A 57,245-nucleotide genomic window follows, 5' to 3' on the forward strand; every position below is an offset into this window, starting at 1 on the left:
TTTAATTTCGATGGAACGCGGCATCTTTTCGCACTGCAGCAACCTGCAGGCGATCACGCGAGCGGAGGTCCTGAAGTGGTCCGGACCGGTCCAGACCGGTGCGCCGCGAGCGGCCCGAGATGCCGAGCAGCAGACCCACCGCCAGCAGGGTCGCGATCATCGAGGATCCGCCGTAGGAGAGGAACGGCAGCGGCACCCCGGTGACGGGCATGATGCCCAGGCACATCCCGATGTTCTGGAAGCTCTGGATGCCGAGCCAGCACACGATCCCAGCGGCGGCCACCCGTCCGAACAGGTCGTCGGTGCGCGCCGCGATCCGCAGCCCGCGCCACAGCACGACTCCGATCAGCCCGATCACCAGCAGCGAGCCGACCAGCCCGAGCTCCTCCCCCACGACCGTGAAGATGAAGTCGGTCTGCTGCTCGGGGACGAAGCCCGCACGGACCTGCGATCCCTGGAACAGACCCTGCCCGAAGATGCCGCCGTCCCCGATCGCGATCCGCGCCTGCTGCACGTTGTAGCCGGCCCCCCTCGGGTCCAGCGACGGATCGGTGAACGCCATGAACCGGTTGATCTGGTATTGCTTCAGCACCCCGGCCGCGACCACGGTCGTGGCCCCCGATGCGCCGATCAACGCCAGCAGTGCCAGCCACCGTCGCGGTGTCCCCGCCGCCGCGAGGACGCAGAAGACCGTCACGCCGAGCACCAGGGTCGTGCCGAGGTCCGGCTGGAGCAGGACCAGTGCGATCGGCACCGCAGCGACCAGGATCATCGCCACCACGTCACCCAGCGACACCCGTGCCTGCCAGCGACCCTCGCTGCGCTCGGCGAGCACCAGAGCCATCGCGATGACCACGGCCAGCTTGGCCAGCTCCGAGGGCTGGACCTGGACCGGTCCGAGCACCACCCACGACTTAGAGCCGTTGATCGTGGAGCCCATCACGAGCACCAGCACGAGCCCGACCACCGCACCCAGGTAGACCACGGGCGTCAGCAGGCGGACCCAACGATGGTTGATGGCGACCACGCCCACCATCAGCACCAGTCCGGCGGCCACGTTGATCATCTGCTTGCGCATGTAGGCGGTCGTGTCGCCGCCGGTGATCGCGTCGCGGTGGATGGTTGCGGACCAGACCAGCAGCACCGACAGCGACACCAGGAGCAGCACCGCGCCGAGGAGGACCAGGTCGATGCGGCGTACGAAGGCCATCACGTCGTTCTTCATGCTCGTGCGTTCACCTCGTCCCTAGTCTTTCGGCGCGACGATCGAGCCGTCGGTGCCGAACACCGGAAGGTTCCGTGGCGGGTCGATGCCCTTGATCGCGGCCTTGTCGGGCCGGACCTCGGCACCGCCCTCCTCGACTCCGTAGAGCGTCTCCCACAGCTTGCGTACGGAATCGCCGACCGAGCCCGAGCCGGTGCCGCCCTGGGAGATCGTCATGATGACGACGTACTTCTTGTTGTACGTCGCGACCCAGCCGGTCGTCTGCTTGCCGGTGACCTCCGCGGTGCCGGTCTTGCCGCGCACCTTCACCTCGTCGAGCGGGAACCCGCCGAACTTCCAGGCCAGGGAGCCCGACTGGGGCGTGCCGAGCAGCGCCTCGTTGACGTAGTCGATGCTCTTGGCCGACATCTTGACCTTGCCGGCGACCTTCGGGTCGATCTTCTCGACCACGGTGCCGTCACCGCTGACGACCGCCTTCCCGATCCGGGGCTCGTAGAGAGTGCCGCCGTTGGCCAGCGAGGCGTAGGCGCGGGCGAGCTGGATCGGGGTGACCATGGTGTCGCCCTGGCCGATGGAGAAGTTCACCGCGTCGCCGGTGCGATAGTAGTTGCCCTCGATGCAGAACTCGTGGGCGAACAGCTGCAGGAACTGGGACGGAGCGTTCTTCTTCTCGTCCATCCGGCAGTAGTAGCCCTTCATGGCCTGGTAGTATTCGGCCTTCCACTTCCGGTCCGCGATCCGGCCCGTCGACTCCCCCGGCAGGTCGATGCCAGTGCGCTTGCCGAAGCCAAAGGCCTTGGCGGTCTCCACCAGCGGGTCCTTGGCGTTCACGTCGGCGGGGTTGGAACCGTACTTCTGCCAGTAGTGGACCCCGACCTGGTAGAAGAACGTGTTGCAGGAGACCTGGAGCGCCTTGGCGAAGTCGATGAACCCGTAGGCGCCCGACTCGTAGTTCTTGAACACCCGGTTGCCCACCTGGAGCCCGCTGGAGCAGTTGAGCAGGGTGTCGCGGCTGTAGCCGTTGTTGAGCGCGCCAACGGTCATGAACGGCTTCCATGTCGACCCGGGGGCGAACTGGCCCTGCGTCGCCCGGGGCAGCAGCGGGTAGCCGGCCTTCTCGGAGTAGAGCCGGTCGAGCTGCTTCTGGGTGATCCCGCCGACCCACTCCTCGGGGTCGTACGTCGGCTGGTTGGCCATCGCGACCAGTCGGCCGGTCTGCGCCTCCATGACCACGACCGAGCCGGAGTCGGCCTCGAAGTTGCGGCCAGAGATCTTGTCGAAGGTGTTGCGGGCGGTCTCGATCGACTCGGCGAGCAGCTTCTCGGCGCGGCCCTGCACCTTGGCATCGATGCTGGTCACCAGGGTGTCACCGGGCTGGGAGGCGACCGAGTCGCCACGACCGATCTCACGCCCGAGCGAGTCGACCGTGACCGTGTCGTAGCCGGGCATCCCGCGCAGCCACTGGTCGTACTGCTTCTCGACACCGGAGCGGCCCACCATCGAGGTGATGTTGAGCGACTCGTCGCCGCGCTTCTTCGCGTCCTTGTTCTCGTCCTCTGTGATCGGGGAGAGATAGCCGAGGACGCCGGCGGCGTTGATGCCGTGAGGGCTCGGGTAGGAGCGCAGAGTCTGCTTCTCGGCGACCACCCCGGGGAAGTCCTCCGGCTGCTCGAGGATGCGCAGCGCGGTCGACTCGGAGACGTCGGTGGCGATCGGCACCGGCTGGTAGCGGGTGCCGGACCAGTTGGCGATCGCGTCGTTCTGCTTCTTCGGGGACACGTCGACGGCCTTGGCCACGCGCGCCATCAGCGTCTTGCGGTCCTCCTCCTCGAGCCCGTCGAGCACGCCCTGGTCGAGACTGACCACCCAGGCCGAGCGGTTCGTCACCATCGGCCGGCCCTGGGCGTCGACGATGATGCCGCGCACCGGCTGTCGAACGACCTCACGCTTCGACTGGGAGGCCGCGGCTGCCTGGTAGGCGTCACCGTGCCGCACCTGGAGGTAGAAGAGCCTGACCCCGAGGGTGGCCAGCAGCGAGAAGACGAGTGCCTGGATCACGATCAGCCGTAGTCGGCTGACCTGCGCGGTAGGCAGCCGTGCCCTCCGTGACCTGCCCAGTGCCATGTCAGTCCCCCTTACCGATCAACCACAGCAGCATCGGGATCAGAAGCGGCGCCAGCAGAAGGTCGTAGCCGACGCTGATCAGCACGGTCGGCAGCAGCGTCGTCGGTGCCTCGCCGAGGATCAGGCCGCTGACCGCGAAGATGCTGACCCCGATGAACGAACAGGCGGCGACCGTAACCATCACGGTCAGCGCGTTGGGGCCTCCGGGGCCGTTGTGGGCCGTGCTGTTCTCGCGTACGCGGCCGGCGACGTAGCCCACGATCAGGAGCGCGAGCGCCCACCGACCCGCAGTGTGATCGGCCGGCGGCGCCAGATCCAGGAGTACGCCCGCCGCGAACCCGGCCACCAGGCCGGCCTGGCCACCGCGGGCGAGCGCGACCGCGACCACGACCAGGAGGGCCAGGTCGGGGGTGATGCCGCGGATGGCGAAGGCAGGCGCCACGCTCAACTGAAGCACGACGGCGATCACGACCAGCAGCCCGATCAGCACGTTGCGCAGCACCGGGGCGGCCCCCGAGCCCCGCGCCTCCATCTCGCTCATCGCAGCTCTCCTTCCGGAGTGACCACGGCGCGGTCGCTCACGGTGTCGTTGGGCACGACCACACCGACGACGTCGAGCGAACCGAAGTCGACGTACGGCTTGATCCGCACCGTCCGCGAGGAGTCCCGCACGCTCTCGAAGGTGTCGGTCACCTCACCGATCGGCAGCCCCGAGACGTACGGAGCGGCCCGGCCGTCACCCCAGGTGATGACCGTCTCGCCCTTGAGCGGGGCGGCGGTCTGGTCGACGAGGTCGAGGGTCAGCAGCCCGGCGTCGGAGCGGCCGGCGACCACCCCGGAGCCCCGGACCATGCCGACCTGGCCCGACTTCTTGCCGGCGCTGTCGGCGCCGCCGACGCGGCCGCCGACGACGGAGGCGGCATCGACGATCAGCAGGACCGTGGCCGAGGTCTTCGTCACCCGCAGCACCCGGCCGACGAGACCGTCCCCGGTCACGACCGACATGTCGGACCTGATCCCGGCGGCGCTGCCGGCGTCGATGGTGACGGTGCGGTTGAAGGTCTGCGCGGGACCGAAGGCGGTGACCCTCGCCGGGACGAGGGCGTAGCCGAGGTCGTCGGCGGCACGGGTGATCGACTCGTACTCGGCGAGCTTCGCCCGGCCGTAGTCGTTGACCTCGACCTGGCGGCGCAGCGTCGAGTTCTCGGCCTCGAGCTTCGTGAGCCGGTCACGCAGGTCGTCGCGGGTGTCGAACCATTCCGGGACGCCGGTGAACGGGCGGGCGACCATCGCCGCGCCGGTCTCCAGCGGGGAGAGCACCTCGCCGACCGCGGTGCGGGCCGGCTCCAGGACGGGGGTCTGGTCGAGCGTGGCCAGGGTTGCGCAGCACAGCACGAGCACGATCAGCCAGGAGCGCTTCGGGCCACCGCCACCGGCGCTCGTCTCGAGGCTGCCGCGGCGGTTGAGCCTCTCCCGCGGCGTACGGACCATGGGTTTGGGACCCTTGCGTTGTTCCAGCCCCTTGCGAAGACGCTCGCTGGGGCGGGGGCTCAGCAACGACACGTCACCATCTCCTGTTCTCGTTCACCAGGACGGGGCGGAGCACGTCGTAGTCCTCGACGCAGCGGCCGGCGCCCATCGCGACCGAGGTCAGCGGAGACTCCGCGATGTGCACGGGCATTCCGGTCTCGTGGCGCAGCCGCTCGTCGAGCCCGCGGAGGAGGGCGCCGCCGCCGGTGAGCACGATGCCGCGGTCCATGATGTCGCCGGCCAGCTCAGGAGGCGTCTGGTCGAGCGTGGAGCGGACCGCGTCGAAGATGTCGTGCAACGGCTCCTCGATCGCCTTGCGCACCTCGGCGCTGGAGACGCTCACGGTGCGGGGCAGGCCGCTGACCAGGTCCCTACCCCTGATCTCGGCCTCCGGCTCGTTGGGCAGCGGCCAGACCGACCCGAGGGTCATCTTGACCTCTTCGGCGGTGCGCTCGCCGAGGAGCAGGGCGTGCTCCTTCTTCAGCCAGGTCATGATCGCGTTGTCGAGCTGGTGGCCAGCCGTCCTGATGGACTGCGAGGTGACGATGCCGCCGAGGCTGATCACCGCGACCTCGGTCGTGCCGCCGCCGATGTCGACGACCATGTTGCCGGTCGGCAGGTGCACCGGGAGGCCGGCGCCGATCGCGGCCGCCATCGGCTCCTCGATGATGTTCACCATCCGGGCGCCGGACTGGTAGCCGGCCTCCTTCACCGCGCGGATCTCGACGGCGGTGATCCCGGAGGGGACGCAGATGACCATCCGCGGCTTGGCGAAGTAGCGGCGCCGGTGGACCTGCTGGATGAAGTAGCGGAGCATCTGCTCGGTGGCCTCGAAGTCGGCGATCACGCCGTCCTTGAGCGGCCGCAGCGCGACGATGTCGTCGGGCGTACGCCCCAGCATCTTCTTGGCCTCATGGCCGACGGCGACCATCTCGCCGGTGTTCTTGTTGAGCGCGACCACGCTCGGCTCATCGACGAGCACACCCTTGCCGCGGACATAGACGAGGGTGTTCGCGGTGCCGAGGTCCACCGCCATGTCGCGTCCAATGATGCTCGCCATACGTCCTCGCGTTCCCGGGGCGCCGCGTCGGGGTTCCGTGGTGCAGGATGCGGGCCTGCCGACGAGGCTACGAAGGTCCGAGCCTCAAACCGGAGAGGCTCGCCGAAAGCGCAACGATACGGGGTCCATCCACGCCGCCGAACCAGGGGATGCCTGTGTTCACCTGGTGTTGCGGAACGGCTCACGCGCACCTTCTCGACCACAAATGAAAGATCGCGCCGGTAGCTACCGGCGCGATCTCAGGGTCAAGCGATCCGCGCCTCGCGCGGTCACTTCCTCGGTCGTCTCAGACGCTGAACCAGAGCTTGATCTCACGGTCGGCCGACTCGGGCGAGTCGGAGCCGTGGACGAGGTTCTCGCGGTTGGAGAGCGAGAAGTCGCCGCGAATGGTCCCGGGCGCGGCCTTGCGGCCGTCGGTGGCGCCGTTGAGCGCGCGGACGACCTCGATCGCCTCGTCGCCCTCGAGCACGGCCGCAACGAGCGGGCCGGAGGTGACGAAGTCCCGCAGTGGCGGGTACCACGGCTGCTCGACGTGCTCGGCGTAGTGCTCGTCGGCCATGCCCGCGTCGATGGTGCGGTGCTCCAGTTTCACGATCGAGAGGCCCTTGGCCTCGTAGCGGGACAGGATCTCCCCCACCAGGCCCCGGCGGACGGCGTCGGGCTTCAGGATCACGAACGTGCGCTGCGTCATGGGTCGAGGGTATCGGGGCAGGCCCGTCCCGGCACGTTCGGGCCGGGTCGTCGAGCCGTCGATGAGATTGTCGGTGGCGTACGGCAGGATGGCGCCCCGTGACAGCAACTCCATCAGCTCCGACGCTCGCAGACTCGATGGCCGCGATCCCGGCCCGCATCGCCGAAGATCTCGGGGTGCGCCCGGCGCAGGTGACCGCCGCGGTCGCCCTGCTCGACGAGGGTTCGACGGTGCCGTTCATCGCGCGCTACCGCAAGGAGGTGACCGGCGGCCTCGACGACGCCCAGCTGCGTACGTTGGAGGAGCGGCTCGGCTATCTGCGCGACCTGGAGGAGCGGCGTGCCGCCGTCCTGGCCGAGATCGCGAAGCAGGACAAGCTCACCCCCGAGCTGCAGGCCTCGATCCTCGCCGCCGACACCAAGGCCCGGCTGGAGGACATCTACCTGCCGTTCAAGCCGAAGCGGCGCACCAAGGCGATGATCGCCCGCGAGAACGGGCTCGAGCCGCTGGCCGACGGGCTGCTGGGCGACCCTTCCTTGGATCCGGTGGTGGTGGCTGAGGGCTTCCTCGGCGAGAACGTCCCCGACGTGAAGGCCGCGCTCGACGGCGCCCGTGCGATCCTGGTCGAGCGGTTCGGCGAGGACGCCGACCTGATCGGCACGCTGCGGGAGCGGATGTGGACCACCGGCCGGCTGGTCACCCGCGTCCGGGAAGGTCGCGAGAACGACCCGGCGGCGGCGAAGTTCTCCGACTACTTCGAGTTCTCCGAGTCGTACGCGTCGCTGCCGTCGCACCGCACGCTGGCCGTTCTCCGTGCGGAGAAGGAGGAGGTGCTCGACGTCACCCTGTCCCCCTACGCCGAGGAGCCGGAGGCGGGCGAGGTGACCGACTACGAGCGCTCGATCGCTGCTCGTTTCGGGATCGTCGACTCCGGGCGTCCGGCAGACAAGTGGCTGGCCGAGACGGTGCGGTGGGCGTGGCGTACGCGGATCCTGTTCCGCCTCGAGCTCGACATGCGCACCCGGATCCGCACCGCGGCCGAGGAGGGCGCGATCTCGGTCTTCGCCTCGAACCTGCGGGATCTGCTGCTGGCCGCGCCGGCCGGCACGCGGGCCACGATGGGTCTGGACCCGGGCATCCGGACCGGTGTGAAGGTGGCCGTCGTGGACGCGACCGGGAAGGTGGTCGACACCTCGACGGTCTACCCGCACGAGCCGCGGCGCGACTGGGACGGATCGCTGTCGACGTTGGCGAAGCTGTGCGCGAAGCACAAGGTGGACCTGATCGCGATCGGCAACGGCACCGCCTCGCGCGAGACCGACAAGCTCGCCGCCGACCTGCTCAAGCTGCTGCCGGACCTGAAGATGACCAAGGTGATGGTCTCCGAGGCAGGCGCCTCGGTCTACTCAGCCTCCGCCTATGCGTCGGCCGAGCTCCCGGACCTCGATGTGTCGATCCGTGGCGCGGTCTCGATCGCCCGCCGGCTGCAGGACCCGCTGGCCGAGCTGGTGAAGATCGAGCCGAAGTCGATCGGCGTCGGTCAGTATCAGCACGACCTTCCGGAGTACGGGCTGTCGAAGTCGCTGGACGCGGTCGTCGAGGACTGTGTGAACGGAGTCGGTGTCGACCTCAACACCGCCTCGGCGCCGCTGCTGCGCCGGGTCTCCGGCATCACCGAGTCGCTCGCCTCGGCGATCGTCGCGCACCGCGACACCAACGGCCCCTTCCGGACCCGTCGGGAGCTCACCAAGGTGGCGCGGCTCGGGCCGAAGGCGTTCGAGCAGGCGGCCGGGTTCCTTCGGATCCGCGGCGGCGACGACCCGCTCGACATGTCCGGCGTGCACCCGGAGGCCTATCCGGTGGTCAACCGCATCCTCGACAAGGCGTCGGCGGACATCGGGTCGCTGATCGGCAACACCGCAGCCCTGAAGTCGCTGAAGCCGTCGGAGTTCGTCGATGACACGTTCGGCCTGCCGACGGTCACCGACATCCTCGCCGAGCTCGAGAAGCCCGGCCGCGACCCGCGCCCGGAGTTCAAGACAGCGACCTTCGACGACTCGGTCCACGCCGTCTCCGACCTGCGACCGGGCATGGTGCTGGAGGGCACGGTCACCAACGTCGCCGCCTTCGGTGCCTTCGTCGACATCGGTGTCCACCAGGACGGTCTGGTCCACATCTCCGCGATGTCGGACAAGTTCGTCGAGGACCCCCGCGACGTGGTCCGCTCCGGTGACGTGGTCCGGGTGAAGGTGATGGAGGTCGACGAGTCCCGCAAGCGGATCTCGCTCACGCTCCGCCTCTCCGACGACGCTCCGGCGGGTGCTCCCGCCAAGGGCGAGTCTGACGGACGTTCGGGTCGGCCCGGCGGTGGCCATCGCGGCCAGGGCAAGGGCAAGGGCGGATCCACGAGTGGCGGCAACGGGGGCGGCAACGGGGGCGGCAAGGGCGGCGGACGCCCCGGCGGCAACCGTGGGGGCCAGGGCGGCGGGCGTGGCTCGTCCGCCCCTGCCAACAGCGCCATGGCCGACGCTCTGCGGCGCGCCGGGCTCAGCTGAGCCCGGCGCACGTTCACCGAGTTACCTCAGTGGAGTGGCGCTTCCTTCGTCGAACTCCGCGAAGGAAGCGCCACTGACCGGGTTACCTCGGTGAACATTCCGCGGCAGCGCCCAACCCGCGACCCGGCGCGACCCTCTCCAGCACCAGGGCCGGCTACGCCGACGTCCGTCCACCGAGCTACCTCGGTCCAGTGGCACCTCCTTCGTGGAACTCCACGAAGGAGGTGCCCACCGACCGAGTTACCTCGGTGAACATTCCGCGGCAGCGCCCAACCCCGTGGCGCGGCGTACGACATCCTCCGGGGGTGCCCCCTGCGCGTCCTCGGCCGTCACCGGGGCGTCGGCGACGCGGTGGATCGGGATCACGCCCGCCCAGATGCCGGCCTCGATGTCCTCCGGGTCGTCGACGGGACCCTCGGCTCGCGCCTTCATCGACGCCTCCGCGAGCGGGAGGGCGAGGACGGCGGTGGCGGCGAGCTCCTTGCGGGTGGCCGGCCTCAGCGTCGCCCAGCGCCCGGGGATCATCTGGTCGACGACCAGCGCCAGGGCGTGCTCACGCTCGTCGGGCTCCTCCACCAGGCGCGGGCGGCCGATGACGACGGCCGAGCGGTAGTTCATCGAGTGGTGGAACCCGCTGCGCGCGGCGACCAGGCCGTCGAGCTCGGTGATCGTGACGCACACGTCGCGCTCCAGCGCCTTCGCGAGCCAGCCGGCAGCCACCGAGCCGTGCAGATAGAGCGAGCCACCGGCGTCCGGGCCGTCGAGGTCGAAGCCGTACGCGGTGGGCAGCACCACCGGGTGGGCGTCCTCGCCCGATCCGACGGTGACGCCGAGGTGGGCGACGAGCGCGTCGCCGAGGAAGGCGTGCAGGCGCTCGCGGTCGGGGACGGCGCGGTTCTTGCCTCGGCTGATCTGGGTGCGTGGGGTGGGTGACAACGTCGTGCTCATGGCACCATCCTCGGAGAGAAGTGGCCTGCACGCACAGGCCAATTCCGACCGAATCTGACAGGCCATTCGAACGATGCTCCCCGTGACTCTCGATCGCACCTCCAGCGAGCCGCTACCCGCCCAGCTCGCCGAGCAGGTCCGCTCCCTGGTTCTGTCCGGCACCCTCAGGACCGGCGACCGGGTCCCGTCGAGCCGCGCGCTCGCCACCGACCTGGGCGTCTCGCGGGCGGTGATCGAGCAGGCCTACGACCAGCTCGCCGCCGAAGGGTGGCTCGAGGCACGCCGCGGGTCCGGGACGTACGTCACCACGACCCGTGCCGCCGCGGCCGCACCGCAGGTGACCACTCGACCGACGCGCGTGACGTCTCGGGCGACGCGCGTGACGTCTCGGGCGACGCCAGTGACGCCTCGGCGCTTCCCGCGGTCACTCCCTCGCCTGGATACGGGCACGCCGTTCTTCGACCCGCGGCTGGAGCCGGGATGGCGGCGGGCGTGGCGAGAGGTCTCGGTCGCCGCGCCTCCCCGCGGGTACGACGACCCGCTGGGTCTGCCGGAGCTGCGCGAGGCGCTGGCGGCGCGGCTCGGACGCACCCGCGGCATGGACCTCCACCCGGACGAGATCATCGTGACCGCGGGCACCACCGACGGGCTTCGCGCCGTCCTTCCCGAGCTGCGCCCGGGCCCGGTCGCGGTGGAGGATCCCGGCTACCGGGCCGCCGCCGAGACGGTGCTCACCTACGGACGCGAGGTCATCGACCTGCCTGCCGTGGAGACGGTCGGCGACCTGGGTGATGCGGTGGCTGCGTACGTCACCCCGGCCCACCAGCACCCCCTGGGACGGGTCATGCCTGCCGCCGACCGGCTGGCGCTGATCGCGGCGGCTCGGAAGGCGGACGCGGTCGTGATCGAGGACGACTACGACTCGGAGTTCCGCTACGACGTCGCTCCTGTGCCCACGATGGCCACGCTAGATCGTGACCGCGTGGTCTATCTCGGCACCGCGGCGAAGTCGGTCGTCCCGACCCTTCGCCTCGGCTGGCTGGTCGCACCACCCGATCTGCACGAGCTGATCCTGCACCGTCGCACGATCACCCACGCCGGGGCGGCCTGGCCCTCGCAGCGCGCTCTGCTCACCCTGCTCCGCGACGGCTGGCTGGACCGGGCGGTTCGCTCGGCCCGACGCGTCTACGCCGAGCGTGCCCCGCGCGTTGCCGAGGCGATGAGCCCCTACGCCACGCTCGCCGGCCCGCTGGCCGGCATGTACTCCACGTGGTTGCTGCCCGAGCCGGACGCTGTCCGGGCCCGCGCCGCGGCGAGAGCCGCCGGCTTCGAGATCAATCTGCTCTCCACCTACGCCCGGACCAGCGGGCTGACCGGCCTGGTGGTCGGCTTCGGCGGGATCAGCGACACCGAGCTGGACCAGGCGCTCGCGGCCGTCACCGGGGCGCTCGGGCGCTAGCGGCCCGGCCCGTCCTCCTCGATCAGGTCGAAGAGGTTCTCCAGGCTGTCCGGGTCGTCCTCGCCGCCACCGACGGCCCACCCGCTGCTGGTACGCCGCAGCTGCGCGCCGACGAGCCGACACGACTCTCCGGCCTTGTGCGCGTAGTGAGCCGTCCGGGTCCGTGGCCGCCGCAGCACCAGGGCGTTCCCGCACGCCGGGCACAGCGCCCAGTCGACCGCCGCCTCGTCCGTCGCCATCTGCAGCTCGTCGCGCTCGTCCACGTCCGCAAACCTACCTGGGCTCGGCGTCTTCCCCGGTCGATTCCTCGGTCGATTCGTGGGCGAGGATCTGGTCGAACGCCTCGAAGGCGGCAGCGCGCTCGCGCTCGATCTTTCGGCCGAGGAAGTCGGCCATGCCCCACAGGAACGCGAAGATCACGCCGACGACGAACATGATGGAGATCAGGAAGCCCATCCCGATCGCGACGACCTGCAGCGCCCAGCCGAGCCAGTAGGCCCACGGGCGACGCAGGAGACCGGCCACGATGATGCAGGCCACGAAGAAGCCGAGGCCCAGCGGGAGCGCCAGCCAGGCGGGCACCCCGCCGATCGAGATCATCACCGGCGCGGCCAGCGCGACCGCGAGCCCTTCCATCGACACGATCGCGGCGCACATCCCGCGCCGCGGCGACTTCTCCCGTTCAGTCGTCATCTGCGTCGGCCTCCAGATACGCCTCCAGCTCCGGGTCCGAGGTCGGCACGACCCGAGCGGTCGCGGCCGAGACACCGGACGAGCTGCGCGTCCCGAGCAACGTACGCGCCTCCCCCGCGGTCACCACGGAGCCGGTCACGAGCACCGCACCCTCGGAGATCGAGCCGCCGGCGGAGGACTCCGACAGGCCCATCGCCGCGTCGATGGCGTCGGCGAGGCGGGGCACCACCGATACCCGCTCCTCGCCGTAGAGCTCGACGGCGATCTTGGCGAGCTCGACCGCGGGAAGGGCTCGCTCGGTGGAGTTCTGGGTGACGACGAGATGCTCGAGCACCGGTTCGAAGGCCGCGAGCAGACCCTCGACGTCCTTGTCCGCCATCACGCCGATGACACCTACGACACCGGAGAAGGAGAACGAGTCCTCGAGGGCGGCGACGGTCGCCTCGGCACCGGCCGGGTTGTGGGCGGCGTCGAGCAGGATCGTCGGGGACGATCGCACGATCTCAAGCCGTCCCGGCGAGTCGACCTTGGCGAAGGCGTCGCGCACGAGCTCGTCCCCGAGCACGGTCTCGCCCAGGAACGCCTCGACCGCGGCCAGCGCCGCTGCCGCGTTCTGTGCCTGGTGGGCGCCGTAGAGCGGCAGGAAGAGATCCTCGTACGTCCCGTGCAGCCCGCGCAGCGTGATGATCTGCCCGCCCACGGCCGGCGTCCGGGACACGACCGCGAAGTCGGTGCCCTCCCAGAGCAGCCGGGCGCCGACCTCGGCGGCGTGCTGGTCCAGCACGGCAGCGACATCGACGCCCTGTTCGGCGATCACCGCGACGCCTCCGGGCTTGATGATCCCGGCCTTCTCCCGGGCGATCGCGACCGGTGTCTCACCGAGGTACTTCGCGTGGTCGATCGAGATCGGGGTCACGACCGCCACATCGGCGTCGGCCACGTTCGTGGCGTCCCAGCCGCCGCCCAGCCCGACCTCGACGACGGCGACGTCGACCGGAGCCTCGGCGAACTTCGCGTACGCCATCCCGACCGTCGTCTCGAAGAAGGAGAGCGGGTGCGGCTGGTCGTCGTCGACCAGGCTCAGGTAGTGGGCGACGTCGTTGAACGCGGCGACGAAGTCGTCGTCCGACAGCGGCTCGCCATCGATCGAGATCCGCTCGTTGATCCGCTCCACGTGCGGCGAGGTGAACCTCCCCACCCGCAGGTCCAGGGACCGCAGCAGCGTGTCGATCATCCGAGAGGTGGAGGTCTTGCCGTTGGTGCCGGTCAGCTGGATGATCCGGAAGGCGTCCTGCGGATCACCGAGGATCTCGAGCAGGGCACGGATCCGGTCCAGGGAGGGCTCGAGGCGGGTCTCGGGCCAGCGCGACTGCAGCGCTTCCCAGACCTCCTCGATCGTGGCCGCCAGGCGCGGTGCGGGAGTCTCACTCATCGGGGTCGAGTCTAGGCTCTGCACGCCTCCCCGCGAATTGCCAGACCCGCTACCCTCCCACTGATCTCGGACTGATCCCCCCCATCCCCCACAAGGTCCACCATTCATGCGTACGCTCCGGACTGCTCTCGCGGTCTCGCTCCTGACGGGTGCCTATCTGCTGGCTGCCGTCGTCCTCGTCGGCCAACAGGTGCTCCCACGGCGCCGCGCCAGGACCGCGGCCGACCCCGGTGGACTGGTGCTCACCGAGCAGGATCAGCCGGCGCTGTGGGCGGACGTCCGCCAGCTGGCTGCGACGGCCGGGACCCGCGCCCCCGACGAGATCCGCCTGGTGGCAGACGCCAACGCCGCGGTCAGCGACGAGACCAGCATCCTCGGGCTCCGTTCGGGCACCCGGCGCATGTTCCTCGGCGTACCTCTCCTCCAGGGGCTCTCCCGCAACCAGCTGCACGTGGTTCTCGCCCACGAGCTGGGTCACCACAGCACCACCCGCTCCCGGCTCGGCGCCCTCGTGCACCGCAGCCGCCTGGCGATCGCGGAGGTCGCCGCCGGCCTCACCAGCCCGTTGACGAAACGGCCCTTCCGGACGTACGCCCGGATCTTCTTCGCCCTCACCCGCCCGCTCGCACACGCCCATGAGCTGGACGCCGACCGGGTCAGCGCGCAGGTCGCCGGTCCGCAGACCGCCGGGGTCACCCTGCGTACGCTCCCCGCACTCGACGCCGCCTGGCGCATCTACCTGGAGCAGTACGTCGAGGCGGGCGCCCATTACGGGCTGCGGCCCACGCGCTTCTTCGACAGCTTCACCCACCTGATGAGCGACCCCGAACGGCTCGAGGAGCTCGCCAGGATCAGTGCGGCGCCCGCCGAGACGACGGCGTCGGCTTACGACTCCCACCCGCCCCTCGCGGAGCGGATCGAGCGACTGGAGTCGATGGCCTCCACGGACGAGACGGACAGGTCCGGAAACGCCGCGAGCATCCTGCGCTACCCGCAGCAGACCTTCCTCGCGCTCGAGGACAAGACGTTCGCGGGCTCGGGGCTGACCGCAGCACCGATGACCGAGATCGTGGCCGTCGCCGGTGCCCGTGCCGCGACGATCGATGCCGAGATCCTCCTCAATGCGATGCGGGAGAACCAGATCGTGCCGGCCACCGCCCGGGGCGCACTCGACCTGATCGCCTCCGGCAACCTTGACACCCTGCTCGGCCTGGTCGAGGTCGAGTCCACCACCGCCGATGAGGCCGGCGACACGGCAGGCGAGACGCGACGCCGGACCATCGCCCGCCTCCTCGGAGCCGCCATCGCCCACGAGCTGGTCGGCGAGGACAAGGCCCGCTACGAGCTCAGCTGGGCGGGCCCGTGGCGACTGATCGACATCGCCGGCCAGGAGGTCGACGCCGAGAGCCTCGCCTACGAGGCCCTCGACTCCCCCGGCTACGCCGCCGCGCTGCGCGCCTGGGTGCACCAGCTCGACGCGCAGGTCGACACCGAGACGCAGGAGCGCGCCTCGTCCGACACGCAGACCCCGGCGCCGCCCGACGGCTTCATCGGCGCCCTGGCACCGATCTCCGGCGACGGCTTCCGTACGCTCCTGGTGACCGACACCGGCCTGATGATGCTCAAGCCCTCAGGCTCCGACCGCCTCGCCACCGGCCTGGCCTCGGTCACCTCCGGCTCGCCCGGCAGGAAGCTGATCCAGCGCGCCCTGGACAGGTCCCCCGCCGAGCTCGCCGCTGCCTCGAACACCGCCTACATCCCCTGGAACCAGATCCGCGCCCTCCACCTCAAGCAGAGCAGCAGCGGCCGCCGCTCCGCCGACATCACCACCGCCACCGGCATCGGCTGGTCCCTGCACTGGACCGACGCCGCCGAGGTCGAGGGTCACATCTGGCCGGCCGTCGACCACTACCTCGGCCGCCGCTTCACCGTCGACTGACCCGCCGAGTCGGCAGGTCAGGGGACGATCGTGTGGTTGGCCATGTCGACGACGGGGCGGTAGCCGATCTTGGCGTAGACGTGGTTGGAGACGGGGTTGTCGACGTCGGTGAACAGGCACAGCCGGGTGCCGTCGGCGCCGAGGAGACGTGAGGCCGCGGCGGTCACCGCGGTGCCGTAGCCGTGGCCCCGCTGCTCCTTCGGCGTGTAGACCGGCGCGATCCGGACCACGCCGTGCGCCGGCAGGGTCGCGCCGCACAGGGACACGATCTCGCCGTCGACCTCCCACAGCAGCAGGAACTCCTCGATCCGGCGGCGCACCTCGTCCTCGCCGACAGCGGCGTGCTCATGGGCGTAGGCCTTGTTCGTGGACTGTTCCCGGGCGGCGCGCCCGAAGTCGGCCAGCCATGCGCGGCACAGCTCGAGATCGTCGTACGTCGCCGGGCGGGCGCGCCCAGGAACGCCCGCCGGCATCACCAGCGTCCCGAGCTCGTGCAGACGCGACGCCATCGCCACGCTCACCCGCCCGCCGGTGAGCCGGACCGTCTCCTCGGCCACCGTCCGTGCCGCAGGAAGCGCGCCGTTGGACCCACCGGCGTACTCGCCGCGCTCGTGCAGCCGACGGGCCAGGTCCACCGCCGCCGCCTCCGGCATCGGGCAGACGTAGAGCGGGTACGGCTCGAAGTCGGCCGTCCGCATCGCCGCCCCCACGACGTGGTCACCCTCCCGAGCGATCGCGAACCAGCGATAGGGCCCGCCCTGCTCGACCCGGGTCGCCTTCTCGGCGTTGGTGGCGAGCACGTTGGCGACCATCGGCTCCCTGGCGAGGTAGTCCTCCGCGACGGCGAGGAACTCGGCTGGATCGGTGAAGAACTCGATGGTGCCCACGCACCGAAGCATGGCGAGTGCGCAACGCCGTTCTCAACCGGTTTCGCGCCAGGAACCGCGCGCCCATAGGATTTGGTCCCATGACTGAGACCACGCCCACGCAGACCGCACCGGAGACGACTACGCCCGCTGAGCAGCGCGTAGTCGCCGTACCGGACAAGCCGGTCCTGGAGGGCCTGGAGGCCAAGTGGGCCGAGCGCTGGAAGGACGACAAGACGTACGCCTTCGACCGCACCCAGCCGCGCGAGAACGTCTACTCGATCGACACCCCGCCGCCGACCGTCTCCGGCAGCCTGCACGTCGGCCACGTCTTCTCCTACACCCACCCCGACCTGATCGCCCGCTTCCAGCGGATGAACGGCAAGTCGGTCTTCTACCCGATCGGCTGGGACGACAACGGCCTGCCGACCGAGCGCCGCGTCCAGAACTACTTCGGCGTCCGCTGCGACCCGAGCCTGCCGTACGACCCGGACTTCACCCCGCCGGAGAAGCCGGACCCGAAGCGCCAGATCTCGATCAGCCGGCCGAACTTCGTCGAGCTGTGCAACCAGCTGGTCGTCGAGGACGAGAAGGTCTTCGAGGACCTGTGGCGCACCCTGGGTCTCTCCTTCGACTGGGACCAGCAGTACACGACCATCGGCAAGGCCTCCCAGACCGCCTCCCAGAAGGCGTTCCTGCGCAACCTCGCCCGCGGTGAGGCCTACCTGCAGGAGGCGCCGACCCTGTGGGACGTCACCTTCCAGACCGCCGTCGCCCAAGCCGAGCTCGAGGCGAAGGACTACCCCGGCTTCTTCCACCGCGTCGCCTTCCACCGGGTCTCGACAGGCTCGACCACCGCGGTCGACCCGGTCCACATCGAGACCACCCGCCCCGAGCTGATCCCCAGCGTCGTCGCACTGATCGCGCACCCCGACGACGACCGCTACAAGGACCTGTTCGGCAGCACCGTCACCAGCCCGATCTTCGGCGTCGAGATCCCCGTCCTGGCCCACGAGGCGGCGGAGATGGACAAGGGCGCCGGCATCGCGATGTGCTGCACCTGGGGCGACCTCACCGACGTCCAGTGGTGGCGTGAGCTCAACCTTCCCGCCCGCGCCCTGATCGGCCGCGACGGCCGCTTCTCCCGCGAGACCCCGGAGTGGATCACCACCGAGGCCGGGATCGCTGCGTACGAGGACCTGAAGGGCAAGACCGTCCACTCGGCCCGCGAGGCCGTGGTCGCGATGATCCGCGAGTCCGGCGACCTCGTCGGCGAGCCGAAGAAGACCCAGCGGATGGCCAACTTCTACGAGCGTGGCGACAAGCCGCTGGAGATCGTCGCCAGCCGGCAGTGGTACATCACCAACGGCGGCCGCAACCCCGAGCTGCGCGAGCGTCTGCTGGCCCGTGGCGGCGAGCTGACCTGGCTGCCCGAGCACATGCGCCACCGCTACGACAACTGGGTCGGCGGCCTCAACGGCGACTGGCTGATCTCCCGCCAGCGCTTCTTCGGCATCCCGTTCCCGGTCTGGTACGCGCTCGACGCCGAGGGCAACCCCGACTACGACAAGCCGCTGCTGCCGAGCGAGGACCAGCTCCCGATCGACCCCTCGACGGACGTCCCGACCGGCTACGAGGAGGCGCAGCGCGGCAAGCCCGGCGGCTTCCAGGGCGACCCGGACGTCATGGACACCTGGGCGACCTCCTCGCTGACCCCGCAGATCGCGGGCGGCTGGGAGGCCGACCCCGACCTGTTCAGCCGGGTCTACCCGATGGACCTGTGCACCCAGAGCCACGAGATCATCCGCACCTGGCTCTTCGGCCGCATCGTCCGCGCCCACCTCGAGGACGGCACCGTCCCGTGGAGCCACGCGATGATCGCCGGCTGGATCCTCGACCCCGACCGCAAGAAGATGTCGAAGTCGAAGGGCAACGTCGTCGTCCCGACCGAGATCCTGGAGAAGTTCGGCGCCGACGCGGTCCGTTGGCGTGCCGCGCTGACCCGTCCCGGCATGGACTCGCCGTTCGACGAGACCCAGATGAAGGTCGGTCGCCGGCTGGCGATGAAGATCCTCAACGCCTCCAAGTTCGTCCTCGGCAACGTCGGAGCGACCACGATCAACCCGGTCGCGATCACCCAGCCGGTCGACTGCGCTCTGATGGCCCGCCTCAAGGAGACGATCACCAAGGCGACCGACGCCTTCACGGCCTACGACTACGCAGGCGCGCTGGAGGCCTCGGAGAAGTTCTTCTGGGAGTTCTGCGACGACTACCTCGAGCTGGTCAAGGAGCGTGCCTACGACGAGGACGGCGGCCTCGCCACCGAGTCCGCCCGCGCGACCCTGGCCACGGCGCTCCACGTCCAGCTGCGCCTGCTGGCCCCCTTCCTGCCGTACGTCACCGAGGAAGTCTGGTCGTGGTGGCAGACGGGTTCGATCCACACCTCCGCATGGCCGCGTGAGCTCGAGCTCGGCACCGCTGCCGCAGCAGACCCGGCGGCGCTCGACGCCGTCGCGGCGACCCTGACCGGAATCCGGGGCGCGAAGTCGACCGCGAAGGTGAAGATGCGGCACCCGCTGGCCAAGGCCGAGGTCACCGGGCCCGCGAAGCTGGTCAAGGATGCCGAGGCTGCCGCTGCTGACCTCAAGCGGGTCGGCAACATCGTCGGCGACCTGTTCTTCACCGTCGACGAGAACGCCACGGACATCTCCGTGACCGCAGAGCTGGCCGAGGTGCCCGAGCAGGCCTGAGAGACGCAGTCCCGAAACGGAGCAGGCCCCGGACCGCGTTGCGGTCCGGGGCCTGCTTCGTCCCTCACTCCGGCCCAGCGTCCGGGGGGATTCGCTCGGCCGGTCACTCTGGCGTGGTGCTGGTCGCCGTCGGAGTGATCCCTACTGCACCGAACTCTCGGCGCAAGTCTTGTCGTGCTTGCTGCCGTCCTTCGGCTCCTGCTCCGGCTCCGGTGCCTCCGTCGTCCCAGCGTTGGACTGTTCGGTGTCAGACGGCACATCAGAATCGGTGGCGGCCTCGGGGTCGGCTGCGGGCGACGACCCTACCGGGGTCTTCGGCTCAACGCACGCCTCGCCGCATTCCGGCGTGGCCCGCGGGTCGGGTGCCTCGCTCGCTCCCGGCAGGTCCTCGACGTCCTCGGCGATCGCGGCGGTGAGCTCGCAGGCGTCCTCGATGACCTGCTCGGCCTCGGACTCGTGCTCGTCGGGCGCCGGCTCAGGCTCCTTCACGTCCTTGGCCGGCTCGTCCTTCTTCCGGTCCTCCTCGGGCACCTCCACAGGAAGCTCCTCGACCGGGACGCCGGCACCAGCCGCGATCAGCTGGCGCAGGAACATCGGCACAGCCTTGTCGACCGGTCTGGCGTCCTCCTCGGAGACGAACGGCCACAGCAGCGGCGCCATGATGCCCGGGATCGGCCCCACGGACGGCACCAACATCGGCGGCTGGTCCTCGCCGTCGTCCTCACCAGGGTCGGTCGGCTCGGCCGGCGTCTCCGGGGCGGGCGCGTCCGGCTGCTCAGCGGGTGGCGGGGGCGATGCCTTGTCCGGCTTCTCCTCCGCCTGCTCCGCGGGCTCGGCGGCGTCGTCGTGGTCGTTGCCCGGCTTCACCTTCGGCTCGGCGCTGGGAATCGTCGACACCCCAGAGACGCCGGGGCTCGGCGCCGGGGGGACCACAGTGAACTCGGCCTGGCCGGAGAGCGTACGAGGCACTCGATGCAACGAGGAGTCGTCCGGGCCGAGGGTCTGGACGATGACGAGTAGGCCGATGAGCACGACGGCGGCATAGGCCATCACCGGGCCCCTCTGGAACCTCACGCGCCCACTTCCCTACCGAGTGCCGGAGCTGGAAAGGTACAGATGATCATCAGTGCGTATTGTGTCCGACCGTCCGGGCCGAAACCGACCCGGACGGCGAAAATGACCCAAAAGGGCTACGCCGCCTAGGCGGACTTCTTCTTCGTCTCCTTCTCACGAGGCACGAGCGTCGGCATCTCGCCGTCGTCGACCACCTCGCGGGTGACGATCACCTTGCCGACGTCGCCACGGGAGGGCACGTCGTACATCACGTAGAGGAGGACCTCTTCGATGATCGCCCGCAGGCCACGGGCGCCGGTGCCCCGCTCGAGGGCCTTGTCGGCGATGGCGGTGATCGCGTCCTCGGTGAACTCGAGCTCGACGCCGTCGAGGTCGAAGAGCTTCTGGTACTGCTTGACCAGGGCGTTGCGCGGCTCGGTCAGGATCTGCACCAGCGCGGCCTGGTCGAGCTTCTCGACGCTCGCGATCAGCGGCAGCCGGCCGATGAACTCCGGGATCAGCCCGAACTTGGTGAGGTCCTCGGGACGCACCAGCTTGAGGAGGTCCTCGGACTCCTTCTCGGCCTTGCCACGCACCTCGGCGGTGAAGCCGAGGGTCTTCTTGCCGACCCGCTGCTCGATGATGTGCTCCAGACCGGCGAAGGCTCCGCCCACCACGAAGAGGATGTTGGTGGTGTCGATCTGAATGAACTCCTGGTGCGGGTGCTTGCGGCCACCCTGTGGCGGCACCGAGGCGGTGGTGCCCTCGATGATCTTCAGCAGCGCCTGCTGCACGCCCTCACCGGAGACGTCGCGCGTGATCGAGGGGTTCTCCGCCTTGCGGGCGACCTTGTCGATCTCGTCGATGTAGATGATGCCGGTCTCGGCCTTCTTGACGTCGTAGTCGGCGGCCTGGATCAGCTTGAGGAGGATGTTCTCGACGTCCTCACCGACGTATCCGGCCTCGGTCAACGCGGTGGCGTCCGCGATCGCGAACGGGACGTTGAGCATCCGCGCCAGCGTCTGCGCCAGATAGGTCTTTCCGCAGCCGGTCGGGCCGATCACCAAGATGTTGGACTTGGCGACCTCGACCTGCTCCTCCTTGGCGTGCTTGCCGGGGCCCTGCGGGCCTCCGGGCTGCAGGCCGGCCTGGACGCGCTTGTAGTGGTTGTAGACGGCCACGGCGAGCGACTTCTTCGCCTGCTCCTGACCGATGACGTAGGAGTTGAGGAAGTCGAAGATCTCCTTCGGCTTGGGGAGATCGGCGATCTCCACCTCGGAGCCCTCGTTGAGCTCCTCCTCGATGATCTCGTTGCAGAGGTCGATGCACTCGTCGCAGATGTAGACGCCGGGACCCGCGATGAGCTTCTTGACCTGCTTCTGGCTCTTCCCGCAGAAGGAGCACTTCAGCAGGTCACCTCCGTCGCCGATGCGTGCCACGAGTGGCCTTCCTTCCCCGACTTGTGCTGCTAGGTCCGAATAGTTACTGACGGTACCCCGCGCCGCGCGCTCGATGTGGGAGCGGCGCGGGGCCCGATGGTCAAACGAGCGCCGGCGTCTTGAGCGACTCGAGCACCGAGTCGATCAGGCCGTACTCCACCGCTTGCGCGGCGGTGAGGATCTTGTCGCGCTCGATGTCGTGGCTGACCTCGTCCATCGACTTGCCGCTGTGGTCGGCGATCATCTTCTCCAGCAGCTCACGCATCCGGAGGATCTCGTTGGCCTGGATCTCGATGTCGGAGGTCTGGCCGAAGGTGCCCTCGGTGTAGGGCTGGTGGATCAGGATGCGGCTGTTGGGTAGCGCCATCCGCTTGCCGTGCGCACCAGCGCCGAGCAGGATCGCGGCGGCCGAGGCGGCCTGGCCGATGCAGACGGTCTGCACGTCCGGCTTGATGAACTGCATCGTGTCGTAGATCGCGGTGCAGGCCGTGAACGAGCCACCGGGGCTGTTGATGTAGATCGAGATGTCCTGGTCCGGGTTCATCGACTGCAGGCAGAGCAGCTGGGCGATGACCGCGTTCGCGACATCGTCGCTGATCGGGGTGCCCAGGTAGATGATCCGGTCCTCGAAGAGCTTGGCGTAGGGGTCGATCCGGCGGACGCCGTACGACGTACGCTCCTCCCACTGCGGGATGTAGTAGTTCATGTCCTCAGTCCTTCTTGTGGGCGGGGCGGCCTTCGTCGGAGGCTTCCTTGGCACTCCTGATGACCTGGTCGACCAGGCCGTAGTCGAGTGCTTCGGCGGCGGTGAACCAGCGGTCGCGGTCGGCGTCCGTGGTGACCTGCTCGACGCTCTGGCCGGTGTGGTCGCTGATCAGCTCGAGCAGCACCTTCTTGATGTGCAGCGACTGCTGGGCCTGGATCTTGATGTCGGAGGCCGAGCCACCCATGCCCGAGGAGGGCTGGTGCATCATGATCCGCGCGTGCGGCAGCGCGTAGCGCTTGCCCTTCGCGCCGGCGCACAGCAGGAACTGGCCCATCGAGGCGGCCAGGCCCATGCCGACGGTGGCTACGTCGTTGGGGATGTAGTGCATCGTGTCGTAGATGGCCATCCCGGCATCCACCGAGCCACCGGGCGAGTTGATGTGAAGGAAGATGTCGGCCTCGGGGTCCTCCGCGGAGAGCAGCAGGAGCTGCGCGCAGATCGCATTGGCGTTCTGGTCGCGGACCTCGGAGCCGAGGAAGACGATGCGCTCCCGCAGCAGTCGGTTGTAGATGTTGTCGTCGAGAAGGCTCAGACCGCCGCCGTTGCCGCCCAGGCTCGGGGAGAGCCCTGGGGCACCGGCATGAGCGTCAGCCGCGCTGGAGTCGATGTTCACAGGATCGACACTAGCCGCCGAAGCCAGTTGTTCCACGGCTGGTGTGCCGTTGTTCGCCGACGGCAGAACTGTGCTGTCGGCGATCGCCGCCGTCAGGCGAGCCAGCGCAGCAGGGCGTCGTGCACCGCCGGGTGGTTCGACAGCGGCGTCTCGGCGGTCGAGAGCGAGAAGCGCTCTGCGGTCGGGAAGAGGTCACGCACCCGACGTGACCGCAGCGGTGCCTTGTGTCGCCACCACAGCACCTCTCCGAAGAGGCGCCCGACCCGATTGGGTCGTGAGGTCGCCTTGTCGGTGACCAGCAGGTAGTCCACATCGGGCCGCGGCGGCAGCATCGCCTCGTCCGGCCCGACCACCGCGATCCCGGCGAGATGCTCGTCGATCTGCTTGCCGACCCCGCGTGAGATCGGCGCGGAGGTGACAGCATAAGGAGTCGTGCCCAGGGCGATCAGCTCGGAGACGTACGCCGTCCACGGCCGGATTCCGGGAGTGGCCACCCCGAGCGCGTTGCGAGCGATCAGTCCACCACCGGCGTACCCGACCAGGACGATCCGCGGCGAGCCGTCGGCGTCGACGTGCGGCTCCGCCGCCAAGGCATCCACGCACTCCTGGATACGGCTGCTGAGCGCGACCGCGGCGGATACCGACGTGGTGCCGGCCGACACGTGCAGGTGCAGCGGCAGCCAGCCGAGCAGACCGGCGAGCCGGTCGGCGTACGTCGCACCGGTCGACTGCGACCCTTCGTCCCACACGGTCTCGTCCTTGCCCGTCGGCGGGACCAGGACCAGGACTCGGGGGCTCCCGGTGTGCTGGTGCGCGGCGGCCCACTCCTGCGGGCTGACCACGCGACCGTCGTGGAGCACTGCGACGGCAGGCGCGGACTCGGTGCCGGCCACACCGCGGACGATCGGTGTCGCGAGCGCGAACGGTGCCACGAACGGACGCCGCGCGAAGGCCGTGATGCGCCAGGCGAACCTCGCCAGACCGACGAGGCCAGCCACCGTGCCCTGACCACGGGCGAGCTCACGGTCGAGCCTCTCGTCGGCTTCGGGATCCACCGGGGCGTCCTCGACGTTGAGGACCACGGCGCGGACGGTCTCGGGGCTGGAGCTCACGCTGGAAGCGTAGGGCCTGAGCTCGACCGGAAGGCTCACCTGTGCCGCTCACCAGGCAGGTCTGTGTCTCAGATCACACCTTCTTGTCCGTGTTCAGTACGTTTGCGTTCACTCGCGCGTATGGTGTCTGTGATGCTGTTGTTACGGATGTTGCGTGACGATGGCGGTCTTCCCGGCTACCGTCGGATGGGAAGGGGGTGTCGGTCCGGTGAGCGAGGAGAACGAGTCGCAGTGCCCGTCGTGCGGTGACCCACTGACGCCCGGGGCCGTCTACTGCATCTCCTGCGGCGCCCCGCTGCTGGCTCCCCCTGAGCAGCACCGCCCGCTCTTCGTGGACGAGGTCCGCGGCGAGACAGCCGTCCCCCGCGGCACGCGCGGCTTCTTCTTCGACGACGCTCCTCAGCCGCCGCCGGCCCGCAGCAAGGGCCGCACCGCTCCGATCCTGGTCACGATCGCAGTGCTCGTGCTCGTGGCCGGCGTGCTCGGGTTCATCTTCGGCAAGGACGGGATCGGCCCGGCCCGGCCCGAAGCGGACCCGTCGACCGGCCCCGCCGCGAGCGAGCCCACGACCACGCTCTCGGTGAATCCGGACGCGCCCCCGGAGAACCAGCTGCTCCGCATATCTCGCCTCGACACCGAGTCCGCCAGCAAGCTCATCGGCACCTGGATCCCGCAGCTCGCGGCCGTCGGCGCCGGCGAGGGTGGCGACGCCGACTGGCACAAGGCGCTGAACCGCTATCAGGAGATCAAGTCCGACCACCCCGACGTGCTGCTCCTCGACACCGGCGAGTGGCCCAGCTCGTACGCGAAGTCGGGGATGTACGCCGTCGTCGTGCCCTATCCCAGCGACACCTCCGGTCCCGCCTTGGAGTGGTGCGTGGAGCAGGGACTGTCCCGGACACACTGCGCCGCCAAGCACCTCGAGGTCTCGGGCGACCCGACGGACAACTACGACGCTCAGTAGATGACGCTCACTAGATCCGCTCGACGTCGAAAACGAAACCGCCCCTGCCCGGATCGGGCAGGGGCGGCGTACGTCTGATGATCAGGCGTCGGCCTTCTCGGTGGCCTCGTCGCCATCGACGACCTCGTCGGTCGCCTCGGCCTCGGGCTCGGGCTCGCCGATGGTGCCGTCAGGGCGGAGGTTCTTCAGCTCGACGTGGTTGCCGGACTGGTCGGTGACCGTGGCGGCCTCGACCAGCTGGGCGAGCGCCTTGCCGCGCAGGATCTCCTGGACCAGCTCGGGCACGTGGTTGTGCTCGAGCATGTGGTTGACGAACTCCTGCGGGTCCTGACCGGACTGCTGCGCACGGCGCATCATGTGCTCGGTCAGCTCCTGCTGCTCGACCCCGATCTCCTTCTCCTTGGCGATCTGGTCGAGGATCAGCTGGGCCGCGACAGCGTCGCGAACGCGGCGCTCGAGGTCAGCCTCGAACTCCTCGATCGTCTGCTCCTCGTCCTCGAGGTACTTCTCGAAGGTGAGGCCAGCGAAGCCGAGCTGCTGCTCGATGCCCTCACGGCGCGCGTTGAGCTCGTCGGCGACGATGGTCTCCGGGAGCGGGATCTCGACCTTGGCCAGGAGCGCCTCGAGGACGGCGTCACGGGCGGCAGCGGCCTGCTCGAGGCGCTTGCCGTTGCCGAGGCGGGCGCGAACGTCCTCCTCGAGCTCCTTGACGGTGTCGAACTCGCTGGCGAGCTGGGCGAACTCGTCGTCGTACTCCGGGAGCTCCTGCTCCTGCACCTGGTTGACGGTGACGTTGACGTCGACCTCCTGGCCGACCAGCTCACCGCCCACGAGGGTGCTCTTGAAGTCAGCGGACTCGCCGGCCGACAGACCGGTGATGGCCTCGTCGAGGCCGTCGAGCATGCCGCCCTTGCCGACCTGGTAGCTCATCCCGACAGCCTCGGCGCCGTCGACGTCCTCGCCGTCCTTGGTGGCCTTCAGGTCGATGACCACGAAGTCACCGTCGGCGGCGGGGCGCTCGATGTCCTTGAGGGTGCCGAAGCGCTCGCGCATCGCCTGGATCTGCTCCTCGACGTCAGCGTCGGTGAGCTCGATGTCGTCGACCTCGGCCTCGATGCCCTCGTAGTCGGGCAGCGTGATCTCCGGCTTGATGTCGACCTCGGCGGTGAACTCCAGCGTCTCGTTGTCCTCGAGCTTGGTGACCTCGATCTCGGGCTGCGCGAGCGGCTCGAGCGAGTTCTCCTGGAGGGCCTCGAAGTACATCTGCGGGAGGGCGTTGTTGACCGCCTCGGAGAGCACCGCACCGCGGCCGACCTGCTTGTCGATCACCTGGGGCGGGACCTTGCCACGGCGGAAGCCGGGGACGTTGATCTGCTTGGCGATCTGCTTGTACGCCGCGTCGAGGCTCGGCTTGAGCTCCTCGAAGGGCACCTCGACGGTCAGCTTGGCCCGGGTCGGGCTCAACGTCTCGACGGCGCTCTTCACAGGGTGTCTCCTGTCGTTTGTTTCTGAGAATGATGTCGCGTGCAGGGCTTTGAAATTACGGGAGAGATGTCGGGGCGACAGGACTCGAACCTGCGGTCTCCTGCTCCCAAAGCAGGCGCGCTAGCCACTACGCTACGCCCCGTCAAGGGCCCCTCCCCAATCAGCGGGAATGGCTCTTGGAGCGGATGACGGGAATCGAACCCGCGTAATCAGTTTGGAAGACTGAGGCTCTACCATTGAGCTACATCCGCGTACGCGAGAGCCGATGCCCTCGTGCGACCTGCGAAATCCTGCCATAGATCTGGCTCACACCTGTAACCGGCTCCCCTGCTGGCGATGATTCGCCTCCGTTCAGTGCCGGTCTCACCGCCGTCTACCGACCGCGACGAGCGCGCGATCGTCGGTGCTGGCGCTCAGTCCCTCGAGCAGCCGGCGCGCTCCGCCACCGCGTCCGGTGACGGCGAGATGGTCGGCGGTGGCGACCAGGTTGCTGATCCCGTGCTCGAGGTCGATCCCCCGAGCCTCCACGACTCCGTCGGTGTAGAGCATCACCATGTCACCCACGCCGAGCGAGCCCGCGGACGCGTCGAAGTCCACGTCGTCCATGAGTCCCAGCACCGGGCCGGCGCTCTCGGACTCCTCCCAGCGACCGGTGGCTGCACGGCGTACGAGGGCGGGCGGGTGGCCGGCCGAGCGGATCTCGTACGCACCGTCGACGAGGTCGATGGAGAGATAGACCGCGGTCGCGAAGCCCTCCTGCCAGTCCTGGCGGAGCAGGTAGCGGTTGGCGGCGGGCAGGAACTCGGCCGGCGGCACGGCACCGAGGAGGCCGCCGAACGCTCCGGACAGCTGCAGCGCCCGGGTGCCTGCACGTTCTCCCTTGCCGGAGACGTCGACGACGACGACCTCCAGCCGGTCCTCGACCCGCGCGGCGACCACGAAGTCCCCCGCGAACCGGGTGCCACCCGCCGGGAGGACCGCCGAGTCGGCGAGCCACCCGGGAGGCATCGGCGGGATCGCGCCCTGGTCGAGCCGGTGGGTCAGGTCGAGCAGCATCAGCTCGTCGCTCAGGCCGCCGACCCCGAGATAGGTGCGGCGCATGGCGACGAACAGCACGATCGCGCCGAGCAGGAAGTGCACCCCGATCGCCGCGGCATCTCGGTCGGTGAGCGTGACCCGGCTGGCGGCGACCACGATCATCACCATCACGAAGACGACGAACCAGCTGAGCGTACGCGGCCCCAGCAGCACCGCGCCGAGCAGCAACGGCACCGTGAGGACGGCCACCGGGACCAGCTGCAGCCAGCCGACCTGAGCCGCCGCGAGCACCGTCAGGACGACGGTGAGCAGCCCGAGCCACAGCACCGCGCGAAGCTCCGGGTCACGGAACCTGCGGCGGATCGCGTTGCTCCGCAGACGGTCCGCGAAGGCATGGCTCGACATGGCCTCACTCTAGGTCTCGAGGTGGGGGCTGCGTGGTCGTTCTCGCAGGCCGGAGAGTAGTGCGGGCTGCTACTTCGCGGTCGCCCGGGGCCGGTAGGTGCGCTGGCACTTCGGGCACCAGAAGAGGTTGCGCTGCTGCAGCTCGACGGTGCGTACGCTCGTGCCGCACACCAGACAGGGCTGCCCGCTGCGGCGGTAGACGTAGACCTCGCCACCGTGGTCGTCCTTGCGCGGCGGGCGACCCATCGCCTCCGGCGTGTGCTCCTCGCGCACGGTGTCGATGCGGTTCGTCTGGACGCCGAGCTTCATCAGCTCGACCAGGTCGTCCCAGATGGCGTCCCACTGCTTCCTGCGCAGGGTGTTGCCCGGGCGCATCGGGTCGATCCGGTGCCGGAAGAGCACCTCGGCGCGGTAGACGTTGCCCACCCCGGCCAGGACCGACTGGTCCATCAGCAGGGCACCGATGGTCGTGCGGCTCCGGCTGATCCGCAGCCACGCCCGGGCCGGGTCGGCGTCGTCGCGCAATGGGTCCGGGCCGAGCTTGGCGACCACCGCGTCACGCTGGGCTGCGGTGACCAGGTTGCACGTGGTGGCGCCGCGCAGGTCTGCGTACGTGTCGCCCTCGGGGTCTGAACGAAGTGGCCCCGATCCCGTCGGGACCAGACGCAGCCGGACCTGCCCGACCGGGAGCGGCGGCTCGCCTGCGTACGGCTTCAGGTCGAGCTTGCCGTAGAGGCCGAGGTGGATGTGGACGTACTGCTCCCCCGGGAACTCGACGAACAGCTGCTTGCCCCAGGCCTCGGCACCGACGACGACCTGGCCGTCCAGGAGCGCGGCGGAGTCGGCGAACCTGCCCTGCGGGCTGCTGACCCGGACCTGCCGACCCGCGAAGGCGTCGCTCAGATCGAGCGCGAGGCGATGGAGGGTGTGCCCCTCGGGCATCCCCGGATCAGTCCTGGTCCTCGGCCGGCCCCAGGCCCTTGGCCGAGTCGGGAAGCGCCGGTCGCACGCCGTCGGCGTCGTAGGCGTGGAGCTGGTCGATGCGGCGTACGTGGCGCTCGTCACCGCTGAACGGCTCGGCCAGGAAGATCTCGACGAACTTCGTCATGTCCTCGAGGCTGTGCATCCGGCCGCCCACCGCGACCACCTGGGCGTTGTTGTGGTCGCGGGCGAGCTTGGCGGTCTCCTCGCTCCAGGCGAGGGCGCAGCGGACGCCGGTCACCTTGTTGGCCGCCATCTGCTCGCCGTTGCCCGATCCGCCGATCACGACGCCGAGGCTGTCCAGCCCCTGCGCCCGGTCACGGGCCACCCCCTCGGCCGCCCGGATGCAGAAGACCGGGTAGTCGTCGAGTGCGTCATAGACGAACGGGCCATGGTCGACAGGCTCATAGCCGAGCTCCGTCAGACGGTTGATCAGATGGGACTTCAGTTCGAGACCGGCGTGGTCACAGCCGATGTGGACGCGCATGGCGTCCATCCTCTCTTACGCTCGGCTCATCTTCGGATTTGGTGGGTTGGTGTTTCTCTGAGGGTGGGGCCGCCGACCCGTTATGGATGGTGTTCACGCCGCATCACGGAGTCTGGCGCAGCAGATTCAGTTGCGTGCGGGCTTGGCAGTCGGGGCCGGTGTTGCTGCTGAGTGACGGCCATGGGCGTCGGTGCCTACGCAAGGGGCGACACCTTGTGAATCGCTCACAAGGCCGTCTGATGCCGCGAACGACCCACTGGGCGAGGTTTCCCCACTACTCCGCACCGTCCCCCACTTCCAAGGAGCTTCCCCATCCTCCGGAGCGTGGGAAAGCTCCGTTGGGGTGGAGAAATGTCTGCACGCGTGGGGTACATCAGGCCCGTTGACCGATGCCACCCACGTCCACATCAAGTGCTTCAAGCGGGTCGCCTTGACCCTGGCCGGGGGCAGGCGAAGGCGCCCGCGCATAGGCGGGGTCTTGGCGGGACGCCGTGGCGGAGTGGTCTCGACTTGCCGGTTTAGGGGCGGCGAGTGAACCGCACGGTGCCGTCGGGCAGCCGCTCATGAACGTAGGCAGGGTTGTGCGCCAGACGGTGATGGTGCGGACACAACAGGACCCCGTCCTTCAGATTCGTCTTCCCGCCTGCTGCCCATGGTTCTAGATGATGGGCGTCGCACCATTCCGGTGGCATGTCACAGCCCTCGGCTTGGCAGCACTTCTGCTGCAGCCGGAGTGCTTTGCGCTGCATCGGCACGAAGAACCTGCTGGCCCGGCCGACATCGAGCACCTCACTGTCACCGCCCAACACCCAGGGGATGATGGTGGCGTTGCACGCCATCCGCCGGGCCTCGGCTGCGGTGATGGTGGTGCCGTTGGTCTCGTCGTAGCCCAGCGTCGCGGTGCCGAGGTCTTTGTGGAGTTCCTCGAGTGAGATCACCACGTTCACGACCGTTGCATCGCCGCCATGCCTGGGCAGCGCATGCGGGTCGATGGTCTCGATCAGGCGAGCGAAGCCCTGGCCCATCATCCGCTCCCACGGCGGGAGCGGGGCACCTTTCTCCACCAGTCGCTGCTTACGCGGCTGAGCCCAGGATTCGACCTGCCTCTTGAACCTCATCCCGATCGATGTCGGGAGGACACCGTCGAAGCCGATGGTGCCGTCGTGGTTGTCCCAGACCCGCAGCGCGGTCTTCTGCTGGGCACGTTCCTCTTCAGCGAGGAGTGCTTTGGCTTCGGCTTCGTTGAACCGGTCGGGGTCGATCGCCGCCAGGACCCGTTTGCCGGCGTTGTGGAGTTCTTTGGCGGTGGCCTGGGTGGCGTAGTCGACCAGCAGCTTCTCAGCGAGGACCAGATCCTCGCCAGTGGTGACCGGGTCGGCCTCGATGTTGTCGAGGGTCTCAGCGATCACCCGAGCCTTCGCCTCAGAGACAACACCCTCAGCGAGACCGGCAGAAACCAACTCATACTTCGCCACCGCACGGGCGAGCTTGATCTGCGAACGAGCCGCGCCTTTGTCGACCAGCAGCTCGGCGCGCATCCACGCCGAAGCATCTCTGTCGCCGGTCTCTGCAGCGATGTCACCCGAAACGGCCAGCACCCGCAGCGTCAACGCCGCCTGCTGGGCTTGGAGCTTCTCCACCCGGGCCAGGAAGTCCTTCTTCTGGCTGGTGCGCCAATAGGTCGGGTCCATCGCGAGGAGCTCTTCGAGGGAGGTTTCGATGGCAGCAAGAGCCGACTCGAGGAGATCGGTGGGGTTGGTGCCCCAGTGGTCGATGCTCATCACTGCCACCTCCTCTCAAAGGCGTGTCGTAGTGCCTCTAATTCTACGCGGCCCGAGCCTTCTTGAACACCTATTTGGGCAGGTCAAACGCACTTTTTGCGGTGAGCGAACGACTTCATACCTGTGGATGGTAAGTGGCCCGGAGGGCCACCCCTGCCACCCACGATCAGCACTGTTCCGAAGCAAGATTGCGCTGCGCCACACTCGGGCCGCCGCCCCGATAGCCAGCCAAATATTTCTCGACATGGTCCGGTGTCAAGGATCGCCGGAGGCGACCGGCGACGCCGGCGGCCGAAGGCCGTCCTTTACTCCGGGGCAGGTCGAGAAGACCCTCGAAGTCGGGTCGGCGGCCCCAGGCCAGCCTCGGGTGGGACGTTCCGGTAGGGAGGTCTCGACAAGCTCGACCACCGGGGGGCTGGACGTTCCCGACAGGGAACTGTGTTGGTCTCGACACGCCTCCGCCTAGCGGCTCCGGCGGCTCGACCAGCGAGGCTAGGGCGGCGGCTCGACCAGCGGGGCGAGGGCGGCGGCTCGACCAGCGGGGCGAGGGCGCGGCGGCTCGACCAGCGAGGCGAGGGCGGCGGCTCGACCAGCGAGGCGAGGGCGGCGGCTCGACCAGCGGGGCGGGCGGGCGGTCTCGCCAAACGGCCTCTCAGACCGAACCCAGCAGATAGATTCCCCGCGTGGACCGATGGAAGACCATGGACGAGATCCTCGCGGCAAGAGCAAGGTTCGAGAGCGCGATCAAAGACTGGGCACCCCCAGCGGCGCACGGCGTAGGCCTCGTCCCGTCGACCGCGTCCACGCCGGCAGCGGAGCATTTTCCGCTGGTCAACGCCTACGGCCACCGCCTCCCGGCGGTCGTGATGGCGACAGTCGTCCGGCACACGGGCGGGACGGCGGCGTACCGGCTGACTCGGCAGGAGCTCGAGCGGGCGATCGAGCTGCTCTCCCCTGCGGAGGCGTACGTCGGATATGACCACCCAAACCTGTGGAGATGGCGCGACGAGCTCCTGCCCGCACTGACAGCGGATCCCAAGGCCGAGGTGATCGCGGTCTTCATCGGCGACGACCCCGAAGACGCCCCGGACCCCGCGATCGATGCCTTCCGGGCAGCGTTCCCGGACTCGGCCGTCGCGATCGCGGCAGCGACGGCAGGGGCGGCGGTGGTGCGGGAGATGTACGGGACCGACCTGAGCCAGTTCGACAAGTCTCCGACCGACTTCGCCACCGAGGCCGACCTGGCCTCGGAGAAGGCGATCCGGGAGACCATCGCGACCTACCGTCCCGACGACGCCTTCGAGGGTGAGGAGACCGGCCGCAGCGGCGACAGCGAGCGGAGGTGGCTGGTCGACCCGCTCTGCGGGACGCTCAACTACGCCGCCCAGACCCCGCTCGCTGCGGTGAACGTTGCACTCGTGACGCCCATCGGTGCGCAGGTGGCGGTCTCGGCGGACCCGATCAGCGAGGAGATCTTCTGGACCGATGGCACCGGGGCGTGGGTGCGGAAGGGTGGCGGTGACACCGTCCTCGCGCCGACCCCACGCACCAGGCTCGTCGACATCCAGTGCGACGGCATGCTCGACCGGCCGTTCGTCGGCGGACAGCTCATCGCCGACCCGCGCCTGCGTGCCCAGTTCGGGCCACGGGTGATGTCGTCCACGCTCGCGGTCGCCTGGGTCGCGGCGGGCCGGCGGGCGGCGTACGTCACCGATGGCTACCTCGAGGGAAGCGTCCACTTCACCGCCGGCATCACGCTGTGCCAGGCCGCAGGCTGTGTCGTCACCGACCTCAGCGGCGACCCGATCCACACCGGCCGCGGGATGATCGCCGCGGCCGACGCCGCGACCCACCGCAAGCTCCTCGACCTGGTCCGGCCGCACCTGGAGCGTACGAACCCAGCCTGAGCGAGGGCGTCAGCGCTGCATCAACGCGTCCATCGCCACTGCGACGGCGGCAGCGACCCGGAAGTCGACGCGCGGGTCCTGGACGGTGACGGTGTACTTGTCGCGGAACGCCCAGCGGCGCTCGATCGAGAGCAGCGGCTGCCCGTCGGCGGACACGTAGTCGAAGTGGAACGGGAGAAAGTCGGTCTCGGAGAAGCGGCGCAGGATGGCGACCAGCTGGCTGCGCTCCTGACCGGTGCCGGCGTACCCGGGGCCCTCGATGTGAAAGGTGGAACGGAGCAGGCTCTTGCCGAAGTCCTTGCGGAAGAAGCCCAGCGCCGCGCCGCTCGGGTCGGTGATGTCGTAGCCCGCGTTGAGATCCATGACCGAGCGGGCCTTGAACGCGAAGACGGCCTGCGACTTCGACTCGTCGGCGTAGAACGTCACCTGCTCCTTGAACGCCAGCCGCTTCTGCTGCGCGAAGGCGAGCACCTGCCCTTCTGAGCCGTCGGGGTTGGCGGCCTGGGCGACGTACTTGTTGGTGAAGGGCGTGACCTTCTGGCGGAGGAAGAAGCGGGGTACGTGGTAGGGCTGCGGCGTCATGCGCCGCAACCTATCGCCCGTCAGCGCCGGCGCGCGACGAGATAGGCCTGCGGCGTGCGCTCCCAGTCCTCCGCCGAGCGGACCACGGTCGCGGTGACCTCGAACCCCGCCTCCTCGAGCAGCGCGCTGGTCGCCTCGACGGGGAGCCGGTAGCCGTCGAAGGTGACGTCGTGGCCGTAAGCGCCGATGTGGCGGACATGCTCGTCGCCCACCTGGAACGCAGTCACGAACCGCCCGCCGCGCCGGGTGACGCGGGCGAGCTCGGCGATGACCGCGGGACGGCGCGCGGGCGGGGTGTGGATGAGCGAATACCAGGCCAGTACGCCGGCGAGCTCGCCGTCCCGCAACGGAAGGTGCTCCATGTCGCCGACCTCGAACCTGAGCTCGGGATGCCGCTCCATCGCCTGCGCGATCATGCCGGTCGACAGGTCGACCCCGAAGACGTCGAGCCCCCGCTCGGCCAGGTAGGCGGTGATCCGCCCCGGCCCGCAGCCGATGTCCCCGACGAGCCCGCCGCCGTCCTTGCGTACGTAGGCGGCGAAGGTGTCGAGCACCCCGGCGTCGAAGGAGATCTCGGTGACGGTCGGGTCGACGATCTCGGCGTAGGCCTTGGAGACCGTGTCATAGGCGGCCCTGGTCTCGGTGACGTCGTAGGGCTCGGTCATGGGCGCCCCCGCAAACTGTGCTGATTCAAGAAGGCAGCCGTCATCGCCATCACCGACTCGGCGGCGGGGAAGGTCTTCCCGTGGCGCCAGAAACCGTGGATCTGCCCGACGGCACGGAAGGCGACCACCTCGACACCGAGATCGGCCAGCCGCAGCGCGAAGTCCTCGTTCTCGTCGGTCAGGATGTCGCCTTCGGCGCTGACGATCAGCGTCGGCGGCAGATTGCGAAGCTCCTCGTCCGAGGCGAGATAGGGGCCGAGGTCGGGGTTGCGCAGATCGGCCTCGCTCGCGGCGTACTGCCGCCAGTACCAGGCGGCCTCCTCGTTCCAGCCGTCCTTCATGGTGTAGCCAGGGGTGCTCATCGACGGGTCCAGGAACGGGTAGACCAGCACCATCGCGCCGAACGCGCCCGGGTTGCGCAGCGCAGCGACGAGGGCGAGGTTGCCGCCGGCGCTGTCACCGTGGACGTAGGCCGGCAGAGCGCTCAGGGACGGGTCGTTGCCCAGCCACTTGACGACCGTGTCGACGTCGTCGGGCGCGGCGGGGTAGGGATGCTCCGGCGGCCTGCGGTAGTCGACCGACAGCACCCGCAGACCGCTGCGGTTGGCCAGCCGCCGGCACGCGGCGTCGTGGACCTCGACGTCGTTGAAGACGAAGCCGCCGCCGTGGAGGTGGACGATCAGCCCCTCGCGTACGTCCTCGGGGGTGTAGAGCCGGCACGGAACGCCGTCGGCATCGATGCCGGCGACCTCCGCGACCTCCTCCTTCGGCTCGGCAGCGGCCAGCGTGCGGGCCTGGTCGCGCTGGGCGGCGATGTCGACCGCCCACACCGGCGGCGAGGCCTCCTCGGCGGCGATGGCACGGCGGGCGGCAGGGAAGAGTCGGACCATGTCAGAAGATTCCCACACGAAGAGATGGGGCGAGTAGGGGCTGCCGTCGCGAGCGTCGCGAGACGCGTGCGTCGGCAAGGCGGAGGAGGGAGGCGGCCCGGTGTTGGCCGTCGACCGACGACAACGCCGCCGACGTGCGTGGATCGCGACGCGCAGCAGGCATGCCCTATTTGCCCCATCTCTTGAAGGCGTGGTGCATGCTGAGGCGCATGACAGCGGCGGGCGTCTGGGGGACCTCGATCTACATCATCGACCTGTTGGTCAAGATCGTCGCGCTCGGTGTCGTGCCGAAGAACCGGCGTCCGGGCACCGCGATGGCCTGGTTGCTGGCGATCTTCCTGATCCCGGGGGTCGGTCTGATCGGCTATCTGCTGCTCGGGCAGACGCGGCTCGACCGGCGGCGTCACGAGCGGCAGCGGGCGCTCAACGAGGAGGTGCTGAGCTACGTGCGCGGCCTACCGAGAAGGCCGCACCCGAAGACGATCTCCGAGGTCGACGCGGCCACGATCGAGCTGAACGAGCGACTCGGTTCACTGCCTGCCGCGGCTGGGAACCAGGTCGATCTGATCGACGACTACACCGCCTCCATCGTGGCGATGACGGCAGCGGTGGACGAGGCCGAGACCTACGTGCACGCGCAGTTCTACATCACCGCGTGCGACCACGTCACCGAGCCGTTCTTCGACGCTCTGGACCGGGCCGCGGCGCGTGGAGTGCGGGTGCGGCTGCTCCTCGACCACCTGGGCTCACGCGGCATCCCGGTCTGGCGCAAGCTCGTGAGGCGGCTCGACGCCTCCGACATCGACTGGCACCCGCTGCTCCCCATCAACCCACTGCGCGGCCAGATCCGCCGTCCTGACCTGCGCAACCACCGCAAGCTCCTGGTGGTCGACGGACGGGTCGCGTTCACGGGCTCGCTGAATCTCATCGAGCCCGGCTACAACAAGCCCAAGAACCACCGGGCCGGTCGGGAATGGGTCGAGCTGACCGCCCGGATCGAGGGTCCGCTCGTGACGGCGCTGAACGTCGTCTTCGCCAGCGACTGGGACACCGAGACCGGCGAGCTGCTGCGGTCCGAGCTGGCCGCTCCCGCGCCGCGCGCCGGCGACGTGACCGGCCAGATCGTTCCCAGCGGGCCCGGTGTGGACGCCGAGAACAACCTGCGAGCGTTCACCCATCTCATGTACGCCGCCAAGAAGCGGATCTCGATCACGAGCCCCTACTTCGTGCCGGACGAGTCCCTGCTGTACGCCGTGACCACCGCCGCCCGCCGCGGCGTCGAGGTCGAGCTCTTCGTCAGCGAGGGCAAGGAGCAGTTCATGGTCTACCACGCCCAGCGCTCCTACTACGAGGCGCTGCTGGAGGCCGGGGTCCGCATCTATCTCTACCCCAAGCCCGCCGTCCTGCACTCCAAGCACTTCAGCATCGACGACGAGGTCGCGGTGCTGGGCTCGAGCAACATGGACATGCGCTCCTTCGCCCTCAACTACGAGGTCTCGTTGATGCTCTTCGACGGCGACCCGGTGGCACAGATGCGCAAGGTCGAGGACACCTACCGGGCCCTGTCGCGCGAGCTGCTGCTCGAGGAGTGGCTGGCACGGCCGAAGGTCGCGGCGTACGTCGACAACGTGCTGCGGCTCACCGCCGCGCTGCAGTGAGCACTCCCGTGGCTGAGTATTCCGGGGCGGGATCCGGCGAGGATCCCTAGACTCCCGCCTGTGAAATTCGGCGAAGGCGTCTCCACCAGGCTCGGCGTGCTCCTCGCTGCCTCGTTCGCCGTCCTCGCCGCCGGCTGCGCGGACCTACCCGAGCTCCCCGAAGGAGCCCGGCCCTCCGCCGCCCCCTCGCACCCTCCGTACGCTGCCACGCCGGCCGACTACAAGGCGGTCCAGGACCTGCTCACCCGGCGCGCCGGCGCAGCCCTGAAGGGCGACGAGGCAGGGTTCCTCGCCACGGTCGACCGTCGCGACCAGAAGCTGGTCGACCAGCAGCAGACGATCTTCACCAACCTCCAGCAGCTGCCCATGAAGTCCCTCGCCTACGAGGTCGAGGAGACCGAGCACACCCCGGACGAGGTCCGCAACGACGGCGTGCTCTTCGCCCCGAAGGTGGTGGAGGTGGCGCGGCTCGAGGAAGCCCACCGGGCTCCGGTCGCCAGCTCGACCGACATGACCTTCGTACGTCACGACGGCGGCTGGGTGATCGGGCGCGACCGTGCCGCCCCGACCGAGCGATACAGCCGACCATGGTTCGGCGGCCCGGTCACGGCCGCGACCGGACGCTCGGTCGTCGTGGTCACCGAGCGCGAGGGTCCGACCGAAGCCGCCGAACTCCTGGACCGGGTCACGACCGCACGAGCCGAGATCAAGGAAGACCTCAGGTCCGTATGGCGCGGTGAGGCCGGCGAGACGCCGCTGATCGTCGACGCGACGTTCAACGGCCAACCCCCGGGAGGCACCTTCGAAGGCGACGACGGCGCCGCTGCGGTGACCTACTGGGTCGACGCGGTCGGTCCTCCGAGGTCGGACATGTCGTCCTTGGCAGGAGCGGTCATCAAGGACAACCCCACCGCGACCAACCGGCTGGCCACGGACGACCGCACGCTGCGCCACGAGCTGAGCCATGTCTACGGTCCGGCGTTGGTGCCCACCTGGGTCAACGAAGGGCTCGCCGAGTACCTCTCGGGCTGCGCGTCCAACATCTGCGGTGAGGACGAGCAGCGGGACAAGCTGTTGGCGCACGAACGAGCGATCCCCGGCGACGACGAGTGGGGCGAGGACGGATCGATCGACTACGCGATCTCCCATGCGGCGGTCTCGTGGCTGATCGAGGAGAACGGTGGGCTGAAGAAGTTCCTGGAGTTCTGCAACGACTTCTTCCTGCACAAGCCGGGCGGTAGGGAGGACTTCCACGACGGCACCGGGAAGGCCCTGCGGGCCTCGTACGGCCTCACCGAGAGAGACCTGATCGAAGGCACCTGGGGTTGGTTCGAGGACCTGCCCACCGGCTGACCCGCTCATCCGCACGGCAGTCTGGGCATCTTCGGGACGGCACCAGTCCGGGACGGCATACGCTCCGAACCCATGCACATGAACTCCCGAATCGTCGCTGCACTCGCCCTCGTCTGCCTCGTCGCCGCCGGATGCGGCAGCACCGACGCCGACTCCGCCGAGGAGCCCGCAGCGCCGGCGGCCTCCTCGACATCGGCGACCACCGAGTCGACCCCGGCCGAGACCCCGGCCGAGGCGCCGGCGGAGGAGGGCGCCTGCGAGGGCCGCTACTCCGACTACTCCGAAGCCGCGGTCGCCGAGGAGTGCTACACCGACACGATCCTCTTCTTCCACGCGTCCTGGTGCCCGGAGTGCCGCGGGTTCGAGGAGGCGATCAAGAGCGGTGACGTTCCGGACGGCGCCCAGATCCTGAAGGTCGACTACGACACAGCGACCGATCTTCGCAAGAAGCACGAGGTGACGATCCAGTCGACCTTCGTACGCGTCGACTCCTCGGGCGAACCCGTCAAGCTGTGGTCGGGCTACGGCGAGGACAAGTCGGTCGACGCCATCCTCGAGAACACCCAGTGACCCTGCTGGTCGCCTCGTTCCTGGCCGGCGCCCTCTCGGTGCTCGCTCCGTGCGTGGTCGCGTTCGTGCCAGTCATCCTCTCCCGCGGGACCGGCGAGCGGCGGCCCTGGGTGGCGGTGGTGGCGCTCGGTGTCTCGGTCGTCGTGTTCAGCGTCGTACTCAAGTCGACGACGCTCCTGATCGACGTACCTCCCCGGTTCTGGAGCGTCGTCTCCGGTGTGATCGTGGCGCTCTTCGGCGTCGTGATGATCTGGCCCCGGCTCTGGGACGCGGTCGCGTTCCGGCTCGGACTCGGCTCTCGCTCCCAGGAGCGTCTGGCCCGCGCGAGCAGCCGCGGCGGGATCGGTGGCGACATCCTCCTGGGCGCCAGCATGGGCCCGGTCTTCAGCGCCTGCAGCCCCACGTACGCCCTGATCGTCGCCGCCATCCTCCCCGCGGAGCCGCTGCGCGGCCTGGGCTACCTGCTCGCGTACGTCGCCGGCCTGACTCTCCTCCTGGCGGCGGTCATGGTTGGCGGCCGGGCGCTGCTGGCCCGGTTGAACTGGGCGATCGACCCCGAGGGTCTCTTCCACAAGGTGCTCGGCGTCGTGCTCGTCCTCGTCGGCGTCGCGATCGCGACCGGCCTCGACAAGGCCCTGCTCACGCTGCTGGTCGAGCAGGGGCTCTTCGACTGGCAGATCGGCCTCGAGGACCAACTCGGCACCGGATAGTCGAGCAGCTCACTGGCTGTGCGTGTAGAAGTCCGCGAGACGCTGGATGGCTTCCACCTTCGTCATCGCGCGCACCTCAGCCTCGGGGATCCGCGCCTCCTGGATGAGCACGCGGAGAACGCCCATCGGGATCGCCTCGCGCGGCTCGGGCACCTGACTGCGCGATGGAAGGAGCTTGTCCTCGACGCACCCCCAGAACTCCTCCGCGGTGACCTCGAGCTGGTCCTTGAGGATGTGGCCCCAGATACTGGGCCCGTAGTCACTACGGTCGACTGGGTGGCTGATGCGCGTGTAGAGGATGCGTCCGTCAGGCAACGCGAACTCATAGTTCACGTGGTGGGTGCCACGTTTGCCGGTGGCCCGGCGACGCTCGATCCATCCCTCCGTGAGGCAGAAGCACTGATGGTCGGATCTGGTTGCGGGACGCTTGCGCTCGACCATGCTCAGGCCAACAGCCAGCCGCGCAGCTGCTCGTCGGAGGCCAACCCGACGATCTGCACCAGACCCCAGTTGTCGGCATGGTTCGGCGCGGCGTGCAGCCGGTCGACCCAGTCCTCGGCGTAGTCGCGGAGCGCCCCGACCATCTCCTCGACCGCTTCATCGAGGGTGATGCCGTCGGCAGCCACCGGCAGGCCCGGGATGAAGACTGACCACCCGTCGTTCTCGGCGACCGCGACCGCGCCTGACGGATGCACCTTGATCAGGAAATGGACCAGCCGATCTGCGTCGACCGCCGCCACCCGGCGCTTTCCGCGCGCGATGGTGGCCGGGCGACCGCCATCTGCAGCGTCGAGCATCTCTTTGAAGTGCTCCCGCGCCTCGCGTGAGCTCCGGTAGTCCACTGACGCCGCCATGGCGACTCCTTCTCGTGCTGGGTGTGTACACAGTGTACACACCCAGCCAGCTGACCTTCACCCCTCCCGAAACGAACGACCCCTGAGCACTGGCACGACAGACCCCACGTCCAGCTGGGAAGCCACGACGACATCGTCCTCATAGCCCTTGGCCCCCAGCTCCCGACCGCTGGCGCAGGCGTGGAGTGCGCCGGGAAGGTCCGCGGCCAGGAAGGCGTCTCGCGCCATCGCTGCCTCGGGCGAGAGCGCATCCGGGTCGAACGCGGCGAGCACGGCCCCGGCGCCCCAAAGGTCCTCGACCGCGGGACGGAGTGTGCCATCGGGCCAGCGCTCCCCCGCCGCGATGAAGGCGACGCTGGCCCCACTGGCCCAGCGCGGAGCGAGCCACTCAGCGACAGCAGCGCGATTGCGGAGCGAGGCGCCGACAACGGTGGCGCCGTTGTCCGCGAGGAGGGCGCTGATCGTCGAACCGTTCGGCGAGGGAAGTACGAGGCGCCGAACGCCCTCAGCCGCGCGAAGCGACGCGGGCGACAGCGATGGCCGACCCGACACCGCGTCCTGCCGCTGCACGGCAAGGACCGCATCCTGCTCCCGTGCGTACGCCTCCGCCCGGTCATCACCCCACCGGAACGGAAACACCTCGATCCCCCGCTCAACCGCAACCGTCAGCGTTGTCGTGAACGACAACACATCCACCACGACCGCGATGTCCACCGGCCCGATCGCCCCGGCCCCAACCGGCCCCCACTCGAACCGAACCCGGTAAGCCTGCTGGCGATGCTGAGGGTCAAAGTGGGTCACACCTGGAGGCTAAGTCACGTCCGCGGCTGACGAGCCTGAAGGCGCTCGATCACGCCAGCGAGACCAGAATCAACGTATCTGGATTTGCCTTGGTCCAGACCGTGGAGCACCTCATGCCACGGCCCGAGACGGTGCCAGACGAGTGCCCGATTCTCCTCGTCCACACTAGGCCCGTAGCTGACGCGGATGCCCTCACGGAACGGCTCCGGAGTGCCGTTGAGTATCCAGGCGAGGTCGATCGCCGGATCCCGCAGACCCGAGTCGGTCCAGTCGATGACGCCCGAGACGACACCTGCTTCGACCAGAAGGTGGGCCGGCCCGAGATCGCCGTGCGCAAGAGAGAACGGCGTCGTACGACCGGCCTCCGCAATCAATCCAGCACCCTGCTCGCGCAAGGCCGCCGGCAGCAGCGGAACGACGTCCGTCTCCATCCGCGCGATGGTTGCGCCAAGGCTGTTGTCGGTCCTTGCCTCGAGGCTCAGCGCTCCGAGGTCCAGATCATGGAGCGACCGCAGGAACCTGCCGACGACCAGTCCGTCGCGTCGGGTCAAGGCCGAGGGTGCCGCGGCGGCACCCGGAACGATCTGATGCCGAACTCGCCACGGGCCATCAGCGTCCGCGGGGATCTCGTACGGAACCGGCACGACGAGTGGCAGAAGCGGTGCGATCACGGGCAGGAGCCGACACTCCCACTCGAGGCCGTCACGCACGTCCGGGCGTCGCGGTATCCGCTCGATGAAGGCCACCCCATGAGCATCGTCGACGATCGCCGCCTCGCTGTCCCAGCCGGGGACAGCCACCGGCCGCCGGGTGCTCACGCGACCGGCTCGCCGAGACAAGGTCGAAGATTGCAGCCACCACGTGACTGGGATCTTCGACCTTGTTCACTCAAGCGATGACCTCGCCGCATCGGACTCAGGCGAGCAGCTTCGCCATCTGCGGAGCGATCTCGCGCAGGGCGCGGCCGCGGTGGGAGATGGCGTCCTTCTCCGCGATCGACAGCTCCGCAGACGTACGTCCGTCCTCGGTGTCGTCGGCGACGAACAGAACGTCGTAGCCGAAGCCGCCGTCACCGCGGACCTCACGGAGGACCCGCCCGTCCATGCGACCCTCGACGACGAGCTCACCGCCGTCCCAGACGAAGGCGACGGCGCAGGCGAAGTGGGCACCGCGGCGCTCGTCGGGGACGTCGGAGAGCTGAGCGAGCAGCAGCTCGTTGTTGCGAGAGTCGGACTTCGGCGGCCCGCCCCAGCGCGCCGAGAGCACTCCCGGCATCCCGTTGAGCGCGTCGACGCAGAGACCGGAGTCGTCGGCGACGGTCGGCAGACCGGTGGCCTTGAAACCGGCTCTGGCCTTGATCAGCGCATTGCCCTCGAAGTCAGGCGCGTCCTCGACCGGCTCGTCGTAGTGGGTGACGTCGTCGAGGCCGACGACGGAGACCCCGGGCGCCAGCGGCGAGAGGATGCGGAACATCTCCTCCAGCTTCTTGGCGTTGCGCGAGGCGACGTGGATGCTGGGCTCGTTCTTGGGCTCGTTCTTGGGCTCGTTCTTGGGCTCGTTCTTGGGCTCGTTCTTGGGCTCAGCCGGCAAGGGCGGCCTCCTGCAGCTTGGTCAGGTCGGCGCAGCCCTTCTCGCCCAGCGCCAGCAGGGCGTCGAGCTCGGTGCGGTCGAAGGCGACGCCCTCGGCGGTGCCCTGCACCTCGACGAACTTGCCCTCGCCGGTCATCACGATGTTCATGTCGGTCTCGGCGCGGACGTCCTCCTCGTAGGGGAGGTCGAGCCGCGGGACGCCGTCGATGATCCCGACCGAGATCGCCGCGACGGAGCCGGTCAGCGCCTTCGAGACACCCAGCGAGGCGACCGCGTCGGCCAGCGCGACGTAGGCACCCGTGATCGCCGCCGTGCGGGTCCCGCCGTCGGCCTGCAGCACGTCGCAGTCGATGTTGATGGTGTTCTCACCCAGCGCCTTGTAGTCGATGACGGCGCGCAGCGAGCGCCCGACCAGCCGGGAGATCTCGTGCGTACGTCCGCCGATCTTGCCCTTCACCGACTCGCGCGAGGAGCGCTCGTGGGTGGCGGCCGGGAGCATCGCGTACTCCGCCGTCACCCAGCCCAGCCCGGAGCCCTTGCGCCAGCGCGGCACACCCTCGGAGGCCGAGGCGGCGCACAGGACGCGGGTCTTGCCGAACTCGATGAGGACCGATCCGGCCGCGTGGTCCAGCCAGTTGCGGGTGATCTTGATGGGGCGCAGCTCGTCGTCGGCGCGCCCGTCAGCTCGATTCGTCACGCGGACCACCCTAGGGGACCGAGCGGAGCGGACCGTAATGACAAACGGGGGCGGGTGCCGAAGCACCCACCCCCGCGTCGGGTCGCGAACCTACTTCAGCTCGGACTTGAGGACCCGCATCGTGCCGAGCACCAGCGGCAGGCCGACCCACAGCGCGATCGAGGTGAACAGCCTGGCGTACCCGAGCGCCCCGTCCTCGACGGCGACGCCGGCGGCTTCCATCTGGTCCCCGGCGATGAACGGCATCATCGCGACCTGCATCGAGATCCACGGGAAGAGGCTCTGCGCCCAGTCGAAGACGAAGTAGAGCGCACTGAAGACCGACGCCTCGAGGATCAGCGTGTAGCCGTAGTAGATGACCAGCGCGGCCGGGGTGTTGAGCAGCAGCATCGCGAACCCGAAGCCCATGAGCAGGTAGAGGATCTGCGTCAACAGGGTCCACGCGAGCGCCTCACCGGTCACGTTCCAGTTCGGGTCCGTGCCGGCGATCGCGCCACCGATAACCGTGCCGAGGGCACCGACGCCCACCGCGACGGCCATGGTCACGATGCCGAGGACGAAGACCGCCACGAGCTTCGCGAAGACGACCTTGAGCCGGCTCGGCTCGAGAGTGAAGGTGACCATGTGGGTGCGCTGGCCCCACTCCTGGGTCACGATCATGATCGCCAGCACGGGCACCAGCAGCGAGACCGGGAAGGAGAGCGCGCTCATCCAGTTGTAGGCGTCCAGCGCGGCCATGTCGGACAGCGCCGTGACGAGCAGGATCACGCCGGCGACCAGGGCGATCAGACCGCCGGTGATCATCAGCATGACGCGGCCGGCACGAGTGTCGGTCATCTTGCGCCACTCGACCATCACCAGACGGCCGAACGGCACCTTGGTGGCGGTGGGCAACGGGGTCGACGGCGCTACGGATACGGCGCTCATGCGGAGACTCCTTCGGCGTGGATCTGGGTGGTGCTCTCGCGCTGGGTCTCAGCGGTGAGCTGCAGGAAGATGTCCTCGAGCCCGGCGCCGCCGTCACGCAGGTCGGTGAGCACGACGTTGGCCTCGAGCGCGGCCTTGCCCACCTCTGCCGGTGCGGCGGAGACGCGCATGCCGGTGCCGACCGGCTCGACGCTGTAACCCTTGGCCTTGAGCGCGACGGTGAGCGCCTCGTTGTCCAGGGAGGTGACCAGCGCCTGGCCGCCGGTGGCCTGGCCCGCCAGGATCGTGTCCTTGGTGCCCTCGGCCACGATGCGGCCGTTGCCGATGAGGATCAGCTCGTCGGCGATCTGCTCGACCTCGTGCAGCAGGTGGGAGGAGAGCAGGACGGTGCCGCCGCGGTCGGCGTACTCCTTCAGCAGGCCGCGCATCCAGCGGATACCGGCCGGGTCGAGACCGTTGGCCGGCTCGTCCAGGATCAGCACCTTGGGGTCACCGATCAGGGCGTGCGCGATGCCGAGGCGCTGCTTCATGCCCAGCGAGTAGTTCTTGATCCGGCGCTTGGCCTCCGACGGCGTCAGCGAGACCAGCTCGAGCATCTCGTCGACGCGCGACTTGGGCAGGCCCATCGTCATCGCGGCGAGCGTGAGCACCTCACGGCCGGTCCGGCCGTCGTGCTGGGCGCTGGCGTCGAGCAGCACACCGACGTGGCGGCCCGGGTTGGGGAGGTCGGCATAGAGGCTGCCGTCGATCGTTGCCCGACCCTTGGTGGGGTTGGTCAGTCCGACCATGATGCGCATGGTGGTCGACTTGCCGGCGCCGTTCGGGCCGAGGAAGCCGGTGACTTTGCCGGCCTCGGCGGTGAACGACACGTCGTCGACCGCGGTGAAGGGTCCGTAGACCCTCGTCAGTCCTTCGACTTTGATCATGACGTACATCCTGCCGTGCGTCCGGCCCGGACTGCATCGGACATACGGATGACCTGCGACCCGACAAAAGTATGGGGCCGGTCTCGACCGCGGGATCCTGTGTCGACGACCTTCGATGACTAGCGTGTACGTCGTGCAGCAACCGTCGCCCGAGGACTATCAGCCGCGTCTGAGCCTGTGGGGGCACGTGTGGCGGTACCTTCTGGCGCTCGGGATCAGCGCGATGGCGCTGACGTCGAGCACAGACGGCTGGCCGGAGTGGCGGTTCCTGGTCGACCTCGGCCTTGGCGTGGCTTCCCTGATCCTGGTCTTCTGGCGCCGCCGCTGGCCGGTTGCGATCGCCACCTTCACGACCGTCGCGGGGGCGTTCTCCATCCTCTCCGCCGGGGCCTCGACGCTCGCCCTCGTCTCGTTGGCGACCCGGCGGCGCTGGCGCGAGATCATCCCGATCTCGCTGCTCAACATCGCCTCGGGCATGTTCTGGTTCACGGTGATGGAGACCACCACGACAGCGGAGATCCCGGGCATCCCGCTGTGGGGATTCAACTTCGGTGTCAACGTGGTGATCGTCGCCGCGCTGATCGCCTGGGGCATGTACATCGGGTCGCGCCGCGAGCTGATCGCCACACTCCGTGTCCGCGCCGAGACGGCCGAGTCCGAGCAGTCCTTGCGCGTCTCGCAGGCACGCGAGACCGAGCGTCGGCGGATCGCGCGTGAGATGCACGACGTGCTCGCCCATCGCATCTCCCACATCTCGATGCAGGCGGGAGCGCTCGCCTACCGCGAGGACCTCTCCGCCGACCAGGTCCGAGAGCAGGTCGGCACCATCCGCGACGGCGCCCACCAGGCGCTCGAGGATCTTCGTACCGTCCTCGGCGTGCTCCGCGGCAACGGCGAGGATCCGGAGACCGCACCCCAGCCGACGTACGCCGATCTCGGCCGCCTCGTCGAGGAGACTCGCGGCGGCGGCATGAACATCACCCTCGAGGACGATGTCGAGGGCTCCCCGCCGGAGGCGGTCGGGCGCTCGATCTACCGAGTCGTCCAGGAGGGCATCACCAACGCCCGCAAGCACGCGCCCGGGGCGGCCTTGAAGGTGTCTCTTCGGGGCTCCGCGGAGCACGGGATCGACGTACTGCTGCGCAACCGGCTCGGCTTCGACTCCAACACTCCCGGCTCCGGTCTCGGGCTCATCGGGCTCACCGAGCGTGTCGATCTCGCCGGCGGACGGCTCGCGCACCGCACGGAAAAGGATGTCTTCATCCTCGAAGCGTGGCTACCGTGGGGCCAGTGAACAGCCCTGAGGCCCCGAAGAGCCCGGTCAAGATCAAGGTGGGGATCGTCGACGACGACCCGCTCGTGCGCTCAGCCCTCGGGCTGATGCTCGGCGGACAGACCGACATCGAGGTCGTCGGCGAGGCGCCCGACGGCCAGGAAGCACTCACCCTGGTGCGTACGGCAGGCCCTGATGTGCTGCTGATGGACATCCGGATGCCGCGGGTCAACGGGCTCGAGGCGACCCGCCGGGTGCTGGCCGAGTCCCCGGCCCCGCACGTGATCGTGCTGACCACCTTCGGTGCCGACGAGTACGTCGTCGACGCCCTCGCAGCGGGGGCCGACGGGTTCCTGCTCAAGGACACTCCTCCGCCCGAGATCGTCGCCGCGATCCGTGCAGTGATGGCCGGGGAGGCGATCCTGTCCCCCAAGGCCACCCGCACCCTGATCACCCGGCTCCGGGCTGAGCCGACCGGTGACCGCGCCGCTGCCGCCGCCCGCCGTCTCGAGGCTCTCACCGAGCGCGAGCACGAGGTCGCACTCGCGGTCGGGCGCGGGCTGAGCAACGCCGAGATCGCCAAGGAGCTCTACCTCTCGATCCCGACCGTCAAGGCGCACGTCTCGCGTCTCTTCGACAAGCTCGGCGCCACCAACCGCGTCCAGATCGCGATCGCGGTCCACGACGCCGGACTGGTCTAGCCACCGCTGGTCGAGGGCCACTTCGTTCAGACCCTCGCGCCAGCGAGCGGTCAGACGTCGTAGACGGCCCCCGTCGCCGCCAGCTCGATCGGCCCCTCGTACGCCGAGCGCGCCTCGCGCACGGCGTCTGCGGAGTCGTGCCAGGGCGGGACGTGGGTGACGATCAGCTTCTTCGCGTGGGCCTTGGTGGCGTACTCCCCCGCATGGACGCCGGTGATGTGCACCCCGGGCGGGTTGTCGACGCCGTCGCGGAACGCGGCCTCGCACAGGAACAGGTCGGCGTCGGCGGCGATGTCGAGGAGCGCCTCGGTCTCGGCGGTGTCGCCGCTGTAGGCGATGACCTTGCCGTTAGCCTCGATCCGGAGCCCGTACGCATCGACCGGATGCTCCACAGCGGTCGGGGTGATCACGAACGGCCCGAGATGGATCGGCCCGGTGTAGGTCGAGAACGCGAACTCCTCGCGCATCCCGGGGCGCTTGGGCAGGTCGTAGGCCTTCGCCAGCCGCCGGCCGGTGCCCTTGGGACCGTAGACCGGGATCGGCGGCTGCGGGCCGGTCGGGTGCCACTTGCGCAGGACGTAGTAGGAGGTCATGTCGACGCAGTGGTCGGCGTGCAGGTGAGAGATCAGGACCGCGTCGATCTGCAGCGGGTCGACATAGCGCTGCAGGACGCCGAGCGCGCCGTTGCCCATGTCGAGCACGATCCGCCACGTACGCCCGGTCTCGTCGTCGGCCTCGACGAGGTAGCAGGAGGCCGGACTGTCGGGGCCCGGGTAGGAACCCGAGCACCCGATGATGGTCAGTCGCATCCCGGAGATCATCGCAGGCCCCCGGCGAACTGCTGGGCGGCCGCGAGCTCCGGGCCGAGGAACCGGGCGCCGATCGCCTTGAACTCGGCCGGGTTGCCGGTAGTGAGGAACGTGTAGGTCGGCTCGCCGCCCGCGCGCATGAGGTCGTTCTCGGCGAGGACGCGGTAGACGTCCTTCGCCGACTCCTCGGCGCTGCTCACCAGCGTCACGTTGTCGCCCATCACATAAGAGATCACACCAGTCAGGAGCGGATAGTGGGTGCACCCGAGGATCAGCGTGTCGACCCCGGCACTGGTCAGGGGGTCCAGATACTCGTGCGCCGCGGCCAGGAGATCGTCGCCGCCGGTGATGCCGGCCTCGACGAACGGGACGAACTGGGGACACGCCTGGGTGTGCAGCGAGACGTGGGGAGCCGCGGCGAAGGCGTCGTCGTACGCCATCGACTCGGCCGTCGCGTGCGTGCAGATGACCCCGATCCGACCGGTGCGGGACGCGGCGACCGCGCGACGGGTCGCGGGCAGGATGACCTCGACGACGGGCAACGGCCTGTAGCGCTCCCGGGCGTCGCGCAGCATCGCCGCCGAGGCCGAGTTGCAGGCGATGACCAGGGCTTTCACACCCTGCTCGACGAGATGATCGAGGCACTCCAGGGCATACTCGCGGACCTCGGCGATCGGCTTCGGGCCGTAAGGGGCGCGAGCGGTGTCGCCGACGTACAGGATCGACTCGTGGGCGAGCTGGTCGATCACGGACCGCGCGACCGTGAGACCGCCGAAGCCCGAGTCGAAGATCCCGATCGGGGCGTCGCGATCGGGCTGGGCTGAACCCAGTGGCGAGGGCGAACCCAGGGACGAGACGGACTGCACGATCGTCAAGGCTAGGCCCAAACACCGCCTCTTCGCAGTGCTGGGGGTCACTCGAGACATACCCGAGATCCATCTCACGTTCATGAGCGCGCGGGGAAAGTGTTGTTAACGTCCGGTTATGACGATTTCTCGGCGCTCGCTGGTGCTGATGGTCCTGATCGCCCTGATGGGCGTCACCTTCGCGGTCGTCGATCTGCCCGGGCAGCCCGCGCAGGCCGCGACCACGAAGCGGGTGCTGGCGATCTCCGTCGACGGTCTCAGCGTGACCGCGATCGAGAAGCTCGGCCCGGGCCACCTGCCCAACCTCTACCGGCTGATGCGTGGCGGCGCCTCGACCCGCGAGGCGCGCAGCGAGTACGAGCAGAACATCACCCTGCCGAACCACACCTCAATGGTCACCGGCCGCCGGATCACCCGGTCCACGCACGGCCACGGGGTCACCTGGAACGACGACCGCGGCTGGATGACGGTGCAGGAGGCCGCCGGCCATCCCGTCTCATCGGTCTTCAGCCAGGTCAAGCGCGCCAACCGCAGCAGCGCCCTGTTCGCTTCGAAGTCCAAGTTCAGCCTCTTCGACCGCTCCTGGCCCTCGATCGACCGGTTCGCGGTCGACGGTGACGCCGATCTGGTCAGCCGGGCGGCCGGAGACCTGGCGACCAACAAGCGTGCCTTCACCTTCGTCCACCTGGGCTCCCCCGACCACTACGGCCACCGTGACGGCGGGATGAGCGCTGCCTACCGCGCCTCGGTGATCCGCACCGACGCCCGCATCGGCAAGCTGCTGAAGGCGATCGACTCCTCGACCACGCTCAAGCGGTCGACGTACGTCATCCTCACCGCCGACCACGGGTTCAAGGCGGCCGCCAGGGACCACGGCGCCCACCTCTACTCCAACTACCGGATCCCGTTCTTCGTGTGGGGTCCCGGAGTCACCCGCGGCGCCTCGCTCTACCGGCTCAACCCCGACTACCGCGCGCCGGGGACGACCCGGCCGACGTACGCCGGCAGGCAGCCGATCCGCAACGGCGACCTCGGCAACCTGGCCCTGGACCTGCTCGACCTGGGCCCCATCCCCGGCAGCACGCTGAACTCAACCCAGTCACTAGACATTCGCTGAGCGTTCGCCCGGGGTGCCATCGGGTTCACTTAGGGTGTGCCGGTGCGTCGCCTCTTCCCGCTCTTTTCCGTCGGTGTCCTCCTCGCCGTCGTGCTCGTTGTGGCGCTCACCGCGCTGCCCGACGGTGGCGGCCGCGACGAGCGGGAGCCGACCCAGGTCGACCGGAAGGTGCTCGCGATCTCGATCGACGGGCTCAACCCAGACGCGCTCACGAGACTCGGCCCGGCGAAGACGCCCAACATCCACCGGCTGATCGACGAGGGCGCCTCGACGCTCAATGCGCGCACTGCCTACGAGAAGAACATCACCCTGCCCAACCACACCGGGATGGTCACCGGCGACCCGATCGATGCCGACGACGGCGGTCACGGGGTCACCTGGAACGTCGGCGACCCGTCGAAGTCGATCGCGAAGGGCGAGGACTCCGTGTTCACCGTCGCCCACGAGGCCGGGCTCAGCACCGGCGTCTTCGTGACCAAGCAGAAGTTCGAGCTGTGGCAGCGGGCCTGGGGAGACCACATCGACCTCTTCGCGGCCGTGGACGACCACGACCGGCTGGTCTCGGAGGCCGCGAAGGACCTGGCCGCCGAGCAGCGGGACCTCACCTTCGTACACCTGTCTCTTCCTGACGTCGCCGGACACGCCTCGAGCGGCATGTCGGCGCCGTATCTGGCGGCCGTCGAGGAGTCCGACGAGCAGGTCGGTCAGCTCCTCGAGGTCATCGACGCCGACCCCGGCCTCGCGAAGGACCTGGATGTGATCCTGACCGCCGACCACGGCTTCAAGCCCGGGATCACCAACCACTCCGAGAAGGTCTACGAGAACTATCGGATCCCGTTCATCGTCTGGGGTCCCGACGCCGCGGCCGGCGAGGACCTCTACGACCTCAACGCCGACGACTACCGCGACCCGGGCAAGGGACGCCCCGGATATGACGGCCCACAACCCATACGCAACGCCGATCTCGGCAACCTGGCCCTGGACCTTCTCGGCCTGGGTCCCATCGAGACCAGTGACATCGGCAAAGAGCAGTCGCTCGACGTCAAATGACGTTTCCGTAACCATCCGCGAGCACCCACGTCCCTGAGGTACGTTTCGAACGTAACCTCCCCAAGGAGCGTGAATGTCAGTCAGCCGGATCGCTCGAGCGGCCTTGCACAGAGGCCGACGCGCACAGCGGGTCACGATCATCGGCGCGGGCATCGGCGGCCTGACGCTCGCCGTCGAGCTGCGTCGCCTGGGGATCGAGGTCGAGGTGTACGAGGCCGCGAACGATCCTCGGCCCAGCGGCGATGCCGTGCTGGTGACAGCCAACGCGTCCCGGCTCCTCGAACGCATCGGGCTCGAGTCCGGGCTCGGTGATGCCTCGACACCCGTCGACGGCGTCGTCTGGCGCGACGGCCACACGGGCGCCGCGATCGGCAGGGTGCTCTGGGCCGACCATGCCGCCCGCTCCGGCGGACGCTGCTACGGCGTCGGTCACGCCGACCTGCACGCGCTCCTGATCCAGGCATTCGGCACCGACGGGCTCCATCTCGGCCACCGACTCATCGGCGTCACGGAGGCCGGCGACGGGCCGGCGGTTCTGGAATTCGCCGACGGCGAGTCGGTCGAAGCCGATCTGGTCATCGGCGCCGACGGGGCCCGCTCGATCCTGCGTGACCTCGTCGTCGGCTACGACGACGCCCAGTTCTCCGGCTGCCTGGCCTGGCGCGGGACCGTCCCGCGTTCGCGGCTCACCCTGCTTCCCGATCCCGAACGCCTGCAGCTGTGGCTCGGCGCCGACGGTCACCTGATGCACCATCCGGTCGGCAACGGCAACCACGCCTTCCTGCTGGTCCGACGGCAGCTCGGTCCGTGGGTCCCGGAAGCGTGGGCATGGCCCTCAGACCCGGACGAGCACGTTCACACCTACGCCGGCTGGCATCCCGCCGTGGTCCAGATGATCTCCGCAGCACCGGTCTCGGAGCGGTGGGCGCTCTTCCACCGGCCGCCCCTGTCGACCTGGTCGCGCGGCCGCATCACGCTGCTGGGCGACGCCGCTCACCTGACGCTCCCCCACCACTGCCAAGGCGCCGCCCAGGCGATCGAGGATGCCGTCGTCCTCGCCGGCTGCCTCGCCGCCGACGACGACTGGGACCGTGCCCGCACCAGCTACGAGGTACGCCGACGCGACCGCACCCGCCGGATCCAGGTCGCCTCCGTGGCTGCTGCCGACGCGCTCCACCTCCCCGACGGCCCACGTGCTCAGGCCCGCAACAAGCGGCTCGGGTCGGCCGATGCGTACGACCGACATCTCGCCTGGATCCACGAGCACGACGCCGCCGCCGGTCTCCCCCACCCGTAACTCCGCGGCCCTTTCCGGCGTTGCCAAGATGTGAGTGTCTCCCCCGGACGCAGAGGGTTCCTCGCGCTCGGTATCTGGACGATGTACGCAGCCGCCCTCGCCGTAGCGCTGGTCCAGCTCGGCTCCGCGCCGGAGGCCGACGGTCTTCCGGCCGGCCGTCCGCTCGCCCCTGACAGCCCTGCCGCCCTCATCGCGAAGCACGACTGCTGGAGCGGGGAGGCCCCGCCCGACATGACCGGCAGGCTCCCCGGGCACGCCATCGTCGCCACCGGCGCGACCCCGCGCTACGTCGGCGCCCACCTCACCGGCAAAGCCCTCGACCAGGTCTTCTCCGCCGCGGATCACGGGCTCGTCGTCTACGCCTTCTGCCGCTGAACCCCTGCCGCCGGCGGTCAGGCCCAGAGCTGGCCCTCGAGGCCTTCCTCGGCATCGTCGATGGTGCCTTCGTACGCCCCTGTGGAGAGATACTTCCAGCCGCCGTCGGCGACGACGAAGGCGATGTCGGCCTTCTCGCCGGCCTGGAGCGACTTGGCGGCCTGGGCGAGGGCGGCGTGGAGGATGGCGCCGGTGGAGATGCCGGCGAAGATGCCCTCCAGCTCGAGGAGCTCGCGGACTCGGCGGACCGCGTCACGGGGGCCGACCGAGAAGCGGGCGTCGATCAGGGACGCGTCGTAGAGCTCGGGGACGAAGCCCTCGTCGAGATTCCTGAGCCCGTAGACGAGCTCGCCGTAGCGCGGCTCGGCGGCCACGATGCGTACCTCCGGCTTGGCGGCGCGGAAGAAGCGGCCGACGCCCATCAGCGTGCCGGTCGTGCCGAGTCCGGCGACGAAGTGGGTGACCGAGGGGAGGTCGGCGAGGAGCTCGGGGCCGGTGCCCTCCTCGTGGGCGCGCGCGTTCGCGGCGTTGCCGTACTGGTAGAGCATCACCCAGTCGGGGTGCTCGGCGGCGAGGCGCTTGGCGACCCGGACGGCCTCGTTGGAGCCGCCGGCGGCGGGCGAGGAGACGATCTCGGCGCCCCACATCCGCAGCAGCTGGCGCCGCTCCTCGGAGGTGTTCTCGGGCATCACGCAGACGATCCGGTAGCCCTTGAGCTTGGCCGCCATGGCCAGCGAGATCCCGGTGTTGCCGGAGGTCGGCTCCAGGATCGTGCAGCCGGGGCGAAGCCGTCCGTCCTTCTCGGCCTCCTCGACCATGCGAAGAGCCGGGCGGTCCTTGATCGAGCCGGTCGGGTTCCGGTCCTCGAGCTTGGCCCACAGACGTACGTCGGGAGAGGGCGAGAGGCGGGGCAGGCCCACCAGCGGGGTGCCCCCGACCGACGCCAGCAGGTTGTCGTAGCGCATGGGGTCCATGGTCGCATCAACCGATCGGCTGATGCCCACACGCGCCGATCGCCCGATCCGTGAGACCGCGTCCTCGGCCAGGCTGAAGGTATGCATCAGGAGCGAGAACCAGCGGTCGTCATCGACGGCCTGCGCAAGACCTACGGCGAGAAGGTGGCGGTCGACGAGATCAGCCTGAACGTCTACGAAGGCGAGATCTTCGGGATCCTCGGCCCCAACGGGGCCGGCAAGAGCACGACCGTCGAGTCGATCGCCGGGCTGCGGGTCGGCGACCGGGGTCGGATCCGGGTCCACGGCATCGACCCGTGGACGGACCGCGCAGCGGTGACGGAGGTGCTCGGCGTACAGCTCCAGGAGGCGAAGCTGCAGCCGAAGATCACCGTCCAGGAGGCGCTGGAGCTGTGGAGCGCCTTCTACCCCGACCCCGAGCCCTGGTCCCCGCTCGCCGAGCGGCTGGGGCTCGGCGACCACCTGCAGCAGCGCTTCGAGGACCTCTCCGGCGGTCAGCAGCAGCGGCTCTCGATCGCGCTGGCGCTGATCGGGCGGCCGCGGGTCGTCGTGCTCGACGAGCTGACCACCGGGCTCGACCCGCGGGCGCGCCGCGAGGTGTGGGACCTGGTGCGCGACGTACGTGAGCGGGGGGTGACCGTCATCCTGGTCACCCACTCCATGGAGGAGGCCCAGACGCTCTGCGACCGGATCGCGATCGTCGACTCCGGCCGGATCCGCGCCCTGGACACCCCGGCTGGCCTCATCGACGCAGGCACAGCCGCGACGATCACCACCTTCGACACCTCGGCCGCGATCGACCTGGTCTCCCTGCGCGAGCTCGACGGCGTCACCGCCGCGCGCAGCGAGAACGGCACGGTCACCGTCGAAGGTGCCGAGGGTGTCGCTCTCGCTGTCATCGAGGCGCTGCGTACGCAGGGCGTGGCTCCGCAGCGGCTCCGCATCGCCGCGGGAAGCCTCGACGCCGCCTACCTCGACCTCACCGAAACCCACCAGGAGGCAACCCGATGACCAGCCCGACCGCAGCCGTGATCCGGACCGAGTCCAGGCTCTTCGCCCGCGAACGGCTCTCGCTCTTCTGGATCGTGCTGTTCCCGAGCCTGCTCTTGGGCGTGCTCGGGCTCATCCCGAGCTTTCGCGAGGAGAGCGCCGACCTCGGCGGCCGGAGCCTGATCGACCTCTACGTCCCGGTCACCGTGCTGCTCTCGATGATCATGGCGTCGATCATGACGATGCCGGCAACGCTGACCGGCTACCGCGAGAGCGGCATCCTGCGCCGCCTCGGCACCACGCCGGCGAGGCCGTCCTCGATCCTGCTGGGCCAGGTGCTGGTGCATGCCGCCGCGGTCGCCGCCTCGTCGGTGATCGTGGTCCTCCTGGGCCGGGTGGCGTTCGGGACACCGCTTCCCGGGTCGATCGCCGGGTACGCGGTGGCGTACGTCCTGGCTCTGCTCGTCTCGCTCGGGATCGGGGCCGCGATCACTGCCGCCTCGCCCAACGCCAAGACCGGGCAGGTCGTGGGGATGGTCGCCTTCTTCCCCTGCATGTTCACGGCCGGGGTCTACTTCCCGGTCGAGGTGTTCGGCGGCACCGTGCGCGACGTCATCTCGCTCACGCCCTACGGCGCGGCCTCCAATGCGCTCAACGACGCCACCGGCGGGAGCTTCCCCGAGCTCGTGGACCTAGCGGTGATGGGCGGTTGGGCGGTAGTGCTCTACCTGATTGCCGTGCGCATCTTCCGCTGGGAATGAGAGGGTCCTGCACATGACCATGGCCGTCGAGCGTGAGCAGCGCTGGGAGCACAACCTCAAGGTGCTGCCGTTCGTGCTGCTCGCGCTGGCCACGGTGATCAGCGTCGCGACCATCTCGGAGATGGGCCCGCGCACGCTCGGCATGCGGGTGACGTTCGGCGTGCTCGTGGCGGCGACCGCGGTGTGGATCTGGCGGTGGATGTATGTCTACGGCCGCCCACATCCGGTCGGCTACGTCGGCCGCACGCTGCTCGCCGCCGCCCTCACCGTCGTCCATCCGCTCTTCTGCATCTTTGCCTGGGTCGGGTTCCTGGACGCCTTCGAGTCCTTCCGCGGCCGCTGGAGATGGGTGGCGATGGCGGTCACCTCGCTGATCATGGCCACCGGTCAGACCGGCGGGCCGCCGCCGTACGACAGCCCGTGGCAGAGCGCTGCCCTGCCCCTGCTCTTCGTCGTCAACTTCGGGCTCGCCTCCCTGATGGCCCGCTACAGCATGCACCTCGACGCCGTCAGCCAGGAGCGGGCCGACACGATCGTCAGGCTGGAGCACGCCCTCACCGAGAACGCGCGCCTCCACGAGAAGCTCCTCGCGCAGTCACGTCAGACCGGCGTACGCGACGAGCGTGAGCGCCTCGCCCGCGAGATCCACGACACCATCGCGCAGTCGCTCGCCGGCGTCGTGGCCCAGCTCCAGGCCGCCGAAGGCTCCGCTGACGCCGGGGACGCCGGGGACGTACGCCGCCGGGTGGCCCGAGCCACCGAGATGGCTCGCACGGCACTCGTCGAGGCCCGGCGGTCCGTGCAGGACCTCTCCCCCACCGAGCTCACCGACGCGGGCCTCCTCGATGCCTTGTCGAGGTTGATCGAGAGCTGGAACGACGACCACGACGTGGAGGCCTCGTTCGTCGTCGTCGGCGAAGCCACGGCCCTGCACTCCGAGGTCGAGGCCACGCTGCTGCGGATCGCCCAAGAGGCGCTCGCCAACGTCGCCAAGCACGCCGAGGCGTCGAGGGTCGGGGTCACGCTCACCTTCGACGAGTCCGAGGTCATCCTCGACGTACGCGACGACGGCTGCGGCTTCGACCCCACCGGCCCCCGTCGCGACTCGGCCTTCGGTCTCGGCGTGATGCGCACCCGCGCCCAGCGACTGGCCGGCACCTTCACCCTGGAGTCCGCCCCAGGCGCCGGCACGGCCCTCTCGGCCCGCATCCCCGCACTCCCCCGAGGTGCCGCATGACCCCGAGACGTCAGTTCTTGACGCCGAAGAGTCGATTGTTGACGCCGAAGAGTCGATTTCTGAGAGACAGAGGACAAACGTGATCAAGATCGTGGTCGCCGACGACCACCCGGTCGTACGCGACGGGGTGGTCGGAGTGCTCCGCGCCCAAGGCTTCGAGGTCGTCGGCCAGGCCGGCGACGGCGCCGAAGCCATCGCACTCGTCGAGGAGCTCGAGCCGGACGTGCTCGTCCTCGACCTCCGGATGCCCGGCACCGGCGGCGTAGAGG

55 protein-coding genes and 2 tRNA genes (1 of these 57 cut by a window edge) are annotated in these 57,245 nt (G+C 69.3%); 20 read left to right on the top strand and 37 right to left on the bottom strand.

Annotated elements, in window-relative coordinates:
• Position 1 precedes the first annotated feature (1 nt).
• The 6 genes from rodA to ndk all read right to left on the bottom strand — a co-directional run bounded on the left by rodA (position 2) and on the right by ndk (position 6,630).
• Positions 2-1,225, bottom strand: coding sequence for a rod shape-determining protein RodA (gene rodA / locus IEY84_RS14715; RefSeq protein WP_183546802.1), 1,224 nt, complete (start codon positions 1,223-1,225; stop codon positions 2-4).
• A gap of 21 nt (positions 1,226-1,246) precedes the next feature.
• Positions 1,247-3,349 carry a penicillin-binding protein 2 gene (gene mrdA / locus IEY84_RS14720; RefSeq protein ID WP_183546804.1) on the bottom strand — a complete coding sequence of 701 codons (2,103 nt, stop codon included), beginning with the start codon at positions 3,347-3,349 and terminating at the stop codon, positions 1,247-1,249.
• 1 nt (position 3,350) lies between these two features.
• Positions 3,351-3,890 carry a rod shape-determining protein MreD gene (gene mreD, locus IEY84_RS14725; protein ID WP_183546805.1) on the bottom strand — a complete coding sequence of 180 codons (540 nt, stop codon included), beginning with the start codon at positions 3,888-3,890 and terminating at the stop codon, positions 3,351-3,353.
• On the bottom strand, positions 3,887-4,912 hold the full coding sequence (gene mreC, locus IEY84_RS14730) for a rod shape-determining protein MreC (RefSeq protein ID WP_183546807.1): 1,026 nt from the start codon (positions 4,910-4,912) through the stop codon (positions 3,887-3,889). The genes mreD and mreC overlap by 4 nt, the downstream gene beginning before the upstream one ends.
• Before the next feature lies 1 nt (position 4,913).
• Entirely contained in the window at positions 4,914-5,939 is a 1,026-nt protein-coding gene (locus IEY84_RS14735) for a rod shape-determining protein (protein ID WP_183546809.1), read from the bottom strand.
• A gap of 286 nt (positions 5,940-6,225) precedes the next feature.
• Complete coding sequence (gene ndk, locus IEY84_RS14740) at positions 6,226-6,630, bottom strand: nucleoside-diphosphate kinase (protein ID WP_183546811.1); 405 nt, start codon at positions 6,628-6,630, stop codon at positions 6,226-6,228.
• Between the two features lie 98 nt (positions 6,631-6,728).
• Here ndk and IEY84_RS14745 point away from each other — a divergent pair, with 98 nt between their 5' ends.
• Positions 6,729-9,185, top strand: a complete 2,457-nt coding sequence (locus tag IEY84_RS14745) for a Tex family protein (RefSeq protein WP_308424455.1) — start codon at positions 6,729-6,731, stop codon at positions 9,183-9,185.
• Between the two features lie 240 nt (positions 9,186-9,425).
• On the opposite strand, the gene IEY84_RS14750 is transcribed toward IEY84_RS14745, so the two are convergent.
• On the bottom strand, positions 9,426-10,133 hold the full coding sequence (locus IEY84_RS14750) for a pyridoxamine 5'-phosphate oxidase family protein (protein ID WP_183546813.1): 708 nt from the start codon (positions 10,131-10,133) through the stop codon (positions 9,426-9,428).
• Positions 10,134-10,206: 73 nt separating this feature from the next.
• Here IEY84_RS14750 and pdxR point away from each other — a divergent pair, with 73 nt between their 5' ends.
• Complete coding sequence (gene pdxR / locus IEY84_RS14755; protein ID WP_183546815.1) at positions 10,207-11,592, top strand: MocR-like pyridoxine biosynthesis transcription factor PdxR; 1,386 nt, start codon at positions 10,207-10,209, stop codon at positions 11,590-11,592.
• Here the strand turns inward: pdxR and IEY84_RS14760 are convergent.
• Genes IEY84_RS14760 through IEY84_RS14770 form a run of 3 tightly spaced genes read right to left on the bottom strand, consistent with a single transcriptional unit; the run spans position 11,589 to position 13,717 of the window.
• Entirely contained in the window at positions 11,589-11,855 is a 267-nt protein-coding gene (locus tag IEY84_RS14760; RefSeq protein ID WP_183546817.1) for a competence protein CoiA family protein, read from the bottom strand. The two genes, pdxR and IEY84_RS14760, sit on opposite strands and share 4 nt — an antisense overlap.
• A gap of 10 nt (positions 11,856-11,865) precedes the next feature.
• On the bottom strand, positions 11,866-12,285 hold the full coding sequence (locus IEY84_RS14765) for a DUF4233 domain-containing protein (protein WP_229788694.1): 420 nt from the start codon (positions 12,283-12,285) through the stop codon (positions 11,866-11,868).
• Entirely contained in the window at positions 12,275-13,717 is a 1,443-nt protein-coding gene (locus IEY84_RS14770; protein WP_183546819.1) for a bifunctional folylpolyglutamate synthase/dihydrofolate synthase, read from the bottom strand. Before IEY84_RS14770 ends, IEY84_RS14765 begins: the two co-directional genes overlap by 11 nt.
• A 106-nt stretch (positions 13,718-13,823) precedes the next feature.
• On the opposite strand from IEY84_RS14770, the gene IEY84_RS26950 reads away from it, so the two are divergent.
• Complete coding sequence (locus IEY84_RS26950; protein ID WP_183546820.1) at positions 13,824-15,656, top strand: M48 family metallopeptidase; 1,833 nt, start codon at positions 13,824-13,826, stop codon at positions 15,654-15,656.
• Positions 15,657-15,673: 17 nt separating this feature from the next.
• On the opposite strand, the gene IEY84_RS14780 is transcribed toward IEY84_RS26950, so the two are convergent.
• Positions 15,674-16,543: a GNAT family N-acetyltransferase gene (locus IEY84_RS14780; protein ID WP_183546822.1), complete on the bottom strand. Its 870-nt coding sequence runs from the start codon at positions 16,541-16,543 to the stop codon at positions 15,674-15,676.
• Between the two features lie 80 nt (positions 16,544-16,623).
• Here IEY84_RS14780 and valS point away from each other — a divergent pair, with 80 nt between their 5' ends.
• Positions 16,624-19,272: a valine--tRNA ligase gene (gene valS, locus IEY84_RS14785; RefSeq protein ID WP_183546824.1), complete on the top strand. Its 2,649-nt coding sequence runs from the start codon at positions 16,624-16,626 to the stop codon at positions 19,270-19,272.
• 141 nt (positions 19,273-19,413) lie between these two features.
• Here the strand turns inward: valS and IEY84_RS14790 are convergent, their stop codons facing one another.
• The 5 genes from IEY84_RS14790 to IEY84_RS14810 all read right to left on the bottom strand — a co-directional run bounded on the left by IEY84_RS14790 (position 19,414) and on the right by IEY84_RS14810 (position 24,255).
• A complete protein-coding gene (locus IEY84_RS14790) occupies positions 19,414-20,346 on the bottom strand; it encodes a hypothetical protein (RefSeq protein WP_183546826.1) in 933 nt (310 codons plus the stop codon).
• Positions 20,347-20,471: 125 nt separating this feature from the next.
• Complete coding sequence (clpX, locus tag IEY84_RS14795) at positions 20,472-21,764, bottom strand: ATP-dependent Clp protease ATP-binding subunit ClpX (protein WP_183546828.1); 1,293 nt, start codon at positions 21,762-21,764, stop codon at positions 20,472-20,474.
• A 100-nt stretch (positions 21,765-21,864) separates the two neighbouring features.
• A complete protein-coding gene (locus IEY84_RS14800) occupies positions 21,865-22,470 on the bottom strand; it encodes an ATP-dependent Clp protease proteolytic subunit (RefSeq protein ID WP_091049270.1) in 606 nt (201 codons plus the stop codon).
• Between the two features lie 4 nt (positions 22,471-22,474).
• Positions 22,475-23,137 carry an ATP-dependent Clp protease proteolytic subunit gene (locus IEY84_RS14805; RefSeq protein WP_373292318.1) on the bottom strand — a complete coding sequence of 221 codons (663 nt, stop codon included), beginning with the start codon at positions 23,135-23,137 and terminating at the stop codon, positions 22,475-22,477.
• 98 nt (positions 23,138-23,235) lie between these two features.
• A complete protein-coding gene (locus IEY84_RS14810; RefSeq protein ID WP_183546830.1) occupies positions 23,236-24,255 on the bottom strand; it encodes a lipase family protein in 1,020 nt (339 codons plus the stop codon).
• A 208-nt stretch (positions 24,256-24,463) separates the two neighbouring features.
• On the opposite strand from IEY84_RS14810, the gene IEY84_RS14815 reads away from it, so the two are divergent.
• Positions 24,464-25,219 carry a zinc-ribbon domain-containing protein gene (locus tag IEY84_RS14815; RefSeq protein WP_183546832.1) on the top strand — a complete coding sequence of 252 codons (756 nt, stop codon included), beginning with the start codon at positions 24,464-24,466 and terminating at the stop codon, positions 25,217-25,219.
• 81 nt (positions 25,220-25,300) lie between these two features.
• Here the strand turns inward: IEY84_RS14815 and tig are convergent, their stop codons facing one another.
• From tig to IEY84_RS14850, 7 genes are all read right to left on the bottom strand, one after another.
• Positions 25,301-26,704, bottom strand: coding sequence for a trigger factor (tig, locus tag IEY84_RS14820; protein WP_183546834.1), 1,404 nt, complete (start codon positions 26,702-26,704; stop codon positions 25,301-25,303).
• A 69-nt stretch (positions 26,705-26,773) separates the two neighbouring features.
• Positions 26,774-26,846, bottom strand: a tRNA-Pro gene (locus tag IEY84_RS14825).
• A 35-nt stretch (positions 26,847-26,881) separates the two neighbouring features.
• Positions 26,882-26,955, bottom strand: a tRNA-Gly gene (locus IEY84_RS14830).
• A 112-nt stretch (positions 26,956-27,067) separates the two neighbouring features.
• Positions 27,068-28,147, bottom strand: a complete 1,080-nt coding sequence (locus tag IEY84_RS14835) for a PP2C family protein-serine/threonine phosphatase (RefSeq protein WP_183546836.1) — start codon at positions 28,145-28,147, stop codon at positions 27,068-27,070.
• Between the two features lie 69 nt (positions 28,148-28,216).
• Positions 28,217-29,089, bottom strand: coding sequence for an Fpg/Nei family DNA glycosylase (locus tag IEY84_RS14840; protein ID WP_183546838.1), 873 nt, complete (start codon positions 29,087-29,089; stop codon positions 28,217-28,219).
• A gap of 7 nt (positions 29,090-29,096) precedes the next feature.
• Positions 29,097-29,615 carry a ribose-5-phosphate isomerase gene (locus IEY84_RS14845; protein WP_183546840.1) on the bottom strand — a complete coding sequence of 173 codons (519 nt, stop codon included), beginning with the start codon at positions 29,613-29,615 and terminating at the stop codon, positions 29,097-29,099.
• 518 nt (positions 29,616-30,133) lie between these two features.
• The gene (locus IEY84_RS14850) at positions 30,134-31,396 is read right to left on the bottom strand and encodes an HNH endonuclease signature motif containing protein (protein ID WP_183546842.1); all 1,263 of its coding nucleotides are present in this window, start codon (positions 31,394-31,396) and stop codon (positions 30,134-30,136) included.
• Positions 31,397-32,079: 683 nt separating this feature from the next.
• Between IEY84_RS14850 and IEY84_RS14855 the strand changes: the two genes are divergently transcribed.
• Entirely contained in the window at positions 32,080-33,303 is a 1,224-nt protein-coding gene (locus IEY84_RS14855) for an inositol monophosphatase family protein (RefSeq protein WP_229788696.1), read from the top strand.
• Between the two features lie 9 nt (positions 33,304-33,312).
• On the opposite strand, the gene IEY84_RS14860 is transcribed toward IEY84_RS14855, so the two are convergent.
• The 3 genes from IEY84_RS14860 to IEY84_RS14870 are packed head-to-tail and all read right to left on the bottom strand — an operon-like array spanning position 33,313 to position 35,440.
• Complete coding sequence (locus tag IEY84_RS14860) at positions 33,313-33,885, bottom strand: LURP-one-related family protein (protein WP_183546844.1); 573 nt, start codon at positions 33,883-33,885, stop codon at positions 33,313-33,315.
• Positions 33,886-33,905: 20 nt separating this feature from the next.
• A complete protein-coding gene (locus IEY84_RS14865; RefSeq protein ID WP_183546846.1) occupies positions 33,906-34,550 on the bottom strand; it encodes a class I SAM-dependent methyltransferase in 645 nt (214 codons plus the stop codon).
• A complete protein-coding gene (locus IEY84_RS14870; protein ID WP_183546848.1) occupies positions 34,547-35,440 on the bottom strand; it encodes an alpha/beta hydrolase in 894 nt (297 codons plus the stop codon). Before IEY84_RS14870 ends, IEY84_RS14865 begins: the two co-directional genes overlap by 4 nt.
• A gap of 197 nt (positions 35,441-35,637) precedes the next feature.
• Between IEY84_RS14870 and cls the strand changes: the two genes are divergently transcribed.
• From cls to IEY84_RS14890, 4 genes are all read left to right on the top strand, one after another.
• Positions 35,638-37,098: a cardiolipin synthase gene (gene cls, locus IEY84_RS14875; protein ID WP_183546850.1), complete on the top strand. Its 1,461-nt coding sequence runs from the start codon at positions 35,638-35,640 to the stop codon at positions 37,096-37,098.
• A 60-nt stretch (positions 37,099-37,158) separates the two neighbouring features.
• On the top strand, positions 37,159-38,451 hold the full coding sequence (locus IEY84_RS14880; protein ID WP_183546852.1) for a hypothetical protein: 1,293 nt from the start codon (positions 37,159-37,161) through the stop codon (positions 38,449-38,451).
• Positions 38,452-38,523: 72 nt separating this feature from the next.
• Complete coding sequence (locus IEY84_RS14885) at positions 38,524-39,021, top strand: thioredoxin family protein (RefSeq protein ID WP_183546854.1); 498 nt, start codon at positions 38,524-38,526, stop codon at positions 39,019-39,021.
• The gene (locus tag IEY84_RS14890; protein ID WP_183546856.1) at positions 39,018-39,731 is read left to right on the top strand and encodes a sulfite exporter TauE/SafE family protein; all 714 of its coding nucleotides are present in this window, start codon (positions 39,018-39,020) and stop codon (positions 39,729-39,731) included. Before IEY84_RS14885 ends, IEY84_RS14890 begins: the two co-directional genes overlap by 4 nt.
• A 9-nt stretch (positions 39,732-39,740) precedes the next feature.
• Here the strand turns inward: IEY84_RS14890 and IEY84_RS14895 are convergent, their stop codons facing one another.
• The 8 genes from IEY84_RS14895 to IEY84_RS14930 form a co-directional block, all read right to left on the bottom strand.
• A complete protein-coding gene (locus tag IEY84_RS14895) occupies positions 39,741-40,064 on the bottom strand; it encodes a hypothetical protein (protein ID WP_221208935.1) in 324 nt (107 codons plus the stop codon).
• Between the two features lie 110 nt (positions 40,065-40,174).
• Positions 40,175-40,585: a RelB antitoxin-like protein gene (locus tag IEY84_RS14900; RefSeq protein ID WP_183546859.1), complete on the bottom strand. Its 411-nt coding sequence runs from the start codon at positions 40,583-40,585 to the stop codon at positions 40,175-40,177.
• A 57-nt stretch (positions 40,586-40,642) separates the two neighbouring features.
• Entirely contained in the window at positions 40,643-41,386 is a 744-nt protein-coding gene (locus tag IEY84_RS14905; protein ID WP_183546861.1) for a 2-phosphosulfolactate phosphatase, read from the bottom strand.
• A gap of 14 nt (positions 41,387-41,400) precedes the next feature.
• Positions 41,401-42,204 (bottom strand): phosphotransferase, encoded by an 804-nt coding sequence (locus IEY84_RS14910; protein WP_221208936.1) that lies wholly within the window; start codon positions 42,202-42,204, stop codon positions 41,401-41,403.
• A 97-nt stretch (positions 42,205-42,301) separates the two neighbouring features.
• Positions 42,302-42,898 carry a non-canonical purine NTP pyrophosphatase gene (locus IEY84_RS14915; protein WP_183547147.1) on the bottom strand — a complete coding sequence of 199 codons (597 nt, stop codon included), beginning with the start codon at positions 42,896-42,898 and terminating at the stop codon, positions 42,302-42,304.
• A gap of 67 nt (positions 42,899-42,965) precedes the next feature.
• Positions 42,966-43,673 carry a ribonuclease PH gene (rph, locus tag IEY84_RS14920; RefSeq protein ID WP_183546863.1) on the bottom strand — a complete coding sequence of 236 codons (708 nt, stop codon included), beginning with the start codon at positions 43,671-43,673 and terminating at the stop codon, positions 42,966-42,968.
• 90 nt (positions 43,674-43,763) lie between these two features.
• Positions 43,764-44,600 (bottom strand): ABC transporter permease, encoded by an 837-nt coding sequence (locus IEY84_RS14925; protein WP_183546865.1) that lies wholly within the window; start codon positions 44,598-44,600, stop codon positions 43,764-43,766.
• A complete protein-coding gene (locus tag IEY84_RS14930; protein ID WP_183546867.1) occupies positions 44,597-45,526 on the bottom strand; it encodes an ABC transporter ATP-binding protein in 930 nt (309 codons plus the stop codon). Before IEY84_RS14930 ends, IEY84_RS14925 begins: the two co-directional genes overlap by 4 nt.
• Positions 45,527-45,659: 133 nt before the next feature.
• Between IEY84_RS14930 and IEY84_RS14935 the strand changes: the two genes are divergently transcribed.
• Together IEY84_RS14935 and IEY84_RS14940 are read left to right on the top strand one after the other, a co-directional pair.
• Positions 45,660-46,820: a sensor histidine kinase gene (locus IEY84_RS14935; protein ID WP_229788697.1), complete on the top strand. Its 1,161-nt coding sequence runs from the start codon at positions 45,660-45,662 to the stop codon at positions 46,818-46,820.
• A complete protein-coding gene (locus tag IEY84_RS14940; RefSeq protein WP_183546869.1) occupies positions 46,817-47,500 on the top strand; it encodes a response regulator in 684 nt (227 codons plus the stop codon). Before IEY84_RS14935 ends, IEY84_RS14940 begins: the two co-directional genes overlap by 4 nt.
• Positions 47,501-47,550: 50 nt before the next feature.
• Here the strand turns inward: IEY84_RS14940 and IEY84_RS14945 are convergent, their stop codons facing one another.
• Entirely contained in the window at positions 47,551-48,309 is a 759-nt protein-coding gene (locus IEY84_RS14945; RefSeq protein WP_183546871.1) for an MBL fold metallo-hydrolase, read from the bottom strand.
• Positions 48,310-48,317: 8 nt separating this feature from the next.
• Positions 48,318-49,175: a glutamate racemase gene (gene murI / locus IEY84_RS14950; RefSeq protein ID WP_183546873.1), complete on the bottom strand. Its 858-nt coding sequence runs from the start codon at positions 49,173-49,175 to the stop codon at positions 48,318-48,320.
• Positions 49,176-49,293: 118 nt separating this feature from the next.
• Here murI and IEY84_RS14955 point away from each other — a divergent pair, with 118 nt between their 5' ends.
• The 4 genes from IEY84_RS14955 (at position 49,294) to IEY84_RS14970 (ending at position 53,014) form a co-directional block, all read left to right on the top strand.
• On the top strand, positions 49,294-50,292 hold the full coding sequence (locus tag IEY84_RS14955; protein ID WP_183546875.1) for an alkaline phosphatase family protein: 999 nt from the start codon (positions 49,294-49,296) through the stop codon (positions 50,290-50,292).
• 42 nt (positions 50,293-50,334) lie between these two features.
• Positions 50,335-51,342: an alkaline phosphatase family protein gene (locus IEY84_RS14960; protein WP_183546877.1), complete on the top strand. Its 1,008-nt coding sequence runs from the start codon at positions 50,335-50,337 to the stop codon at positions 51,340-51,342.
• A gap of 73 nt (positions 51,343-51,415) precedes the next feature.
• Entirely contained in the window at positions 51,416-52,639 is a 1,224-nt protein-coding gene (locus IEY84_RS14965; protein ID WP_183546879.1) for an FAD-dependent monooxygenase, read from the top strand.
• A 30-nt stretch (positions 52,640-52,669) separates the two neighbouring features.
• A complete protein-coding gene (locus IEY84_RS14970; RefSeq protein ID WP_183546881.1) occupies positions 52,670-53,014 on the top strand; it encodes a hypothetical protein in 345 nt (114 codons plus the stop codon).
• Between the two features lie 17 nt (positions 53,015-53,031).
• Here the strand turns inward: IEY84_RS14970 and IEY84_RS14975 are convergent, their stop codons facing one another.
• Positions 53,032-53,979, bottom strand: coding sequence for a PLP-dependent cysteine synthase family protein (locus IEY84_RS14975; RefSeq protein WP_183546883.1), 948 nt, complete (start codon positions 53,977-53,979; stop codon positions 53,032-53,034).
• A gap of 90 nt (positions 53,980-54,069) precedes the next feature.
• Between IEY84_RS14975 and IEY84_RS14980 the strand changes: the two genes are divergently transcribed.
• The 4 genes from IEY84_RS14980 to IEY84_RS14995 form a co-directional block, all read left to right on the top strand.
• Entirely contained in the window at positions 54,070-54,999 is a 930-nt protein-coding gene (locus IEY84_RS14980; RefSeq protein ID WP_183546885.1) for an ABC transporter ATP-binding protein, read from the top strand.
• Entirely contained in the window at positions 54,996-55,739 is a 744-nt protein-coding gene (locus IEY84_RS14985; RefSeq protein ID WP_183546887.1) for an ABC transporter permease, read from the top strand. Before IEY84_RS14980 ends, IEY84_RS14985 begins: the two co-directional genes overlap by 4 nt.
• 13 nt (positions 55,740-55,752) lie before the next feature.
• The gene (locus IEY84_RS14990) at positions 55,753-56,976 is read left to right on the top strand and encodes a sensor histidine kinase (protein WP_183546890.1); all 1,224 of its coding nucleotides are present in this window, start codon (positions 55,753-55,755) and stop codon (positions 56,974-56,976) included.
• A gap of 79 nt (positions 56,977-57,055) precedes the next feature.
• Positions 57,056-57,245, top strand: partial view of a response regulator gene (locus IEY84_RS14995; RefSeq protein WP_183546892.1) — the 5' portion only. It continues 431 nt past the right edge of the window; the window shows 190 of its 621 coding nt (coding positions 1-190); it begins with the start codon at positions 57,056-57,058; the stop codon falls past the right edge of the window.

The organism is Nocardioides albus (assembly GCF_014648255.1).
In the GTDB taxonomy this organism is placed as follows: Bacteria; Actinomycetota; Actinomycetes; order Propionibacteriales; family Nocardioidaceae; genus Nocardioides; species Nocardioides albus.

Bases quoted from the DNA above. Each gene is read 5' to 3' on its own strand.
- IEY84_RS14975 (WP_183546883.1), bottom strand. From the start codon at position 53,979: ATGCGCTACGACAACCTGCTGGCGTCGGTCGGGGGCACCCCGCTGGTG.
- IEY84_RS14885 (WP_183546854.1), top strand. From the start codon at position 38,524: ATGCACATGAACTCCCGAATCGTCGCTGCACTCGCCCTCGTCTGCCTC.
- IEY84_RS14860 (WP_183546844.1), bottom strand. From the start codon at position 33,885: ATGACGCCGCAGCCCTACCACGTACCCCGCTTCTTCCTCCGCCAGAAG.
- IEY84_RS14980 (WP_183546885.1), top strand. From the start codon at position 54,070: ATGCATCAGGAGCGAGAACCAGCGGTCGTCATCGACGGCCTGCGCAAG.
- ndk (WP_183546811.1), bottom strand. From the start codon at position 6,630: ATGACGCAGCGCACGTTCGTGATCCTGAAGCCCGACGCCGTCCGCCGG.
- rodA (WP_183546802.1), bottom strand. From the start codon at position 1,225: ATGAAGAACGACGTGATGGCCTTCGTACGCCGCATCGACCTGGTCCTC.
- IEY84_RS14800 (WP_091049270.1), bottom strand. From the start codon at position 22,470: ATGAACTACTACATCCCGCAGTGGGAGGAGCGTACGTCGTACGGCGTC.
- cls (WP_183546850.1), top strand. From the start codon at position 35,638: ATGCTGAGGCGCATGACAGCGGCGGGCGTCTGGGGGACCTCGATCTAC.
- IEY84_RS14990 (WP_183546890.1), top strand. From the start codon at position 55,753: ATGACCATGGCCGTCGAGCGTGAGCAGCGCTGGGAGCACAACCTCAAG.
- IEY84_RS14955 (WP_183546875.1), top strand. From the start codon at position 49,294: ATGACGATTTCTCGGCGCTCGCTGGTGCTGATGGTCCTGATCGCCCTG.
- IEY84_RS14930 (WP_183546867.1), bottom strand. From the start codon at position 45,526: ATGATCAAAGTCGAAGGACTGACGAGGGTCTACGGACCCTTCACCGCG.
- IEY84_RS14850 (WP_183546842.1), bottom strand. From the start codon at position 31,396: ATGAGCATCGACCACTGGGGCACCAACCCCACCGATCTCCTCGAGTCG.
- IEY84_RS14750 (WP_183546813.1), bottom strand. From the start codon at position 10,133: ATGAGCACGACGTTGTCACCCACCCCACGCACCCAGATCAGCCGAGGC.
- IEY84_RS14835 (WP_183546836.1), bottom strand. From the start codon at position 28,147: ATGTCGAGCCATGCCTTCGCGGACCGTCTGCGGAGCAACGCGATCCGC.
- IEY84_RS14765 (WP_229788694.1), bottom strand. From the start codon at position 12,285: ATGACGACTGAACGGGAGAAGTCGCCGCGGCGCGGGATGTGCGCCGCG.
- IEY84_RS14845 (WP_183546840.1), bottom strand. From the start codon at position 29,615: ATGCGCGTCCACATCGGCTGTGACCACGCCGGTCTCGAACTGAAGTCC.
- mreD (WP_183546805.1), bottom strand. From the start codon at position 3,890: ATGAGCGAGATGGAGGCGCGGGGCTCGGGGGCCGCCCCGGTGCTGCGC.
- IEY84_RS14865 (WP_183546846.1), bottom strand. From the start codon at position 34,550: ATGACCGAGCCCTACGACGTCACCGAGACCAGGGCCGCCTATGACACG.
- IEY84_RS14900 (WP_183546859.1), bottom strand. From the start codon at position 40,585: ATGGCGGCGTCAGTGGACTACCGGAGCTCACGCGAGGCGCGGGAGCAC.
- IEY84_RS14945 (WP_183546871.1), bottom strand. From the start codon at position 48,309: ATGCGACTGACCATCATCGGGTGCTCGGGTTCCTACCCGGGCCCCGAC.
- IEY84_RS14735 (WP_183546809.1), bottom strand. From the start codon at position 5,939: ATGGCGAGCATCATTGGACGCGACATGGCGGTGGACCTCGGCACCGCG.
- IEY84_RS14925 (WP_183546865.1), bottom strand. From the start codon at position 44,600: ATGAGCGCCGTATCCGTAGCGCCGTCGACCCCGTTGCCCACCGCCACC.
- pdxR (WP_183546815.1), top strand. From the start codon at position 10,207: ATGCTCCCCGTGACTCTCGATCGCACCTCCAGCGAGCCGCTACCCGCC.
- IEY84_RS14840 (WP_183546838.1), bottom strand. From the start codon at position 29,089: ATGCCCGAGGGGCACACCCTCCATCGCCTCGCGCTCGATCTGAGCGAC.
- IEY84_RS14870 (WP_183546848.1), bottom strand. From the start codon at position 35,440: ATGGTCCGACTCTTCCCTGCCGCCCGCCGTGCCATCGCCGCCGAGGAG.
- valS (WP_183546824.1), top strand. From the start codon at position 16,624: ATGACTGAGACCACGCCCACGCAGACCGCACCGGAGACGACTACGCCC.
- IEY84_RS14965 (WP_183546879.1), top strand. From the start codon at position 51,416: ATGTCAGTCAGCCGGATCGCTCGAGCGGCCTTGCACAGAGGCCGACGC.
- mrdA (WP_183546804.1), bottom strand. From the start codon at position 3,349: ATGGCACTGGGCAGGTCACGGAGGGCACGGCTGCCTACCGCGCAGGTC.
- IEY84_RS26950 (WP_183546820.1), top strand. From the start codon at position 13,824: ATGCGTACGCTCCGGACTGCTCTCGCGGTCTCGCTCCTGACGGGTGCC.
- IEY84_RS14770 (WP_183546819.1), bottom strand. From the start codon at position 13,717: ATGAGTGAGACTCCCGCACCGCGCCTGGCGGCCACGATCGAGGAGGTC.
- IEY84_RS14985 (WP_183546887.1), top strand. From the start codon at position 54,996: ATGACCAGCCCGACCGCAGCCGTGATCCGGACCGAGTCCAGGCTCTTC.